Source organism: Kitasatospora sp. NPDC015120 (genome assembly GCF_043080305.1).
GTDB lineage: Bacteria > Actinomycetota > Actinomycetes > Streptomycetales > Streptomycetaceae > Kitasatospora.
Genome location: NZ_JBIBVJ010000004.1, coordinates 1 through 55218, shown reverse-complemented (window position 1 = coordinate 55218; position 55218 = coordinate 1). Strand labels below are relative to the sequence as shown.

General features: G+C 73.3%; 52 protein-coding genes (1 of these 52 only partly in view). 22 read left to right on the top strand and 30 right to left on the bottom strand.

Annotated features, from left to right (window positions below; genetic code table 11):
* On the bottom strand, positions 1-1463 hold the beginning of the coding sequence (locus tag ACF1AK_RS12025) for an amino acid adenylation domain-containing protein (RefSeq protein WP_391498676.1). It extends 1894 nt beyond the left edge of the window; 1463 of the gene's 3357 nt are visible here — the first part of the coding sequence; the start codon lies at positions 1461-1463; its stop codon lies beyond the left edge, outside the window.
* A 228-nt stretch (positions 1464-1691) separates the two neighbouring features.
* On the opposite strand from ACF1AK_RS12025, the gene ACF1AK_RS12020 reads away from it, so the two are divergent.
* Positions 1692-4871, top strand: coding sequence for a putative bifunctional diguanylate cyclase/phosphodiesterase (locus tag ACF1AK_RS12020; RefSeq protein ID WP_391498675.1), 3180 nt, complete (start codon positions 1692-1694; stop codon positions 4869-4871).
* Here ACF1AK_RS12020 and ACF1AK_RS12015 read toward each other — a convergent pair.
* Positions 4868-5512: a TetR/AcrR family transcriptional regulator gene (locus ACF1AK_RS12015; RefSeq protein WP_391498674.1), complete on the bottom strand. Its 645-nt coding sequence runs from the start codon at positions 5510-5512 to the stop codon at positions 4868-4870. The two genes, ACF1AK_RS12020 and ACF1AK_RS12015, sit on opposite strands and share 4 nt — an antisense overlap.
* Before the next feature lie 92 nt (positions 5513-5604).
* Between ACF1AK_RS12015 and ACF1AK_RS12010 the strand changes: the two genes are divergently transcribed.
* Complete coding sequence (locus tag ACF1AK_RS12010) at positions 5605-6642, top strand: aldo/keto reductase (protein ID WP_391498673.1); 1038 nt, start codon at positions 5605-5607, stop codon at positions 6640-6642.
* Between the two features lie 82 nt (positions 6643-6724).
* Entirely contained in the window at positions 6725-7213 is a 489-nt protein-coding gene (locus tag ACF1AK_RS12005; protein WP_391498672.1) for a GNAT family N-acetyltransferase, read from the top strand.
* On the opposite strand, the gene ACF1AK_RS12000 is transcribed toward ACF1AK_RS12005, so the two are convergent.
* The 3 genes from ACF1AK_RS12000 to ACF1AK_RS11990 form a co-directional block, all read right to left on the bottom strand.
* Positions 7214-7435: a hypothetical protein gene (locus tag ACF1AK_RS12000; RefSeq protein ID WP_391498671.1), complete on the bottom strand. Its 222-nt coding sequence runs from the start codon at positions 7433-7435 to the stop codon at positions 7214-7216.
* 206 nt (positions 7436-7641) lie between these two features.
* The gene (locus ACF1AK_RS11995; protein ID WP_391498670.1) at positions 7642-9309 is read right to left on the bottom strand and encodes a trypsin-like serine protease; all 1668 of its coding nucleotides are present in this window, start codon (positions 9307-9309) and stop codon (positions 7642-7644) included.
* Between the two features lie 106 nt (positions 9310-9415).
* Positions 9416-9970, bottom strand: a complete 555-nt coding sequence (locus ACF1AK_RS11990; protein ID WP_391498669.1) for a hypothetical protein — start codon at positions 9968-9970, stop codon at positions 9416-9418.
* A 274-nt stretch (positions 9971-10244) separates the two neighbouring features.
* On the opposite strand from ACF1AK_RS11990, the gene ACF1AK_RS11985 reads away from it, so the two are divergent.
* The 4 genes from ACF1AK_RS11985 to ACF1AK_RS11970 all read left to right on the top strand — a co-directional run bounded on the left by ACF1AK_RS11985 (position 10245) and on the right by ACF1AK_RS11970 (position 16696).
* Entirely contained in the window at positions 10245-14345 is a 4101-nt protein-coding gene (locus tag ACF1AK_RS11985) for a polymorphic toxin-type HINT domain-containing protein (protein ID WP_391498668.1), read from the top strand.
* A complete protein-coding gene (locus ACF1AK_RS11980; protein WP_391498667.1) occupies positions 14342-14773 on the top strand; it encodes a DUF4279 domain-containing protein in 432 nt (143 codons plus the stop codon). The genes ACF1AK_RS11985 and ACF1AK_RS11980 overlap by 4 nt, the downstream gene beginning before the upstream one ends.
* A 149-nt stretch (positions 14774-14922) precedes the next feature.
* A complete protein-coding gene (locus ACF1AK_RS11975; protein ID WP_391498666.1) occupies positions 14923-15567 on the top strand; it encodes a hypothetical protein in 645 nt (214 codons plus the stop codon).
* Positions 15568-15748: 181 nt separating this feature from the next.
* Complete coding sequence (locus ACF1AK_RS11970) at positions 15749-16696, top strand: metallophosphoesterase (protein ID WP_391498665.1); 948 nt, start codon at positions 15749-15751, stop codon at positions 16694-16696.
* Positions 16697-17020: 324 nt separating this feature from the next.
* Here the strand turns inward: ACF1AK_RS11970 and ACF1AK_RS11965 are convergent, their stop codons facing one another.
* On the bottom strand, positions 17021-18001 hold the full coding sequence (locus ACF1AK_RS11965; RefSeq protein WP_391498664.1) for a DUF4331 family protein: 981 nt from the start codon (positions 17999-18001) through the stop codon (positions 17021-17023).
* A 289-nt stretch (positions 18002-18290) separates the two neighbouring features.
* Here ACF1AK_RS11965 and ACF1AK_RS11960 point away from each other — a divergent pair, with 289 nt between their 5' ends.
* The 3 genes from ACF1AK_RS11960 to ACF1AK_RS11950 all read left to right on the top strand — a co-directional run bounded on the left by ACF1AK_RS11960 (position 18291) and on the right by ACF1AK_RS11950 (position 21839).
* Positions 18291-19268, top strand: coding sequence for a winged helix-turn-helix domain-containing protein (locus tag ACF1AK_RS11960; RefSeq protein WP_391498663.1), 978 nt, complete (start codon positions 18291-18293; stop codon positions 19266-19268).
* A gap of 867 nt (positions 19269-20135) precedes the next feature.
* Positions 20136-20684, top strand: coding sequence for a GNAT family N-acetyltransferase (locus ACF1AK_RS11955; protein WP_391498662.1), 549 nt, complete (start codon positions 20136-20138; stop codon positions 20682-20684).
* Between the two features lie 111 nt (positions 20685-20795).
* On the top strand, positions 20796-21839 hold the full coding sequence (locus tag ACF1AK_RS11950) for an SGNH/GDSL hydrolase family protein (RefSeq protein ID WP_391498661.1): 1044 nt from the start codon (positions 20796-20798) through the stop codon (positions 21837-21839).
* Between the two features lie 80 nt (positions 21840-21919).
* Here the strand turns inward: ACF1AK_RS11950 and ACF1AK_RS11945 are convergent, their stop codons facing one another.
* The 3 genes from ACF1AK_RS11945 to ACF1AK_RS11935 form a co-directional block, all read right to left on the bottom strand.
* On the bottom strand, positions 21920-22837 hold the full coding sequence (locus tag ACF1AK_RS11945) for a hypothetical protein (protein WP_391498660.1): 918 nt from the start codon (positions 22835-22837) through the stop codon (positions 21920-21922).
* Positions 22838-22908: 71 nt separating this feature from the next.
* Complete coding sequence (locus ACF1AK_RS11940) at positions 22909-24099, bottom strand: hypothetical protein (RefSeq protein WP_391498659.1); 1191 nt, start codon at positions 24097-24099, stop codon at positions 22909-22911.
* 86 nt (positions 24100-24185) lie between these two features.
* On the bottom strand, positions 24186-25352 hold the full coding sequence (locus ACF1AK_RS11935; RefSeq protein ID WP_391498658.1) for a hypothetical protein: 1167 nt from the start codon (positions 25350-25352) through the stop codon (positions 24186-24188).
* A gap of 560 nt (positions 25353-25912) precedes the next feature.
* On the opposite strand from ACF1AK_RS11935, the gene ACF1AK_RS11930 reads away from it, so the two are divergent.
* On the top strand, positions 25913-26116 hold the full coding sequence (locus ACF1AK_RS11930) for a hypothetical protein (RefSeq protein ID WP_391498657.1): 204 nt from the start codon (positions 25913-25915) through the stop codon (positions 26114-26116).
* Positions 26117-26234: 118 nt separating this feature from the next.
* Here ACF1AK_RS11930 and ACF1AK_RS11925 read toward each other — a convergent pair whose 3' ends face one another.
* Positions 26235-27989, bottom strand: coding sequence for a beta strand repeat-containing protein (locus tag ACF1AK_RS11925; protein ID WP_391498656.1), 1755 nt, complete (start codon positions 27987-27989; stop codon positions 26235-26237).
* Positions 27990-28269: 280 nt separating this feature from the next.
* Between ACF1AK_RS11925 and ACF1AK_RS11920 the strand changes: the two genes are divergently transcribed.
* Positions 28270-28848, top strand: coding sequence for a hypothetical protein (locus ACF1AK_RS11920; RefSeq protein WP_391498655.1), 579 nt, complete (start codon positions 28270-28272; stop codon positions 28846-28848).
* Here the strand turns inward: ACF1AK_RS11920 and ACF1AK_RS11915 are convergent.
* The 5 genes from ACF1AK_RS11915 to ACF1AK_RS11895 all read right to left on the bottom strand — a co-directional run bounded on the left by ACF1AK_RS11915 (position 28784) and on the right by ACF1AK_RS11895 (position 31813).
* The gene (locus ACF1AK_RS11915) at positions 28784-29962 is read right to left on the bottom strand and encodes a methyltransferase domain-containing protein (RefSeq protein ID WP_391498654.1); all 1179 of its coding nucleotides are present in this window, start codon (positions 29960-29962) and stop codon (positions 28784-28786) included. The two genes, ACF1AK_RS11920 and ACF1AK_RS11915, sit on opposite strands and share 65 nt — an antisense overlap.
* Entirely contained in the window at positions 29959-30102 is a 144-nt protein-coding gene (locus ACF1AK_RS11910; protein WP_380291361.1) for a hypothetical protein, read from the bottom strand. Before ACF1AK_RS11910 ends, ACF1AK_RS11915 begins: the two co-directional genes overlap by 4 nt.
* Positions 30103-30366: 264 nt before the next feature.
* Positions 30367-30603 carry a DUF397 domain-containing protein gene (locus tag ACF1AK_RS11905; protein WP_391498653.1) on the bottom strand — a complete coding sequence of 79 codons (237 nt, stop codon included), beginning with the start codon at positions 30601-30603 and terminating at the stop codon, positions 30367-30369.
* 143 nt (positions 30604-30746) lie between these two features.
* Positions 30747-30929, bottom strand: coding sequence for a DUF397 domain-containing protein (locus tag ACF1AK_RS11900; protein WP_391498652.1), 183 nt, complete (start codon positions 30927-30929; stop codon positions 30747-30749).
* Complete coding sequence (locus ACF1AK_RS11895; protein ID WP_391498651.1) at positions 30926-31813, bottom strand: Scr1 family TA system antitoxin-like transcriptional regulator; 888 nt, start codon at positions 31811-31813, stop codon at positions 30926-30928. Before ACF1AK_RS11895 ends, ACF1AK_RS11900 begins: the two co-directional genes overlap by 4 nt.
* A 126-nt stretch (positions 31814-31939) precedes the next feature.
* Here ACF1AK_RS11895 and ACF1AK_RS11890 point away from each other — a divergent pair, with 126 nt between their 5' ends.
* On the top strand, positions 31940-32449 hold the full coding sequence (locus ACF1AK_RS11890) for an ATP-binding protein (RefSeq protein ID WP_391498650.1): 510 nt from the start codon (positions 31940-31942) through the stop codon (positions 32447-32449).
* Complete coding sequence (locus ACF1AK_RS11885; RefSeq protein ID WP_391498649.1) at positions 32436-32624, top strand: hypothetical protein; 189 nt, start codon at positions 32436-32438, stop codon at positions 32622-32624. The genes ACF1AK_RS11890 and ACF1AK_RS11885 overlap by 14 nt, the downstream gene beginning before the upstream one ends.
* A 32-nt stretch (positions 32625-32656) precedes the next feature.
* Here the strand turns inward: ACF1AK_RS11885 and ACF1AK_RS11880 are convergent, their stop codons facing one another.
* Entirely contained in the window at positions 32657-33055 is a 399-nt protein-coding gene (locus tag ACF1AK_RS11880) for a RidA family protein (RefSeq protein WP_391498648.1), read from the bottom strand.
* A 72-nt stretch (positions 33056-33127) separates the two neighbouring features.
* Between ACF1AK_RS11880 and ACF1AK_RS11875 the strand changes: the two genes are divergently transcribed.
* Complete coding sequence (locus ACF1AK_RS11875) at positions 33128-34036, top strand: LysR family transcriptional regulator (RefSeq protein ID WP_391498647.1); 909 nt, start codon at positions 33128-33130, stop codon at positions 34034-34036.
* 132 nt (positions 34037-34168) lie between these two features.
* Entirely contained in the window at positions 34169-34654 is a 486-nt protein-coding gene (locus tag ACF1AK_RS11870; protein WP_391498646.1) for a hypothetical protein, read from the top strand.
* Between the two features lie 35 nt (positions 34655-34689).
* Here the strand turns inward: ACF1AK_RS11870 and ACF1AK_RS11865 are convergent, their stop codons facing one another.
* The 4 genes from ACF1AK_RS11865 to ACF1AK_RS11850 all read right to left on the bottom strand — a co-directional run bounded on the left by ACF1AK_RS11865 (position 34690) and on the right by ACF1AK_RS11850 (position 38497).
* Positions 34690-35160 carry a hypothetical protein gene (locus ACF1AK_RS11865; protein WP_391498645.1) on the bottom strand — a complete coding sequence of 157 codons (471 nt, stop codon included), beginning with the start codon at positions 35158-35160 and terminating at the stop codon, positions 34690-34692.
* A gap of 175 nt (positions 35161-35335) precedes the next feature.
* Positions 35336-36295: an arsenic resistance protein gene (locus ACF1AK_RS11860; protein ID WP_391499047.1), complete on the bottom strand. Its 960-nt coding sequence runs from the start codon at positions 36293-36295 to the stop codon at positions 35336-35338.
* Positions 36296-36426: 131 nt separating this feature from the next.
* Positions 36427-36918, bottom strand: coding sequence for a hypothetical protein (locus ACF1AK_RS11855; protein WP_391498644.1), 492 nt, complete (start codon positions 36916-36918; stop codon positions 36427-36429).
* A 211-nt stretch (positions 36919-37129) separates the two neighbouring features.
* Positions 37130-38497, bottom strand: coding sequence for a DUF1254 domain-containing protein (locus ACF1AK_RS11850; RefSeq protein WP_391498643.1), 1368 nt, complete (start codon positions 38495-38497; stop codon positions 37130-37132).
* Between the two features lie 484 nt (positions 38498-38981).
* Between ACF1AK_RS11850 and ACF1AK_RS11845 the strand changes: the two genes are divergently transcribed.
* Positions 38982-40697 carry an IPT/TIG domain-containing protein gene (locus ACF1AK_RS11845; protein WP_391498642.1) on the top strand — a complete coding sequence of 572 codons (1716 nt, stop codon included), beginning with the start codon at positions 38982-38984 and terminating at the stop codon, positions 40695-40697.
* Between the two features lie 54 nt (positions 40698-40751).
* On the opposite strand, the gene ACF1AK_RS11840 is transcribed toward ACF1AK_RS11845, so the two are convergent.
* Complete coding sequence (locus ACF1AK_RS11840; RefSeq protein WP_391498641.1) at positions 40752-41642, bottom strand: helix-turn-helix domain-containing protein; 891 nt, start codon at positions 41640-41642, stop codon at positions 40752-40754.
* 99 nt (positions 41643-41741) lie between these two features.
* Here ACF1AK_RS11840 and ACF1AK_RS11835 point away from each other — a divergent pair, with 99 nt between their 5' ends.
* Complete coding sequence (locus ACF1AK_RS11835) at positions 41742-42548, top strand: NAD(P)H-dependent oxidoreductase (protein ID WP_391498640.1); 807 nt, start codon at positions 41742-41744, stop codon at positions 42546-42548.
* A gap of 126 nt (positions 42549-42674) precedes the next feature.
* On the top strand, positions 42675-43325 hold the full coding sequence (locus ACF1AK_RS11830) for a GNAT family N-acetyltransferase (protein WP_391498639.1): 651 nt from the start codon (positions 42675-42677) through the stop codon (positions 43323-43325).
* Here the strand turns inward: ACF1AK_RS11830 and ACF1AK_RS11825 are convergent.
* Together ACF1AK_RS11825 and ACF1AK_RS11820 are read right to left on the bottom strand one after the other, a co-directional pair.
* Positions 43283-43729 (bottom strand): hypothetical protein, encoded by a 447-nt coding sequence (locus ACF1AK_RS11825; RefSeq protein ID WP_391498638.1) that lies wholly within the window; start codon positions 43727-43729, stop codon positions 43283-43285. The two genes, ACF1AK_RS11830 and ACF1AK_RS11825, sit on opposite strands and share 43 nt — an antisense overlap.
* 48 nt (positions 43730-43777) lie before the next feature.
* Positions 43778-44812, bottom strand: coding sequence for an ArsR/SmtB family transcription factor (locus ACF1AK_RS11820; protein WP_391498637.1), 1035 nt, complete (start codon positions 44810-44812; stop codon positions 43778-43780).
* Positions 44813-45097: 285 nt separating this feature from the next.
* Here ACF1AK_RS11820 and ACF1AK_RS11815 point away from each other — a divergent pair, with 285 nt between their 5' ends.
* Positions 45098-45604 (top strand): RICIN domain-containing protein, encoded by a 507-nt coding sequence (locus tag ACF1AK_RS11815; RefSeq protein WP_391498636.1) that lies wholly within the window; start codon positions 45098-45100, stop codon positions 45602-45604.
* Positions 45605-45650: 46 nt separating this feature from the next.
* Here the strand turns inward: ACF1AK_RS11815 and ACF1AK_RS11810 are convergent, their stop codons facing one another.
* The 3 genes from ACF1AK_RS11810 to ACF1AK_RS11800 form a co-directional block, all read right to left on the bottom strand.
* Complete coding sequence (locus ACF1AK_RS11810; protein WP_391498635.1) at positions 45651-46433, bottom strand: hypothetical protein; 783 nt, start codon at positions 46431-46433, stop codon at positions 45651-45653.
* Positions 46434-46525: 92 nt separating this feature from the next.
* The gene (locus ACF1AK_RS11805) at positions 46526-47074 is read right to left on the bottom strand and encodes a PadR family transcriptional regulator (protein WP_391498634.1); all 549 of its coding nucleotides are present in this window, start codon (positions 47072-47074) and stop codon (positions 46526-46528) included.
* 153 nt (positions 47075-47227) lie between these two features.
* Positions 47228-49282 carry an FAD-dependent oxidoreductase gene (locus tag ACF1AK_RS11800; protein ID WP_391498633.1) on the bottom strand — a complete coding sequence of 685 codons (2055 nt, stop codon included), beginning with the start codon at positions 49280-49282 and terminating at the stop codon, positions 47228-47230.
* Between the two features lie 264 nt (positions 49283-49546).
* Between ACF1AK_RS11800 and ACF1AK_RS11795 the strand changes: the two genes are divergently transcribed.
* Complete coding sequence (locus tag ACF1AK_RS11795) at positions 49547-50818, top strand: FAD-dependent monooxygenase (protein ID WP_391498632.1); 1272 nt, start codon at positions 49547-49549, stop codon at positions 50816-50818.
* 110 nt (positions 50819-50928) lie between these two features.
* Here the strand turns inward: ACF1AK_RS11795 and ACF1AK_RS11790 are convergent, their stop codons facing one another.
* Both ACF1AK_RS11790 and ACF1AK_RS11785 read right to left on the bottom strand, forming a co-directional pair.
* A complete protein-coding gene (locus tag ACF1AK_RS11790; RefSeq protein ID WP_391498631.1) occupies positions 50929-51504 on the bottom strand; it encodes a TerD family protein in 576 nt (191 codons plus the stop codon).
* Between the two features lie 53 nt (positions 51505-51557).
* Positions 51558-52472 (bottom strand): LysR substrate-binding domain-containing protein, encoded by a 915-nt coding sequence (locus ACF1AK_RS11785; RefSeq protein WP_391498630.1) that lies wholly within the window; start codon positions 52470-52472, stop codon positions 51558-51560.
* A gap of 72 nt (positions 52473-52544) precedes the next feature.
* Here ACF1AK_RS11785 and ACF1AK_RS11780 point away from each other — a divergent pair, with 72 nt between their 5' ends.
* Positions 52545-53291: an SDR family oxidoreductase gene (locus ACF1AK_RS11780; RefSeq protein WP_391498629.1), complete on the top strand. Its 747-nt coding sequence runs from the start codon at positions 52545-52547 to the stop codon at positions 53289-53291.
* A 102-nt stretch (positions 53292-53393) separates the two neighbouring features.
* Here the strand turns inward: ACF1AK_RS11780 and ACF1AK_RS11775 are convergent, their stop codons facing one another.
* Positions 53394-54071 carry a hypothetical protein gene (locus ACF1AK_RS11775; RefSeq protein ID WP_391498628.1) on the bottom strand — a complete coding sequence of 226 codons (678 nt, stop codon included), beginning with the start codon at positions 54069-54071 and terminating at the stop codon, positions 53394-53396.
* A gap of 19 nt (positions 54072-54090) precedes the next feature.
* Positions 54091-55218 (bottom strand): polymorphic toxin-type HINT domain-containing protein (locus ACF1AK_RS11770; protein ID WP_391498627.1); only part of this gene is annotated, 1128 nt, incomplete at its 5' end.

The following is a 55218-nucleotide window of genomic DNA, read 5'->3' as shown; positions in this document are numbered from 1 at the left end:
TGGCCGCGGACCTTCAGCTGGTCGTCGAAGCGGCCGAGGACCTCCAGGGTGCCGTCGGCCCGCCAGCGTCCGGCGTCGCCGGTGCGGTACATGCGCTCGCCGGGGGCGGGGGCGTAGGGGTCGGGCAGGAAGGCCTCGGCGGTCGGTGCGGGCGCCTTCCAGTAGCCGCGCGCCAGGCCGGGCCCGCCGAGGTGGATCTCCCCCTTCTCCCCGGGCGGCACCGGGCTGAGCCGGGCGTCCAGCACGTGCACCCGCACCCCCGGCAGCGGCCGCCCGATGGGCACCGGCGCGCCGGGCCCGTGCGGGCCGGGGGCGGCGAGCGCCGGCCCGGTGATCTCGGCCAGGGTGGAGGTGACGGCCGCCTCGGTGACCCCGTAGGCGTTGACCAGCCGCACGCCCGGCAGCCGCTCCAGGCAGGCGCGGCAGTCGTCCTCGTGCACGGTGTCCCCGCCGACCACGATCAGCCGCAGCCCCTCGGGGGCGGGCCCGCCGGGCGGGTGGAGCCCGAGCAGGTGGTGCCAGTAGGCGGGCGTGAGGTCGGCGACGGTCAGCCGCAGCTCGCGCATCCGGTCGGCGAGCTCGGTGGGCGCCCAGGTGCGGGCGCCGCCGAGGACGAGCGTGGCCCCGGCGGCCAGGGTCGCGAAGACCTGCTCCAGCGCGGTGTCGAAGCCGAGCGCGGCGAGCTGCAGCACCCGGTCGTGCGGGGTGAGCCGGTAGGCGTCGATCACCCGCTCCAGGGTGAAGGCCAGGGCGCGGTGGGCGACCGGGACGCCCTTGGGGGTGCCGGTGGTCCCCGAGGTGTAGATCAGGTACGCCAGGTCGTCCGGCCCGCTGACGTCCGGCACCTCGACCGCCGCCCCGGCGCCCTCCCCCGGGGCCACCGTGCGCACCCCCGGGAAGCGCGCCCCCTTCTCCGCGACGACCAGGTGCGCCCCGCAGTCGGCCACCAGCCGGGCGAGCCGCCGGCGCGGGTGCGCCGGGTCCAGCGGCAGGAAGGCCCCGCCCGCCTTGAGCACGGCGAGCCAGGCGGTCACCAGGTCGGCGCCGCGCTCCAGGCAGACCGGGACGATCCGCTCGGGCCCGGTGCCCAGGGCCCGCAGCACGGCGGCCAGCCGGTCGCTGCGGGCGTCCAGCTCGCCGTAGTCGAGCGTCTCGTCGTCGTCGAGCACGGCGAGGGCGCGCGGGTCGTGCGCGGCGCGGGCCCGGACCAGTCCGTGCACGCTGCCGGTGCCGGTGCCGGTGCCCGTGTGCTCCGCCCGGGTGACCCGTTCGCCCCCGTGCCGGGCCCCGGGCCCGAGTCCGAGCCCGGCGGGGCGCCACTCGCGGTCCACGTAGCCGCGGCACTCCTCGTGCGGGGCGGGCCCGAAGACCGTGCGCCAACCGCCCGGGACGGTGAAGTCACCCGGCCAGATCGCATACTGACCGTCCTCGTTGACCAGCACGGCGTGACGTCCGGACCGCACTCCGGGACGTGCTTCCCGTGCGCTCTCTGCTGCGTCATCCACCGGCTTGACCTCGTGCTGTGGCGGCAGAATGCTGGGAGGTGCGACATTTCCGACTATACGCACTCAAGGCCCATTTCGAACGTCAGACCGGACCTCCCCGGCCCGGCTCGGACGCTCGCGAGCCCCTGCCCGGAGCCCGCCGCCCGCCCCGGGCGGGTGCGGTGACGCCGAGGAGGAGGTAGCTCGTTGACACGTCGGCGCCAACGCCTGATGGTCTGTTACCTGGCGTGGATGGTGCTGTTCACCGGCATCTACTACGCCAACCCCTCCCAGCGGATCATCTGGTGGACGGGCATCGGCCTGGGCGGCGTCGCCGCCATCGTGGCCGGCGTCCGCCTCAACCGGCCCTCCCACGCCGTCTACTGGTACCTGCTGGCGCTCGCCAACCTCAGCTTCACCGCAGGAGAGGTGGTGCAGGTCGTCCAGATGCAGTTCCTGCACCTGGGCAGCCCCTTCCCGTCCGTCGCCGACGGCTTCTACCTCGCCGAGTACCTGCTCTACGCGGCGGGCGTGTTGGGCTTCATCCGCTGGCGGACGGCGCATCAGGACCGGGCCAGCCTGCTGGACGCGCTCATCCTCACCATGGGCCTGGCGCTGCTCGCCTGGATCTACCTGATCCTGCCGTACGCCCGCAACCCGGACCTGGACTGGTTCCAGAAGGCCGTCTCGATCGCCTATCCGCTGGGCGACGTGGTCGTGCTCGCCCTGCTGCTGCGCCTGGTCGTGCCGCGCGGCGGGGTCAGCCGTTCGCTGCAGCTGCTCGCCGCCGGAACGGTCGGCCTGCTGGTCTCCGACATCCTCTACGGGCTGATCGTGCTGCACGGCGACTGGCGCATCGGCACCCCCGTGGACCTCGGCTGGGCCGCCTTCTACACCGCCTGGGGCGCCGCCGCCCTGCACCCCTCGATGGTCGAGCTGACCAGGCCCATCCCCAGCCAGCAGCCGGACATCGGCCCCGGCCGGCTCACCCTGCTGGCCGGCGCCTCGCTGGTCGCACCGACCATCCTGATGATCGAGGCGAGCAACGGGAACACCAGCAACGCCGGGGTCATCGGCGCCTTCTCCGCCGTCCTCTACCTGCTGGTGCTCGCCCGGCTGGCGGTCGTGGTGCGGGCCCGCCGGCAGGCCGTCGCCCGGGAACGCGCGCTGCGCGAGGCCGGTTCGGCGCTCACCTCGGCCGTCACCGTCGAGGAGGTCGCCGACGCCGTCCAGGCCGCCGCCTCCACCCTGATGCCCACCGAGCCCGGCCACGTCGCGCTGCTCGCCGTCACCGAGGGCGGCGTGCTGCACGTGCGGCACGCCGAGCGCGGCGCGGGCCGCCACCACCTCGGCGCCGAGCGCGACTCCGACGAGGCGCTCGCCCTCGCCGCCTACCGGGAGACCAGGCTGCTGCCCGTCGAGGACATCGGCACCGAGCTCGCCGCCCGGATCGACGGCATGCCGTGCGCCCTGCTCTGCCCGCTCACCCTCGCCGAGCGCCCCTCCGGCGACCCGCTGATCGGCGCGCTCATCGTCACCGGCACCGAGCAGGAGCTGACCAGCCTCTGGGGCTCGCTGGAGATCCTCGCCGCCCAGGCCGCGCTGGCCGTCGAGCGGGTCATGCTCAGCCAGGAGATCACCCGGCGTGACAGCGAGGCCTACTTCCGCACCCTGGTGCAGAGCGCCAGCGACGTCATCCTCATCCTCAACGACGACGACTCCGTGCGCTACGCCTCGGCCTCCTCCGCCGGGCGCGTCCTCGGCCACCCCCACCTCGACGGCACCCTGCTCACCGAGCTCGTCCCGCCCGAGGACAGCCGGTCGGTCGGCAAGGCGCTGGCCAGGATGCGCAGCCCCGCCGTCAGCGGCGGTGCCCGCGCCGGCCTGGACACCCAGCGCGAGCACTGGCGGCTGCTACGGGCCGACGGCTCCCCGATCGAGGTCGAGGTGCGCTGCAACGACCTGCGCGACGACCCGACGGTCGGCGGGCTGGTGCTCACGCTGCGTGATGTCACCGAGCAGCGGCAGATGGAGCGCGAGCTCACCCACCGGGCCTTCCACGACTCGCTCACCGGCCTGGCCAACCGGGTGCTCTTCCTGGACCGGGTCGGCCACGCGCTCTCCCGCAGCGAGCGCAGCGGCGCCGTCACCGGAGTGCTGTTCCTCGACCTGGACGACTTCAAGGTGGTCAACGACACCCAGGGCCACGCGGTCGGCGACGAGCTGCTGGTCGCCGTCTCGCTGCGGATCTCCACCGCGCTGCGCGCCTCCGACACGGCGGCCCGGCTCGGCGGCGACGAGTTCGCGGTGCTGGTGGAGGACGCCATGGCGCCGGCCGACGTCGGGGCGATCGCCCAGGGCCTGCTGGCGGCGTTCGCGGAGCCGTTCCGGCTGCGGGCGGGCGCGGTGCGGGTGTCCGCCTCGATCGGGGTGGCGACGACGGAGGACAGCGTGGACGCCACCGAGCTGCTGAGCCACGCCGACCTCGCGCTGTACTCGGCGAAGGCGGCCGGCAAGCGGCAGTGGCGCCTCTACCAGCCGGCCCTGCAGGCCGGGCTGATGGCCCGGCACGAGCTGAACGAGAACCTGGACACCGCGATCGCCGAATCCGCGTTCCGCCTGTACTACCAGCCGATCGTCGATCTGCAGACGGGTGACCTGGTGGCCTTCGAGGCCCTGGTGCGGTGGCCGCACGACCGGCGCGGCATGGTGCTGCCCGACGAGTTCATCGCCCTCGCCGAGGAGAGCGGCCAGATCGTGCCGCTCGGCGCCTGGGTCCTGGAGCGCGCCGCCCAGGAGGCGGCCGCCTGGCACGCCCTCAGCACCCCCGCCCGCGCCGCCGCCGGCCTGCCGCCGCTGCGGGTCAACGTCAACGTCTCCGCCCGCCAGTTCCGCGACGCCGGCTTCGTCGACGTGGTGCGCGGGGCCCTCTCCTCCTCCGCCATCCCGCCCGGGTCGCTGGTCCTGGAGCTGACCGAGTCCGTCCTGATGCGCCGCGACGACCGCGTCCGCACCGACATGCGCACCCTCGGCGAACTCGGTGTCGGCATCGCCATCGACGACTTCGGCACCGGCTACTCGTCCCTCTCCTACCTGCGCGAGTTCCCGATCTCCGTCCTGAAGATCGACAAGTCCTTCATCGACGGCCTGGGCCTGTCCCAGCAGCAGTACGCCCTCGTCGAGGGCATCACCCGGATCGCCGACACCCTGGGCGTCCAGGTCATCGCCGAGGGCATCGAACACCCCGAGCAACGCGACCTGCTCGCCGCCATGGGCTGCCCCCTCGGCCAGGGCTACCTCTTCGCCCACCCCCTCACGCCCGACCAGGCCCGGTCCTTCATCACCCGCCACACCACCCCCCTCGGCCACCCCACGGGCACCGGCTAGCGCCAGCCGACGGGCCGCCCCGCCTTCTCCTCCGCCGGCCCCTGCGCGCGGAAGGCGCCCGCGCGGGCTGCCGCCTCGGCGGCGTCGGCGGCGCGGTGGGCGGCGGGTTCGTCGAGGGGGTCGGGGGTGGTGAGCATGCGGTAGTAGAGGGGGGCGGAGACGGCGCGGACGACCTCGGCGGGGTCGGTGCCGGGCGGCAGCTCGCCGCGGTCGACGGCCTCGGTCACGCAGGGGGCCCACTCCTCGACGCGGGCGCGGTAGAAGCGCTGGAGGGCCTCGGCGGCGGCCGGGTCGCAGGTGGCGGCGACCAGGACGGCGCGGAACAGCGCGCCCTGGCGCGGGTCGGCCAGGGTGCGCTGAACGAGGCGGGCGTTGGCGCGCAGGTCCTCCCGCAGGGAGCCGGTGCGGGTGCGCGGGAGGGACTGCTCGGCCATGTCGGTGAGGAGGTCGGCGAGCAGCGCCCCCACCGAGCCCCAGCGCCGGTAGACGGTGGTGCGGCCGACCTCGGCCCGCCGCGCGAGGTCGCCGAGGTCGAGCCCGGCGAAGCCGACCTCGACGAGGGCGTCCTCGGCGGCCTTCAGCACGGCGGTCCGCACGCGCGCCGTCCGGCCGCCCGGCCTCTGCATGCCCGGTGAAGTCATTAACGGGATTCCTGTTCCATTAGTGTCGCCGACAGTGCTAGGGTCGGAGTCATCTTAACGGCACAGAAGTCCCGTTAGTGAAGGGAACCCCCATGGAGTACCGCCGCCTCGGCGCGTCCGGCCTCACCGTCCCCGCCCTCTCCCTCGGCACCGGCACCTTCGGCGGCCGCGGCCCGCTCTTCGGCGCCTGGGGCAACACCGGCGCCGACGACGCCCGCCGCCTGCTCGACATCGCCATCGACGCCGGCGTCACCCTGTTCGACACCGCCGACGTCTACTCCGACGGCGCCTCCGAGGAGGTCCTCGGCCGGGCCGTCAAGGGCCGCCGCGACCAGGTGCTGATCTCCACCAAGGCCGGCCTGCCCACCGGCGACGGCCCGCACGACGCCGGCACCTCCCGCACCCGCCTGATCACCGCCGTCGACGCCGCCCTGCGCCGCCTGGACACCGATCACCTCGACCTCTTCCAGCTGCACGCCTTCGACGCCGCCACCCCCGTCGAGGAGGTGCTCGCCACCCTCGACGACCTGGTGCGCGCCGGAAAGGTCCGCTACACCGGCGTCTCCAACTTCTCCGGCTGGCAGCTGATGAAGTCCCTGGCCGCCGCCGACCGCGACGCCCGCCCCCGCTACGCCGCCCACCAGGTCTACTACTCCCTCGTCGGCCGCGACTACGAGTGGGAGCTGATGCCGCTCGCCCAGGACCAGGGCGTCGGCGCCCTGGTCTGGAGCCCGCTCGGCTGGGGCCGCCTCACCGGGAAGATCCGCCGCGGCGCCCCGCTCCCGGCCGGCAGCCGGCTGCACGACACCGCCGACTACGGCCCGCCCGTCGACGACGAACTGCTCCACGACGTGGTGGACGCGCTGGACGCGGTCGCCGAGGAGACCGGCCGCACCGTCCCCCAGGTGGCGATCAACTGGCTGCTGCGCCGCCCGACCGTCTCCTCGGTGATCATCGGCGCCCGCAACGAGGAGCAGCTGCGCCAGAACCTCGGCGCCGTGGGCTGGGAGCTGACGGCCGAGCAGGTCGCCCGCCTGGACGCCGCCAGCCTGCGCACCGCGCCGTACCCCTACTTCCCGTACCGCCGCCAGGAGGCCTTCGCCCGCCTCAACCCGCCGCTCGCGGGCTGAGGCGGACCGAAGGTCCCGCGATCCGCCGGACAGCCCGTAAACCGGTTGTCTCCGCGAGCCCCGGCGGGGCATCGTCTGCGCCATGATCGAACTGCGTGAACTGACGTCCGACGACTGGCCGCTCTGGCGCGAGCTGCGGCTGGCCGCGCTGGCCGAGGCGCCGTACGCCTTCGGCTCCGCGCTCGCCGACTGGCAGGGCGAGAGCGACCGCGAGGAGCGCTGGCGCTCGCGGCTGGAGATCCCCGGCGCCCTGGACCTGGTCGCCCTCGTGGACGGCGAGCCCGCCGCGATGGCGACCGGAGTCCCGGCGGACGGGTACGCCGAGCTGATCTCGATGTGGGTCGGGCCGGCGGCGCGCGGCCGGGGCGTCGGGGACCGGCTGATCGCGGAGATCGAGGCGTGGGCCGCCGGACGGGGCTTCCCGGCGCTCCGCCTCGCCGTGATGCCGCACAACGCGCACGCCCTCGCCCTCTACGAGCGCGCCGGCTTCACCGACACCGGCGAGCCGGGCGACCTGCTGCCCGACGGCGTGAGCCGCGAGGTCGTCATGGCCAAGCCCCTGCCGGCCTGATCAGCGGCCCCCCGCCGCCCCCGGCGCCCACCGGCGCACGAGGAACGACCTGACCTCCTCCGCACGGCCCCACGCCCCGCACTCCGTGAACCCCGGGTACCCGCATCCGGCGGCGGGCGCGGCGGGCACGGTGGTGGCCGCCGCGGCGGTGAGGACGGACAGGGCCGTCCTGGTCATCGCGGAGCCCCGCGGCGGCCGGAAGGACTGCGTCGTTTCGCTCATGCCGCCAGCTTCCCGGCGCCGGCCGCGCGGCCGCCGCCGCTTCCGGCGCCGTTCACCCGATCAACGGACCGTCAGGACAGCGGACTTGACCCCTCCGCGAGAGCCCCGCCGCCGCCGGTGACGGTGCCCGTCATGCTGCTCGACACCATCCACCGGTGGGAGGGGGCCCGGCCCCCTCCCACCGGTGCTTCCTGATCGTGTGGTGATCAGAGGCTGCTGGTGATCATCGTGCCGGTGTGGTTGCCGGGGATGGCGGTGAGGTCGAGGGTCTCGGCGGTAGCCCAGCTGCCGTCGGCGTGGCGGGCGGTGAGGACGACCTTGTTGTCGGTGGTGGTGATGGCGAACCGGGCTTCGGTGTCAACGGCGGCGGCGCTGATGCTGGTGCCGGTGATGTTCCCGACGACGCCGGCGAGGGATGCGTTGGGCTGCCAGGTGCCATTGGCCCACCGCATGGTGTGGTACTGGCCGTCGGTGGCGATGAAGGCGAGGTTGAGGTCGCTGTTCTGACGGGAAACCGCGACGGCGGTCACGGGTGCGGTGGCGCCGGCGGCCTCGGCGACCGATCCCCAGGAGCCCCAGTTCCCGCTGGCGGTCCGCAGCGTGTGGTAGACCTTCCCGCCCGAAACGGCCGCGATGTGCAGTTCGCCTCCGGCGGTTCCGGCGGTGGAGATGGAGGTGATTCCCTGGAGCGGGCCGGCCACGTCGGTGACCACGCCGAAGGCGCTCCACTGTCCGTCGCCGTTGCGGACGGTGTGGAACACGAAGCCGTCGGCGACTATGACCACGTGCAGGTCGTTGCCGATGGCGGCGAGGGAGACCTGGGTGATGTTGCCGAGGTCGTTGAGGGCGATGTTGAGGTCGACGAAACGCTGGTTCCAGCCGCCGTTGAGGTTGCGGATGGCGTAGTGAAGGTGCCCGTCGCCGCCCAGAGCGATGATGTGGGTGTCGGCGTTGATGCCGACCGTGGAGACGGCGCGCACGCCGCCGATGTTGCCCGCGGTGGCCTGGATGTCCTCGTACGGGGTCCACGTGCCGTCGTAGAGACGGGTCGAGTGGTACAGGTTGGCGTCGCTGCGGATCAGGGCCTGGGTCTTCCAGCCCACTACCGTCGCGCGGGTCTGCTGCACCCAGCCGGCGAGGTCGTCGGTGCGGGTGTTGACTGCGCCGGTGCGGGTCTCGGTCTCGCCGAGGCAGCCGCCCTGCCAGGAGCGGGAGGCAACGGCGACCAGTTCGGTCCGGCCGGGACTGGTTTCACGGACGACGGGGGCGCCGGTGTCGCCCTTGCAGATCGCCGAGCCGTTGGTGCCGGCGGTGTCCACGGCGGTGGGGCGCACCCCGTTGACGGTGAAGGCGCCGGTGTGCAGCCTGTTGGGCACCCATTCGGTCTTGGTGCGGCCGTAGCCGGGGACCTGGAAGCTCTCGGCGGTGGCGGGTGCCGTGGTGGCGATCCGCAGGGGGACGATGCCGTCGACGGGGGTGGCGAGCTTGGCCATCACCAGGTCGCGGTCGGAGCGGGCCACCAGGCGTTCGACGGTGCTGGTCGCGCCGGTGTTGGTCGCGGTCAGGTCGGTGCGGCCGACGGTCACGGTGGTGGGCCACTTCGGCGCGCCGTCGACCGCGGTGGGCTGGGCGGGGTTGTCGGCGAAGCACGAGGCGGCCGTGATCACCCAGTACCGGTCGACGAGGGCGCCGGTGCAGGCACGGACGTTGTCGCCGATCGTCAGGCGGGCGGTGTAGGCGTACCAGCCGTTGGCGGCGGGGTCACCGGCGGTGGCCGAAGCCGGCGGGGTGGCGGAGGTGGCCAGGGTGCCGGCGGCAAGGGCCGCCGCAAGGACGCCGGCCCTGAGGGCGGGGCGTATGGGCTTACGGGACAAAGTCACAACTCCGGGGAGTGAGGAGGGGTTCGGTCGGTGCGGGCCGGACACCCGGGCCCGAGGCAGCAGCAGGGGCCGACGGGGCGAACCGGTCGGATGCGACGGTTCAGCCGGTGACGCGCAGTTCGACGAGGACGGAGCGCTGTCCGCCGGGCAGGCTCTCCCCGACCGGCACCGCCTGGTTGGGGCCGACGTTCACCAGCGTCTCGCGTCCGGCGGCGACCAGCTTGGCGCTGACCGACCGGTCCTCGGTCCAGAAGCCGTAGACGTTCGGAAGCTCCATCGCGAGGTACCCGGTCGTACCGGAAACGGTGAAGCAGTATCCGTTCTTGTCGTCCATACGGGACTCGACGAAGATGTCGTTCGCTCCCTGGCACGCGGCTTGCGTATTGTTCTCGATGCCCTCCTTCAGCCTGATGTGCCCGTCGCCCTGCTTCAGGGTGATCTTTCGTTCGGCCAAAAGACGCGAGGCGCCCGGGTGTTGAAAGTCCTCAACGGCGAGGGGAACCGTCTCCTCTGTCGTCGAACTGACAGCGGTCGGCGTTGCCGTCGTGCCGGTGGTGGTGGCCTGCGCGGCCGGCAGTGAGGTGTATCCCACACATGCCATCAGGGCAGCGGCGCCGCCGACCAGGAGGGTCTTCCGGAAGCGCGATTTACGCAAGGCAAGTCCTTCGGATCTGAGCCAACGCCAGAACTAGTACCTGGCGTTGGGGCGTATTCGACACGAGTAAAGCATGCGTAAGATATCAGCGCTCACCACCCCTGGCGCTATCCGGACTGCCCATGAGTGGTGACGTGACAGGAGGGTGACTGTTCGTTGACAGTCCGATGAAGCTCCGAGAAGTCTTCTGTTCCTCCGCGCCGGAAGTGAACATTCCAGGAGCTTGAGACTTCGCGCACGCACTCACATGTGACCGGTTTGAGAGGAATTGATTGTGAATCACCCCTTGCGCTCCTTGGGAGCGCCGAGCGCCGCCGGAAGGAAACGGCGCCGCGGCAAGAGGGCCGCCGGATTGCGCCATGCCTTCGCCGGCCTGCTGCCCGTGGTGCTGACCGCCGGCCTGCTCGGCGCGGCACCCGCCTTCGCCACGGAGCCCACCCCCGACCCGAGCACACCCTCGCTCACGGACCGTGGTCGTGTCATGAGTCTGTGGCTGAACGGCGGCCCCGGCGTCAGCGCTGCCGCCGAGGCCGCGCTGACCGGTTCGGACGAGGACATCAAGCGCTTCCTCGACACCAAACTCGACATCGAGGAGTACCACGACCAGCGGGTCAGCGCGTTCCAGATATTCAGCCTCGGCGGCGCCGGAGTGCGCGAGGCCGCCACCAAGGCGCTGAAGGGCTCCCAGGACGACCTGCGAGCGTTCCTCAAGGACGGCTGGAAGGCCCCGCTGGAGCAGGACCGCCGGGTCGAGGCGTTCCAGCTCGTCGCCACCGGAGGGGTGAGCGTCAAGGAGCAGGCCACCGCCGCGCTCCAAGGCACCCCTGACGACGTCAAGCAGTTCCTCGAAGAGGGCCAGTTCGACGCCGCGAGGACCGACAACCGCGTCCGCGCGTTCCAGCTCCTCGCCTCCGGCGGCCCGGCCACGCGAGAAGCCGCGAAGGTCGCGCTGCGGGGCACGCCCGCCGATGTCACCGAGTTCCTGGCGGTCGGCCAGTTCGTCGCCCTGGCCCGGGACCAGGAGCGGGCGACGATCTCACAGCTGGCCGAGCAGGCCCAGCAGGCCGGCCGGCAGGCGCAGGTGGCCAAGGACGCCGCCAAGACGGCCTCCGCCCGGGCGGTCGACACCTCCCGCCTCGCCAAGGAGGCAGCCGAGACCGCGGCCAGGGAGACCGAGGCCGCCGGGCAGGACCTGGCCCGCGTGAAGGAAGCGGCCGCGCGCGCGGCCGACGCCGCCGAGGGCGCGGCCGCGGCCGCCGGCCAGGCGTCCGCCGCCGCCGCAGCCGCCAACCAGGCCTCCCGCACCGCGGCCAGTGCGGCCAGCGCGGCCGCCAGCGCCGCGGGAGGCGCGGCCCTCGCGGCGGCCAACGCCCGCAAGGCCGCCAACGCGGCGGCCTCCGACCGGAACAAGGCCGCCGAGGCGCGCCAGCGGGCCGAAGAGGCCCGCAACGCCGCCAGTGACGCCCAGCGGGCCGCGGACGCCGCGGACAGCGCCGGCGTCGCCTCCCAGGCCGCACGCGAGGCCTCGAACGCGGCCAAGAGCGCGGGCGCGGATGCGAACGCGGCCGCCGGCTCGGCGGAGAAGGCCGGCCAACTGGCGAACGCCGCGGGTGCGAACGACAAGCGCGCGCAGGCGGCCGCCGACCAGGCCCGCCGCCAGGCCAAGGAGGCCGACCGCGCCGCGACGGCGGCCGCGACTCTGGCCGACCAGTCCGCCAAGGCCGCCTTCCAGGCCCGTGACGCCGCCCGCTCGGCCGCCACCCACGCCCAGAACGCCGCCACCGCCGCCGACCAGGCGGCCGAACACGCCGGCGAGTCCGCCACCTCGGCCGCCGAGGCCACCCGCCAGGCGGAAGCCGCCCGCACCGCCGCCGCCACCGCGAGCGCAGCGGTCACCACCGCGAGCGGTGTCTACGACCTCGCCCGCAAGACCGAGGCCGAGGACCTGACCGCCCGCACTGCCGCCGCCCTTGAGGATGCCCGTGCGATGAAGGCGGACGACGACGAGGTCATCGGCGGCATCGGCACCCTCCTCGCGGACTGGAGGGCCCGCGACCAGGACGCCGCCGACCTCGCCGCCGAGGCCGCCCGTCCCGACGCCGACCCCAAGGCAGTGGCCGCCAAGGGCCGCAAGGTCGCGATCCAGATCATGCGCAGCGGTGGCGCCTGGAGCCAGGAGGCCGCACAGACCGCCCTGTCCGGCACCGACGAGACCGTCGTGGACTGGGTACGCAGCGGGCGCCACAAGGCCGAGTTGGACGACATGCGCCAGCGCGTGCAGGAGATCGCCCAGGACAGTCCCGACGAGGCCGTGCGCACCGCCGCCACCGCCGCGCTGAAGGGCACCCCGCAGCAGATCGAGGCGTTCTTCACCACCGGCCAGCACGAGGCCGCCGTCACCGACAACCGCATCCGCGCCTACCAGCTGATCGCCACCGGCGGACCCAGTGTCAAGGAAGCCGCCGAGAAGGCCCTGCGCGACGGCTCGCCGAAGGCCGTCGCCGCGTTCCTGATGATGGGCCAGTACACCGCCCGCCAGACCGACGAACGCGTCCAGGCCTTCCAGGCGCTCGCCGCGGGGGGCCCGGAGGTCCAGTCCGCGGCCAAGCTCGCCCTGGCGGGGCCACCCGAGCTCGTCACCTCCTTCCTGCAGACCGGCCGGTACATGGCCGACCGCAAGGACCAGCTCGCCGCCACCCACGCCGCACAGATGCGCCGCCTCATCGCCGAGGCCTCCCAGACCGCGGCCAGGGCCCAGCAGGACGCCTGGGAAGCCACCGCCGCCGCGGCCACCGCCAACAACGCCCAAACCGAGGCCGAGGCCGCCAGCGGCCAGGCCCGCGGCTACGCCGACCAGGCGGGCACGTACGCCGCCGACGCCAAGACGTCCGCCCAGGACGCCGAAGCCTCCGCCACCCGCGCCGGCCAGTCCGCCAGCACCGCCCGCACCGCCTCCCAGGCAGCGGCCGGTGACGCGGGCAAGGCCGCGGCCTCTGCGGTCCGCGCGCGCGCCTCCGCTGCCCAGGCACGCGGGTCGGCCACGGCAGCCCGTGCCGCGGCGAACAGCGCCTATGCCTCCGCCCGCGCGGCCGGCAAGGACGCCACCCAGGCCCAACAGGCCGCCGACGAAGCCTGGGTCATCACCACCGAGAAGAAGAACCAGGAACGCCTGGCGCAACTGGCCGCCGAGGACACCCGCATCCAGACCGAAGGAAAGGAGGTCGCCGACGAGATCCAGAAGGAAATCAATGAGGAGATCCAACGCCTCGCCTCGCAGGATAGGCGGAATGCCGCTGCTGCTCTGGAGGAGCGGTACGGCGGCTACGACTGCCACTTCTACATGCCCTGGTGGCCGTACGATGTCCTTGAATACTGCAAGCAAAAGAATGCCCAGGAGAAGACCGAAGCGACTCGTACGTTCGGCCCCATCCTCGGGACGTTCTACATCTACAAGGACGAGATTCAACTCGTCGCCAGCGTCGCAAAAACCCTGACGGGCTTCGACTCTGCCGAAGAGTGCGTCAAGCAGAAGAGCGCCGTCGCCTGCCTCGAACTCTCGGCCAGCTTCTTCCCCGCCGGGAAAGCGGCAAAACTTGCCCAGCTCCTGAAAAAGGCCAAGGACGTAGAGGAAGCGGCGAAAGCATCGCGCCTCAGCCGTGCGGCCGCGGAGTGCCTCCTCCCGGGACACAGTTTCCCGGCAGGTACCCCCGTCCTCATGGCAGACGGTTCCACTCTGCCAATCGAGCGGGTGCGCGTGGGCGACTACGTGCTGGCCACCGACCCCGACTCCGGTGACACTGGCGCCCGTCGAGTAGAAGCGACCATCTACACACCCAACGACCGCGAATTCGTTGACATCGTTGTCGAATCGGCGGACGGCGCCACCGGCACGATCACCTCGACGAACACGCACCCGTTCTGGCTGGAGAACCAGCACGCCTGGCAGAAGGCCGCAGACCTGACGACGCGCGACACCCTGCGCACGGCCGACGGCCAAGCCGCGGCAATCACCGGGACCAAGCAATGGACAGCTGTCCGCCCCGCGTACGACCTCACGGTCGCCGCCGTCCACACGTACTATGCACTTGCCGGGACCACGCCGGTTCTGGTGCACAATGCAACCTGCGGCTTCATTCCCGGGCCGATTCCAGACCCCATCAACATCGACCGCGGCTCATTGAAGAAGCTCACGGAGAAGCAGCTCGAAAAGGCACTTGCGAGCATTGGAGAAGATCCTCATGCCTTCAAGCTCGACTGGGTGCGGAAGTCCGACATAGCCAAGTTCGACGCCATGCGTGATGCAGACAGCAGGATCGTTCTCGTGAGCAAGGACGGCAAGATTCTGGTTCCGACGAACTACAAGTATATTCCATGAGCGCATTCCGCATCTACCTCAGGGTGATCAGCTCGACTCTGCAGCCGGAGGAGATCTCCGCCTGGCTCGGCACCGAACCGGACGAGTCGACGTCGATCGGAAGTCGCCGGCGACCCGAATCGCCCCCGCGACTTGACGCGACATGGATCCGGCACGCAAAGGCAACACGTGCCGACGCGCGGCCGGAGGATCTTGAGCCGATCGTCTTGGCTTGGGGTCCAGAATTTGCCAGATCCCTGGGACGCCTTGTCGGGTCCGGCAACGCATCGGCATCCCTGGAGATCGTTCAGCAGATCCGGGACATCAACAACAGGCAAGAGAAGGGGATATTCCTCGGGCCCGACCTGATGGCCTGGATGGGAATCGCAAAAGCATCGCTCGATATTGATCAATACATTTACCACGAGTGCGGCGAGGAACCAGAATAGCCCACGCGTGATGAACTTCCACGCCTTGGACATTGTCAAACCGTGCAATAAGTTCATTGCAGTCGGCAATTGACAGCACGTGGAAGAAGTTCAGGGCCCCGCCGCCGCCGGTGACGGACGGTGTCGGCGGGGCCCGCTAGCCTCCGAGGATGGCGAACTCCTCCTATCTGTGTGCCACGGACGTGGCCTCCCTCTACCCCTCCAGCCAAGTGGCCGGCTTCGACGCCCAGGGCGGGGTCGTCGCCCACGACGTCTCCGGCGTCCCGCTGCTCTGGCTCGCACTGTTCCGCCCCGCCGACCTGGTGACCGCCGTGTTCACGGTCGACGAGGACGACCTGGACGAGGACGAGGACCCGGAGGTGGAGGCCACCGCACCGCTGGTGGCCAAGGACCGCGCGCTCGCCCGGCTCGACGCCGCGCTGCCGGTGCTGAACGCGCTCTTCGCCGACGAGGGCCCGCTCGACGCGCACGTCGCGCTGCTGCGGCAGGCCGTCGAGAAGGCGCCGGGCGCGTTCCTCACCGTCGAGCTGGAGGAGATCGAGGCGGTGTGGGACGACGAGGACGGCTTCCAGCCCGCCCTGCGCACCGCGCTGGCCTGCTTCGACGGCGGGGTGGACCCGGCGGAGGGCCGCGCCCGGCTGGTCGAGCTGTCACGGGTGCGCACCGGCCGTCCGTTCCCCTCCGCCCGGCTGCTCCTCGACGGCCTGGAGGCGGGCGACGACGACCACTGGAACCTGGTGCGGCTGCTCGGCACGCGCTTCATCAGCGAGGTGCCCTGGGAGCCCGCGGACTGACCCGCCGTACTGGCCCGCCGTACTGGCCCGCCGTACTGGTCCGGCGGGCCGGTTCGGCGAGCCGCAGGAAAGTGGTCGGCAGAAGTTAACACGACTGCCATGTGGCAGCCCTGCCACTTCCCTAACGTCAGGGGGGCCCGACCGCGGACCCGGGGCCGGGCCCCCCAGAGTGAGGCCTCGCATGAACCACGACGACACCATCGGCATCGTCCAGATCTCCGACACCCACTTCCGGGCCGGCCCCGGCGCCCGCTCGTTCGTCCCGCACGAGCCCGACGAGGGCCTCGCGGCGGTGCTCGCCGACGCCGCCGGCGCGATCGCGGACGCCGCGCTGGTGGTCGCCACCGGCGACCTCGCCGACCTCGGCGAGCCCGGCGCCTACGAGCGGCTGGGCGCGGCGCTGGATGCCCTGCCCACCCCCGTCTACTGCCTGGGCGGCAACCACGACCGGCACGACCCGATGCAGGCCTGCCTGCCCCGCCCGAACGTGCACGTCGAGCCCGCCGTCCGGGTCGGCACCTGGCTGATGCTGCTGCTGGACACCAACGCCCACGGCCGCGAGGCCACCGACGCCGGTGACGGCACCTACCGCGACCTCGACGACCGGGTGCACCGGGCCGCCCAGCCCGGCCTCACCCCGGTCGAGGAGCAGCGCGCCCGCGCCGTCCTGTCCGCCACCGGGGCCGAGCACGTCTTCCTCTGGCTCCACCAGCCGCCGCTGCCGCAGACCGCCCCGGACACCGACACCTACCGCGAACTCGTCCAGCTGGTCCGCGACTTCCCGAAGATCCGGGCGATCGGCGGGGGCCACCTGCACGGCGACCTCTCCGGCGAGTTCGAGGGCCGCCCGGTGTACGTCTGCCCGTCCAGCTTCATGAGCATCGACCTGCCGAACCGCCGCTTCGAGGGCCCCGGCTACCGCACCTACCGGCTCCACCCCGACGGCCGCGTCGAGACCGAGGTCCACACCGTCCCCGGCGCCCTGACCGACACCATGCGCGGCACCGCCCTGCCGCCCTTCCTCAGCGACATGATGACCGGCCGGATCACCGGCCAGGAGCTCAACGCCCTCGGCGACGAGGAGTTCGAGGCCCGCTACGGCGAGCGCCGCCCGCTCGCGCGGGGGTAGGGCCGGGACTGTCGGTGCGGGGCGGGAGCCTGCGCCCATGCGTTCCGGCCTTGCCGTGCGGGAGGGCGAGCGGGCCGTCCGTGCCGATGCAGCGCTCTCCCGCCGGCCGAACGCATCGCCGCCCACGTCGCCGCCCACGTCGCCGCGCTCCTCGCACGCCGGCCCGGCCTGGCCGGGGACGAGGGCGGCCCTCTCCCCGTGGTCGGCTGCTACGACCCGCAGTCCCGGTGCCTGCTGTCCCGAGCGGCCCCACCGGGCGGAGTGGGACGTCGGGCCCGCCGACTTCCCACTCCGCGCACCGGCGGGGTAGCCGCCGCGCGGCGGCTACCCCGCCGGCGGATACGGGTGCGGGTGGCCGAGGTGGGGGAAGGCGGGGAGGAGATCGGTGTGCGGCGGGATGTGGTCGCTGGTGACCTTGCCGCCGGAGATCATCGTGAGGCGGATCGAGGTCACGTCGTCCGTGAGGGTGCGTCCGTTGGGGTAGCCGGCGGGCCGGGAGCGGTCGTAGCGGAGGATGTCGGGCAGGACGAGCTTCAGCGTCTCGGTGGCCGCCTCGGTGGTGTAGTCGCCGGTGTGCTGGAGGACGGCCGTCCACGCCTCGTGGTACTTGTCCCAGTCGTCGGCCGGCTCCCCGGTGTTGTACGCGTCCTTGACCTCCTCCGCGTTGAAGTACGCGGTGAGGGAGGGGTGGGCGCCGCGGTCCACCGAGACCAGCTGCCCGTCCTGGTGCAGGCTGACCCTCGCCCACACGCCGATCTCCGGCCCGGGGCCGAGGTCGGCGTCCGGCACTTCGAGCGCGATGCCGAAGACGTTGGCCTGCGCCATCGCGTCCTTGCCGGTCCAGGTGAAGTCGTTGACGATCCCTTCGAGGTCGGCGAAGAAGGGGTCGCTGCGCAGCCCCGCCGAGAGCTGGTAGCCGCCGTACGGCGAGGAGACCACGTGCGGCGCGTCGCCGAAGGCCACCGGCACGTCGGCGAAGACCACCTCGCCCACGGCCTCGTGCCGCTGCGCCGCCTCGCCGGTCGCGCGGCGGACGGTGACGCTCTGGGCTCCGGCCAGCGGGACGGAGAAGGTGAACGAGTACGCGACGTCGGCGCGGTCGTCGCCGTTGTTGTCGATGTTGATGCGGTAGACGGCGTCCGGGTGGAACTCCGCGCCGCCGGTGGGGGCGTACGGGTTCACGTTCATGATGAGGACGGTGCGGCCCGGGGCGCCGGAGGCGGGGAAGGCGAACAGGTCGGTGAGGTCGAGCCTGGCATCGCCACGCGGTGAGCGGAGGTTCGGTCCGCTGAGGTGATGGGACATGGGGTAGAGCTACCAGGGCGCCCCGCGCGGCCCGGGCAGGACACCCGCGCACCCGCCGCCCGTCCACCGATCGGCGGAGGGCCCCGTACCGACGGGCCCGCACGGGCCGCGGCCCGTTCGCGACACGCTCCCGCGCCCCGTGTCGCGCAGTGCGAAGCGATCCGGCCACGAACCCGTGCGCTCCCGTCGCGATCAACCCTCCTCTCCCGGCGCCCCGGCGACTACGCTTTTGCACGAGGACGCAAACGATCCGCGCCCGGACCACCAGGGCCCGCCCAGGGATGCGCCGTTGATAGAGCTCCGCCTGACGACCGACGACCTCGAACGGACACGGGTCGCCGACGAACCCGACTTCGGCTACGAACTCGCGCTGAGCGGGAGCCACTTGGCCATGCGGTCGGCCACCCGGCACCTGGCGGCCTGGCGCCTGGGCGTCGCCCGCGCCTGGAACCCGCGGCACAACCGGCTGTTCGACCTCTACACGGACCTCTACCTGCCGGCCTTCTTCGACGAGGCCGCCCGGCCCGACCCGGCCCCGGTCGACCCCGGCTCCCCGCCCGCCGTGGCGCACCTGGTGGACCTGGCCCGCTCCGGCGCGCTGACGCCCTTCACCCGCGGCCTCGCCGAGGGCGACCCCCGGGCGGGCGCCGCCCTGGACCGGATCCTCGCCGGCCTGCGGGCCACCGCGCTCGACCCCTACCGCCGGCGCATCGCCTCCCGGGTCTCCGCCGCGGCCGCCAGGACGCTCACCCACGCCGCCCTCGGCGGCCCGCCCGGCCTGCTGCGCGCGATCCACCCGTCGGTCGACTGGGACGGCCGCCACCTGCGCCTGAACACCCGCGTCGACTCCCTGGACTCCCTCGAAGGACGGCCCTTGATCCTCCAGCCCTCCGCCCTCGCCACCGGGATCTCCTTCAACCCGCTGGAGGACGAGGTGATCATCAGCTTTCCGGCGACCGCCGCCCCGCTCACCCCGGACCCCGAACTCCACGCGCCGCCCCGGGCCCTGGAGTCCCTGCTCGGCGCGACCAGGGCGGCGGCCCTGGTCGCCGCCGTCAGGACCCCGGCCCTCACCACCAACCGGCTCGCCGCCACCCTCGGCGTCTCCCCCGCCGCCGCGTCACGGCACGCCTCCGTCCTGCGCGACGCCGGCCTCCTCGCCACCGTCCGCAACGGCCGCACCGTCCACCACCACCCCACCCGGCTCGGCCTCGACCTCGCCCACCAATCCGCCACCACCGACCAGCCGCACCACACGGACCACTGAGCCCGGACAGCCTCCACGCCACCCCGGCCTCCACCTCACCCACCAGCCCGCCACCACCAACCGGCCGCACCGCGCAGACGGCTGAGCGCGGTCGGAGACGCACGACGGCCGTCCGCCGACAGCTCGGGCCGTGGAACGCCGACGCCGGAAGTCGGACGGGCCGACTTCCCACTCCAGCCCACCAGGCATCAGGCACCGGGCGCCGCCCGGGCACCGGCCCGGAAGCCGGACGGGCCGACCCCCCCACCGGCCCACACACCAAACACCAGGCACCGGGCACCGGCCCGGAAGCCGGACGGGCCGACTTCCCCTTCCAGCCCACGCGCCAAGCACCGGGCACCGGCCCGGAAGCCGGACGGGCCGACCCCCCCCCACCGGCCCACACACCAAGCACCAGGCACCGGGCACCGGGCACCGGCCCGAAAGCCGGACGAGCCGACTTCCCCTTCCAGCCCACGCGCCAAGCACCAGGCACCGGCCCGGAAGGGAAGCCGGCGGCGAAGCCCGCTGGAGCGAGGCACACCGGGCGCCGCCGCCCGATCCGGTCCAGCAAACGGGCAGCGGACTACAGCCGACCGTTCGAGCACCCGTCAGGGTCCGTCTTCCGCCACCCGTCATCCGCCCGGAGGGCGCGGATGACGGGTGGCGCCTGGGTGCGCGCATCGCAAGGCGGAGGTGGGGGGCGCCTCCCGGCCGAAGGCTGGGGGCGGAGCCACTGCGGCAGAAACACCACCCGCCTCGCCAAGCCAGGGACCGTCCACGACCCACGACAGCCCAGCACAGGGGCACCCCCCGCCCTGCCGGGCCAGGGGGCGTCCGCCCGGGAGGCGGGGGTTCGACGACGGGCCGTCAGGCTAGGGTGGCCCCATGGATGATCTTGGAGCCATCGCCTGGCCGCCCGCGCCGGTCACGACCGGGAGGCTGGTGCTCCGTGCGCCCGAGGCCCGGGACCGTGCGGCGTTCGTCGAGTTGTTCGCCTCGCCGGAGGTGAACGCCTATGTCGGCGGGCCCCGGCAGCGTGAGGTGCTGGAGCGCGAGCTGCCCGAGGTGCCCGAGCAGTGGCCCGGCAGCTTCGTCGTCGAACTCGACGGCGCGATGATCGGGCACGTCCTGCTCCGGCGGGCGACCGGCCACCGCCGCCCGGCCGCCGCGGGGAAGCTCGACCTCGGCTACCTGTTCCTGCCGCGGGCCTGGGGGCTCGGCTACGCCACCGAGGCGTGCACGGCGGCGCTCGACTGGCTCACCGGCGCCCTGCCCGGCGAGCCGGTCGTGCTCACGACCCAGAGCGCCAACGCCGGTTCGATGCGGCTCGCGGCGAAGCTGGGGTTCACCGAGGTGGAGCGCTTCGAGGCCTGGGACGCCGAGCAGTGGCTCGGCATGCGGCCACCAGCGAATCGAATCGCGGATCGCGAATGATCTGACCATTTAGCCCGACCGAGGGTGGGCGGCAGGAGTCTGCGGGGAGGGCGGGCCGGCGGCGTGGATGATCTTGGCCGAAGTCCCTTCCGCCCAGATCACGGAGGATCCATGCGCCATCCCGTCTCCCGTCCGCGAGCATGCGCCCTGGCCGTCGGGCTCGCGCTGACGGCGGCCGCACTGCTGCCCACGGGCTCCGCCGGCGCGGCCGACCGGTACGAGTGGGCCGCGCTGGGCGACTCGTTCACCGCCGGGCTGTTCGTCGGGGAGCCGCAGCCCGCGCTGGGCGACGCCTCGCGGGACGGCTGCGACCGCACCACCGACGCCTACCCCGCTCTCGTCGACCGGGAGCTCGCCGAGTTCCCCCCGGGCAAGCCCGTCCGTCTGACCGACGCCAGTTGCGGCGCGGCCACCGTGCCCGAGATCGCCACGGCCGGGCAGACGCCGATCAGCCCGGTCGATCCCCCCGCGGGCGGCTGGTCCGCCGTGGACCCGCAGACCCAGCGGGCCCGCCTGGGCGACGGGACCGACGTCGTGACGGTCGGCGTCGGCGGCAAGAGCCTGGGCCTCGGCGCCCTGCTCCTCACGTGCAGCGAACTGGGCCGCAGCGGCAAGTCCTGCCGGACCCACTTCACCGATCCGCCGGCGGGGACGGAGAGCGTCGCGGACCGGCTCACCCGGCTCCAGGACGAGTACATCGAGATGCTGGCCCACGTGCACCAGGCGGCGCCCCACGCCAAGGTGGTCACGGTCGGCTACCCGGCCCTCCTCCCGGAGAGGGGCAGCGCCTGCGCCAGCGCCGATCCCACCCAGCTCGGTTCGATCACCCCCGACGACGTCGACTGGCTCCGCGACGACGTCCTCCGGCGGCTGAACACCACGATCCAGCAGGTCACGGAGTTCTTCGGCGACCGCTTCGTCGACGTCTACGCCTCCAGCATCGGCCACGACGCGTGCCAACCGGCGGACACCAAGTGGGTCGAGGGCTTCTGCGGCGAGGCCGCCGACTACTGGCCGTCCAGGCTGCCCGGCGCACCGCTGGACTGCACCACCATCGGCCGGCGCGCCACCCTGGTCCACCCCAACGCCGCCGGCCACGCCAACACCGCCGCCCACGTCGAACGGGCCGTCCGGATCGCCCTCCTCGAACGCTGACCAGGAGCGCACCCCGGGGCCGCCGGGCCGACGGTCCGCCGATCCCGGCCCCGGGGTACGGGGCCGGGATCCACGGACCGTCACTGCCCGGGCTGCGGGGCCACCTCCTTGACCTTCTCCGCGAACTCCTCCCAGGTCGTGCGGGAGGCCGCGAAGTCGAACCGCTGGAGAACGCTCCCCATCTCCGCCTCGCTCGCCTTCGCGATCTCCTCGGCGGCCGTCCGGTAGTCGCCCGCGAAGGTGCCCAGCGAACCGATGAGCCGGGCGAGGGAGTTCCCGGCGTCCCTGCCGTGCTGCACGGCTTCGTCGACCGCCGGCGCCTGCTGGTCGAGCACTCGCTTGACCTCTCTGCGGACCTCGGCGGCGTAGCTCAGCAGTTCCGCCCGGCCGCAGGCGGCCTCGGGAGTGCGGGCGAGGTCCTCGTGGTCCTTCGCCTCCCGTTCCGCGTCCGCCTCGAACGTCTTCTGGACCTTGGCGATGCGCTCGGCCAGCTCCCGGTACTTCGCGGTGGTCGCGGCCATGTCCTCGCTCGCCCCGGTCCAATCCTCCGGGGGTTGCAGGAGGGTGTGGAGGGAGAGGAGTGCCTCGGTGAGGCGGTCACGGGTCGACTGGGTGAGCTTGCCCTGTTTGACCTCGGCGACCACATCGGCGAGCGCGTCCGCTGCGGTCCCGTACTGGGCGGTGATCGCCGGGACGGCGTCCGCCACGGACTTGAGGACCTCTTTCGTGAGACCGGCGTTTGCCGTGTCCAGGTCCGTCTCCTGGGTGACCAGATCCCTCAGGCCGTACAGCTGCGCCTGGAAGTCGAAGCCCGGGTTGTGGTCGAAGACCTCGCCGTCCTCGTTCTTGCAGTGGATGTAGCGCTTGATCGCGGGGTGGGCGAGGTCCCTCAGCAGGTTGTTCTTCAACAGATCGGCGAGGTGCCGGTACGCGTCGACGGTCGACACCGTCGCCTTCGCCTCGTCGAGGTCCCAGTGGTACGTCGTGTCAGGTGGCATGTCGTCTCCTCGGGCCACGGGCGGTGCCGTGTCCCGGCGGGAGGCCGGGACACGGGAGCGGGTCGGGTCCGCTACTCCACGAGCGCCGCGCCGAATTCCGTGCGGGAGGGCGAGACCAGCGAGTTCCCGGTGAACCAGTCCGTGGCGTCGACCACGTTCTTCCACTCCTCCTCCGCCTGCTTGAGCTTGAGGGTGGTGGCGACCTTGTTCTTGTTGCCGAGGGCCTCGTCGTCCAGTTTGGCGATCTGGGCGATCGAGTTGCTGGTGTTCTGCCACTTGCCGAGGATCGTGTCGAGGTGGGTCTGGAAGCTGTTGGTGTAGCCCGTCAGGGGGGTCACCTGGGTGCGCAGCCCGTCGAGGTCGGTGAGGAGCTTGACCTTCTTGAACTCCTCGTCCTCCATCGCCTTCACCTTCGCGAGGAGCTTGTTGTACTTCGCCCTGAGGACGGCGGCGTAGATGCCCAGGCCGATCGCGGTGAGCACGCCGATGAGTCCGCCCGCCGTGGAGCAGCAGGCCGCGATCATGTACTTCTTCCAGCTCTTGTAGGTGGCGTCGGCCTCCTCCTGGAAGTCCTTCGCCTCCTGCTTGCACTTGTCCCGGGCGGCCACCGCGTGCTTGTAGATCTTCCCCTCCTTGGCGACGTACAGCGTGAGCTTGTCGTTCTGGGTGCGGAAGTCCCCGGAGAACGTCGCGAGGTTCTGGATGATGCCCTTGAGGTCGCTCATCAGTTTGTCGATCAGGTTCTTGAGGCCGTTCTGCGGCCCGACCAGGAGGTCCCGTACGTTCTCGGCGTTCGTCTTGACCGCTCCCTGGCCGTCGTCGAGGGAGGACGGGAGGTCCTTGCAGAAGGTGTGGAACGTCTTCGCGGTGTTCCGGATCCGGTAGGCCAGCCAGATGTTCTGTGCGTAGACCTCGCTCGGCGGCGTTTCGCCCGTGAGGTAGTCCCCGCCCTTGCTGATCTTGTCGATGATGGCGACCGGGTCCCCGAAGCGGCTCGACAGCTTCTGGATCTCGGTCACGGCCCCGATGAAGTCCTTGATCTCGTCCTCGTCCTCCTTCGCGATCGTGCCGTACGTGCTGGTGTAGTTGCTCGTGTTCGCGATCCTCATCTTCAGGATGGAGGTGACGAACACCTGGATGTGCAGCCACTCCTCGCCGAACAGGGCGTAGGTGAAGTCCGGCTGCTTCTGGTCCTGCTTCTTGGTGGGATCAGCCTTGAGGAGCAGGGTTTCCGTGGGGGGTGACAGCGTCTCGGTGGCCATGCGAGGTCTCCGTTCTGGGCGTGGGGGGTGGGCGGCGTGGAGGGTTGGGCGGCGTGGAGGGTTGGGCGGTGAGGGGGACGGCCGGCTCACTTGGCGCTGAGGGGGTACCCCCACGGCACGAAGGCCGGGGCGACGAGGGCGTCCCGCGTGAAGTCCTCGGCGACGGCCGCGAGTTTGTCCCAGGCCTGGGCGCCGGCGGTGAGGTCGAGCTCCGCGTCGAGGCGTGCGGGATCGCCGAGGACGTCGTCGGGGAGTGCGACGGCGCTCTTGAGGGCGGCCGACACCTTGTCCCAGGCCGTGGACATGTCGGCCGAGCGCTGGCGCAGGGCGGCCAGGGCATCGGGCAGCGCCTTCGCCTGGTGGTCGAAGCCGCCGAGGTCCGCGGCGAGGCTCGCCTTGTCCCCCACCTCGTCCTCGGCCACGTTCACGGCGTCCTGCAGCGAGGTGTACGTCGTGCGCGCCACGACCGCCCGCTCCTTGGGGGCCGGTCCGTCGAGCTTGGCGACCCCCACCGGAACGCCGCAGTTGACGACGCACACGTCGAGGGTCTGGACGGACTGCGCGCCGCGGTAGCCCAGCCACTCCGTCCACGCGGCCTCCGCGGCGCGGTCGAAGGCGGCGGCCTGGTTCTCGACGTCCTTGCGCGCCTGCTTCGCGCTCGCGTACGTCTTGGAGCCCTTCCCCAGGTGGTCGGTGAGCGGCTGCTGAACGACCGTGAACGCCATCACCACCTTCTCGGCCTTGAGTGCCAGGCCGGTGAAGTCCTTCTTCTGCTCGGCGCCCAGCGAGGCGAGGCCGTCGGCTCCCGTGAACGCCTCCCGGACGAGCGCGGCGTTCTTCTGGTGCTCCTGGGGCTGGGCCTTGAGGGTGCTCAGCAGGCTCCGGGCCGTGGAGGCGAAGGTGCTCGCGGCGGAGTGCGCCCGGTAGGCCGCCCAGAGCGCGTGGGCGTAGAACTCGGGGGGCGGGTCCTTCTTCTGGAGGTAGTCGGCGTCCTTGGCGATCTTCTTCGTCAGCGTGACGGGGTCTCCGTGGGCGTCGAGGAACGTGCCCGCGTCCGTGACCGCCGCCACGAGCTTCTTGTGCTCGTCGGCGTCCGTGATCTTCCCGTACGCGCTCTTGAAGTCTTCGTCCTTCAGCGGGAACCTGAGGAGCCCGCCGACGTACACGGGGCCGCGCAGCCACGGCTCGCCCGCCGTGCCGTAGCCGTCCGAGCTGTTGAACAGGGCCTTGGGCGGGCCGTACTGGATCTTCATGAGACTCCCTTGGTCGCTTGGTCGTCGTCGCTGGGCCGTCTGATCGCTGGGCCACCTGATCGCCTGATCGGCTGGTCGCCCGGTCGCCCGGTCGCCCGAACGATCACGTGAACGCGCCGGGGGAACCGAGGCCCGGTTCCACCGCACGGGACGCCCGTCGGGGGCTTGTTCACCCGGGGCCGGATCAAGGTGGCGCGCGCGGCCGGACTCCTGCGCGATCGCCGTTCCGCCGGCTGCCGTTCGACCGGTGCACGGGACGGCAGCCGCGATCGAGGACCGCGAGGCGGCCGCCCCTCCCACCATAGGTACCGGCAGCATCGTTCGCATGCCGACCGACGGGGCGGGAGAGGCCCGGAGGCCGCCCGCCGTGGCGCCACGGTCCGTGACCCCGGCGGGTTGCCGGCACGCAAGGTGACCGTTCACGGGGCGTGGACGGCCACGGCGGGGCCGCGGGGCGGTTTCGCGTCCGGAGGGGGCGACACGAGGGAGCCGAGCTGCTTCGCTGGTCTCCCCACCTCCCGTCAACGGGACGGGACGGGACGGAACGGGGGAGACATCACATGCCCGACTTCGGTGGGGGGCTCGCCAGGACGGCCGTCACCGGTGCCTTCGTGGCGGGTGCCGCGTTCGGCCTCGCGGCGCCGTCGCACACGTCCGCGCCGGAGGCGCCGGCGCCCGCCGCCCCCGGGATCCACCACCTCGGCGGGGCCACCACGACTCCCGTGCACCACCCGCCGACGGACCGGCAGAACCAGGGCCACTAACGTGTAGCCGGCCGGATCGGGGCGGGTCCCACGGCCGGGGAATCGGCAGGGCTGCACAGGAAGTCGGACCGGCCGACTTCCTGTGCAGCCGTCACACCGCCGTCGGCCGGCCGGAAGGTCAGCCGATCTCGACGGCGCCGGTGCCGAGGGGCAGGACGGGGAGGGCGACTCCCCCGACGGTCAGCTGGATTCCGGCCGAACCGCCCGAGGCCGCCAGGTTCGCCGCGGCCGGCAGGGTCAGCGGGAGAGCGCCGCCGACGGTCACGGTCGAGGTGCCGCTGAGCGTCGCGGTGCCGGTTCCGGTGGTGCCGGCGGTCGCGGGCAGGTCGACGTCGATGGTGACGCCCGCCGCGCCGAGCAGCAGGCAGGACACCTCGCCGGTGGCGGCACCGCCGGTGGTGACCTCGGCACCGGCGGCGCACAGGCCGCCGGTCAGGCTGACGCCCAGCAGGGTGCTGGAGAAGGTGCCGGTGGTGGCCGCGGCGGCCGGGGTCGCGGAGGATCCGCCGGTGGGGGCGGAGACCGTGACGTGCCCGGCCAGGATGGTGCCGCCGACGGTGGTGGTGTTGTAGGTCAGGGTGAACGACCCGGAGCCCTTGCCGCCGTCGGTGGCGGCCAGGGTGAACGGGCAGGAGCCGGTGACGCCGCCGATGCGGCAGGTGGCGGTGCCCGTGGCGTAGGCGGTGCCGGAGGCGGTGGTGTAGACGTCGGTGAAGGTGGCGCCGCCGAGGTGGACGTCGTTGACGTTGTCCTCGAACACCAGGTGCCCGGAGACGGCCCCGCCGGCGGCGGTGCGCTGCACGGCCACGCCGAACTGGCCGGCGTGGGTGCCGACCGGGATCCGGCCGGCGCCCTGGATCCGGGCCAGCACGTTGACGTAGGCGTACTGGTCGGCCGTGCCGGTGGCGCTGGTGCCGCCGGGGGTGGTGACGGTGACGTCCACCGTCCCGGCCGCGTGAGCGGGTGCGGTCGCGGTGATGGACGTGTCGCTGTTCACCGTGAACGAAGCCGCCGCGGTCGCACCGAAAGCAACGGCCGTGGCCCCGGTGAAGCCACTGCCCGTCAGGGTGACCGTCGTACCGCCGGCGGTCGGGCCGTGGCCGGGGTCGAGCCCGGTCACCGTCGGGGCGGGGGCGACGTAGGTGTAGTGGTCGGCCGTGCCGGTGGCGCTGGTGCCGCCGGGGGTGGTGACGGTGACGTCCACCGTCCCGGCCGCGTGAGCGGGCGCGGTCGCGGTGATGGACGTGTCGCTGTTCACCGTGAACGAAGCCGCCGCAGTCGCACCGAAGGCGACGGCCGTGGCCCCGGTGAAGCCACTGCCCGTCAGGGTGACCGCCGTGCCGCCGGCGGTGGACCCGCTGGTGGGAGCGAGGCCGGTGACGGCGGGACCGGCGGAGACGATGGTCGTGGACGTGGAGTCGGTGCCCACGATGTTGAAGAAGTTGACCAGGGTGCCGGCGGTCACCGTGCCGGTGGCGGTGGGCAGCACGGTCGCGGTGACGGTGTAGCCGGGGCTGACCGGTACCAGGGCGTTGCACTGGACGTGGGTGCCGGAGGAGACGACGCACTCCAGGTCCACGCCGACGCTGTCGGTGACGGCGGTGAAGGTGGCCGCCGCTCCCGTGAGGTCGATCGTCAGGTCGGTGGTGTCGTCCCCGGCGGAGGCCGGGACGTTGACGGTGACGGTGTAGGGGGTGCCGACCGTGACGGGCGTCGCCGGGCCGGTGATCTGCGCGTTGGCGTCGGCGTGCGCGGGCACGGCGGCGCCCAGTGCGCCGCCGAGCGCGAGCGCGACGCCGACGGCCGCGAGGCGGCCGCGCCGGCGGGCGAAGCGGCCCCGGGGCACGGCAGGCCGGGTGGGTGCGAGGTGCATGTGGGCCTCCTGGTCGCACGACGCCCCCGAGGGCGCCGGTGCGGACGGTGGGGACAGGCACGTGCGAACGCGGCGCCGGGGCACCCGGAACCGCAGAGGCATCATGGCGACCCGCTACGGGGAGTGCCCCCGGAATCACGGCATATGGCCGAAGGACGCCCGCCCCGCACTGAACCCCTACCCGAACCACCCGGCCCCGGCCGCGCCCCGGCCGCACCGCGGGCGCCGCGCACCCGCGGGAGTAGGGTGAAGAGTGGCCACGGGCGAGAGGCAGGGCGAGTTGACGATCCTTCACGTCATCACGGGCGCGCCGGGGGCCGGGAAGTCCACGCTGCTGCGGCACGTGGCGGCGTACCCGTTCGGCACCGTCGACTTCGACGAACTGCCGGGCCCGGACGGCAGGCTGCTGGGTGTCGACATCACCTCCGCCTCGGCGAGCGCGGTGTGGCCCGCCTACAACACGCTCTGGGTGAAGATCGCGAGCATGATGCTCCGGGCCGGCGGGCCCGTGCTGGTCCTCTGCCCCTTGACGCCGGGCGAATGGGCGAGCGCGGCGGCCGGGGCCGTGGACGCCCCGCGCACCACCTGGGCGCACCTCGACTGCGCCGACGCGGACCGGCGCGCCCGGCTGGCCGCGCGCGGGTGGGGCCCGGACCGGATCGAAGAAGCGATCGAGGACGCCGGGGAGCTCCGGGGCGTGGTGAACCGGCAGTTCACCACCACCGGCCGGAGCCCCGCCGACGTCGCCGCGGCCGTCGCCGAGTGGATCGCCGACGGTCCGGGGCCCGGCCCCGTCAGAGGTGCTGCGGGACGGGGTGGTCCGGGGAGTCGAGCCAGGGCGTCTGGCCCTCGGGGGTGACGGTGAGGCCGAAGCGTTCGTGGGTGGGGCGGCCCCGGGCGGTCCACCAGCGGTGCGCGGCCTCGACCTGGGACCACAGGCGGCGGGGGCCGGACTGGTACACCTCGTACTCCGTGCGGCCGGGCTCGTAGTCGGCGGACGCCCAGGAGCGTTTGTCCCGGCTGTGGATCCACAGGGTGTAGGCGTCGTCGTCGTAGCGCTCCGCGCGCCAGAAGGCGCCGGGGACGGCGAGGCCGATCACGAACTGCTGGAACCACTCGCCGGTGTCCCGGGGCGAGAGCGTGGTCGTGCTCCGCACCCCGTCCGCCGGCCACGGGACCCCGCGCAGGCACTCGGCGAACGGGGGCCGCCGCGTGCGCTGTTGACGCAGCCGCATGAAGGCGGAGCCACCCGTGAAGTGACCCGAAGCCCAGGCGCCGTCCTCGCTCACGGTGAGCCGGACGATCTGCTCGCCGCCGTACTCCGTGGCGAACGGCGCGACGATCACCGCGCCCGGCGCCGACTGCTCCAGCCACGCCGGGGGAATCGACAGCAGGGAGCAGGTGGCGATGATGCGGTCGTACGGGCCGCCCCGCACCCAGCCCTCCCGGCCGTCGCCCTCGACCACGGTGGGAGACAGTCCGGCGCGCTCCAGGTTCCTCCGGGCACCGCGCGCGACGTCCGCGTCGTACTCGACGGACACCACGTTGAGGTCGCCCAGGCGGTGGGCCAGGAGCCCGGCGTTCCACCCCGTGCCCGTACCGATCTCCAGGACCCGGGCGCCCGGCCGGACGTCCAGGTCCCGGAGCATCGACGCCACCATGGTCGGCATGGAACTGGAGGAGGTCGGGGTCGTGCCGAGGCCGTCGCCGTGGTGCCGGCCGTCGTCCCACTGCGTGGTCAGCGGGATGTCGGAGTACACCGCGTTCCGCCACCCCTCGGGGTCCCGGGAGCGGTCCACCAGGGGGTTCTGCCGGGTGCCGTCGGCGACGCCCGGCCAGATCCGGTCCGGCACGAACAGCTCGCGGGGCACGGCCTCGAAGGACGGGAGCCAGTCCGGGGACAGGGCGCCGCCGGCCACCAGCGCGGAGGCGAGCCCGCGGGGGCCCGCCTCCTCCTGCGTTCCGCTGGTCACTTGCCGCCCGCCGGGTTCTGGCCGTCCGAGGTGTTGCCGCCCTCGTCCGAGCCGCCACCGCCGTGCCCGGAGCCCTTGTTGCTGTCGTCCTGCTGCTTGCCGCCGTCACCGGGGCCGGTGCCGCCTCCGTGCTTGCCCATCTCGGTACCTCCGTGCTCGTCGTGCCTGCGGGAAGATCACCCTGCCCGCGAGATGCACCAAGCGTACGGAGCGTCACCGATCAGTTCCACAGCGCAACCCTCACGAAGCAGGGGCGACTCCCCCACCACGGGCGGCCGTCGGATCGACGGCCCGAAACCGGGGTCAGCGACAAGGGGCTCACCTCACGGCCCCATTCCCAACCGGGTGGAGGCGGGCCCGCCGGGGCCCGCCTCCGTGAGTGCGTCTCCGCCGGTCGCTCGCGGTCAGACGGAGCGGGCGAAGGCCAGGAAGGACTGCCAGGCCGCAGGGGAAAAGGTCAGGCGGGGGCCGGACTTGTCCTTCGAGTCACGGACGAGGACGGCGGACGTGGTCTCGGCGACCTCGACGCACTCACCGCCGTCACCACTGCTGTGGCTGCTCTTGCGCCAGGCGATCTCGACACACTCCCCACCATCCGGCCCGCTGTGGCTGCTCTTGAACCACACCAGATCGCTGTTCATGGCTCTCCCTGAATAGAGGGTGCTGTAGCGCGAGTTCAGGATACGGGGCACACACCCCACACGGGAGGAGCGGAGCCCACACAGACAGCGGCCGTCCACCGGTGGGTGGACGGCCGCTGAGCATCGAGCGGGGAGACTGGTCGTCAGACCGACTGCGCGAACTCGACGAAGGCCTCCCAGGCCGCCGGCGAGAAGGTGAGGTGGGGACCGGACTTGTCCTTGGAGTCGCGGACCAGCACGGTCGACGTCGTCTCCGCGACCTCAACGCAGTTGCCGCCCTCGTTGCTGCTGTAGCTACTCTTGAACCACACCAGTTCGCTGCTCATCGCTCTCCCAGAATCTTCTCGATCAACGACAGGGACTCCTCAGGAGTGTGCGCCTGCGACCTGAGCGTGCTGTAGCGCGCGTTCAGGATCCGGACTTCACTCTGATCCGTGATCAGCCTACTGCTGGTCTGCACCTCGATGTAGCCCATCTGCGGACGACCCTTTGGAGTGATCAGGGTGAGTGGACCACCCATACCAGCGTGCTCAGTGCGGTCCAGCGGCATGACCTGGACCACCATCCCTCGCGCACTCCCCACCTCGATCAGACGTCGCAGTTGACCTGCATGAACGTCCCACCCGCCCATCGGCCGACGGAGCACACTCTCGTCGATCACCCAGCTGAACATCGCGCGGGGCCACTTCGCGAGGACTTCCTGCCGCGCCAAGCGAGCGGCAACCCGCGTCTCGATAACCTCGTCGGACAGAAGCGGCTGGCGCATCGCGAAGATGGCACGGGCGTGGGCCTCGGTCTGCAGAAGTCCCGGCATTCCGTACATGGTCCAGTCGTTGAGCTCCTCGCACACCGCCTCCAGCCCCGCGTAGCCCCGGAACCACTCCGGGTGCCGCACACGGGCTTTCGCCTTCGCCTGCTCGATGTCGTCCGCGACAACGAGCAGCAGCCCACCCGCGTCCAACACCCTCTCCGCCGCCTCCAGCAGCTCCCGCTGCGGGGTCCGCTTCCCCTGCTCGACCGCGCCGATCAGGCTCTCGGTGTAGCCGACCAGCTTGGCGAACTCCTTCTGCGTCAGCCCCGCCCGCTCGCGCAGCAGCTTGATCTGCTTGCCGACCGCCCGGAGGAAGTCCGACACCTCGGACAGGTCCTCGTCGAGCTGCGGGCGCACCACATCGCCGCTCTCTCCACCGGTTCCCTTAACTTCGGTCATGACGACCTCCCCATTTCCCGGTCACGGCCGACCGCCGTCACGCGACACTTTCCGCACACATACAGGCACTCACCGTGCCCACCGGATGTGCGGTCAGCCTAAGCCCGGGGGGGCAGGCTTTTCCCCATGAAGTCCGAAATTCCCCTCGACGACCCCGAGCCGCGCGCCCACACCGCGCTCCTCACCGCCACCCCCAAGGGGGCCGCGACCGGCCGCCGGATCGCCCGCCAGCAACTCACCTCCTGGGCCCTCAACTCCCTTTGGCCGGAGGCGTTTCACCACGCGCTGATCATCGTCGCCGAGCTGGCCGCCAACGCCTCCACCCACGGGCGCATGCCGGGGCGCGGGTTCGAGCTGCACCTCTCACTCACCACCGCGCGCCGGGCGCGCACCACCGTGCTCCGGATCGAGGTCTCGGACTGCCGGGGCGACCGCCGGCCCGTCCTCCCGTCGCCGGGCTGCCCGATGGACTCCCAGTCGGGCCGGGGGCTCACCCTCGTCGACGCTCTCGCCGACCGCTGGGGCACCCTGCCCCGGGACCCCAACGCCAAGACCGTCTGGGCCGAACTCGACCTCCCCATCCCCGAGTTCAAGCCCTCCCCCGACTCCTCCCCCACCGACGATGTCGCTGCCTGACCCGACCCCGCACACCCGGCACAGCCCGGCCGCCGCCGCGGCCTACACCGCCCTCCCCCTCACCCTGCTCCTCGCGCTGGTCGCCTGGATCTACCCCGTTCTCACGCACCACCACGACCTCCACCCCACCCCGGTCACCCCGGCCGCCACGGCGACCGCGACCCCCGACCCCTGACCGCCGCACAGGAAGTCGGCCCCGCCGACTTCCTACTCCTCCCCCGCCGCCGGCCGCCGGGCATCGACCTCGATCTCGATGCGCATCCGGGGATCGGCGAGGCCGCAGACCATCATGGTGGCGGCGGGCCGCACGTCCCCGAAGGCCCGGCGCAGCACGGGCCAGCAGGGCTCGAAGTCCTCGCGCTCCGGCAGGAGATACCGCACCCGCACCACGTCGGCGAAGGTGCAGCCGGCCTCGGCCAGGGCCTCGCCGATGTTGCGCAGGCACTGCTCGGCCTGGGCGGTCACGTCGTCGGCGATCGTCATCGTCCGGTAGTCGAATCCGGTGGTCCCGGAAACGTGCACCGCATCGCCGACGACCACCGCCCTCGCATAGCCGATCTGCTCCTCGAAGGTGGAACCACTGAGAATGGCGCGTCGCTCTGTCATGCGGCGAACGCTAGGCAAGCTGCGGCGATACGTCCAATACCCGGAAAACCATCGCCTGATATCCCTAGGAATATGGACCGCCCCGAACTCCCGCTCCCCCAGTTGCACGCTTTCACCGTGCTCGCCGATGAACTGCACTTCGGGCACGCCGCCGCCCGCCTGGGCATCGCGCAGCCCCCGCTGAGCCAGCAGATCGCCCGCCTGGAGGCGAAGGTCGGACACCCGCTCTTCGTCCGCGAGCCGGGGCGGGTCGCCCTCACCCCGGCCGGGCGGGAGCTGCTGCCCGCGGCGCGGCGGGCGCTCGCCGGCCTCGCCGACGGGCTGGCCGCCGCCCGGGCGGTGGGCGGCGGCCGGGCCGGGCGGCTGCGGATCGGGTTCTCGGCCTCGCTCGCGCTGACCGTCCTGCCGCCCCTGCTCGGCACCTTCCGTGCCCGCCACCCGGCTGTGGAGCTGGACCTGCGCGAGATGACCACCGCTCCGCAGCTCGCCGCCCTCCAGGAGCGGTCCCTCGACGTCGGGCTGTTGCGCGAGCCCCCGGAGGACACCGGGGCGGGGCCGCTCGGCTTCCGGACGGTGCTCACCGAGCCGTTCGTCGCCGTGCTCCCGTCGGGCCATCCGCTGGCCGCCCAACGGTCCGTCGGGGTGGCCCAGTTGGCGGACTCGCCGTTCGTCCTGCTGCCCCGCCGGGCCGGCCCCCGGCTCTACGACCGGATCACCGGGCTGTGCGGCGCGGCCGGCTTCGCACCGAGGATCGCGCAGCACGCGGTGGAGTGGCAGACGGTGTGCGCGCTCGTCGGCGCGGGGCTCGGGGTGTCGCTCGCCCCGGCGAGCATCCGGCGGCTGCGGCTGCGGGAGGTCGCCTTCCGCCCGGTCGAACCGCGCACCGCCCGCACCCGGGTCGCCGCCGCCTGGCGGCGGGAGGACCGCAGCCCGCTGGTGAGCAACCTGCTGGCGGCCCTCGACGAGGGCGGCGCCGCGTGACCGGGATCGAGCCCTACCGGATTTCGGTCGTCCACGCTCTAGATAAAGGTCTCATACGAACAGTATGGTTGCTGCCAACTGGCCGCGGCAGCAGCCCGGTTGGAACCGTCACACCTTCCCTCGGGGGGAAACATGAACAAGCCCGGCATCCTCGCCACCATGGCCCTGGCCCTCGCGGCCACCCTGGGCCCCGTCGCCACCGCCCAGGCGACCCCCGCCCAGAGCGGGGCCGCCGCCACCACGACCGCCACCACGACCGCCACCAGCAGCACGGTCGCCACCGCCAACGGCGGCTGCCTGGCCCTGTTCGACGACGGAGCCCCGGCCGCGCCCATCCTGTGCGACACCGAGGCCCGCGACATCGACTGGCCGGACGGCCGGCGCGAGTGGGTGATGGTCGGCAGCGACCGGCAGGTCTGGCACACCTACCAGTTCAGCGCGAACGGATCCTGGTCCACCTGGTCCGTCCTCGGCAGCGCCAGCGGCGTCCGGGGCGGCGTCTGGCGCTGGTACAGCACCCTCAGCACGCCCGTGGTGAAGGTGTACGGCAGTGACTCCAACTACTGGTGCAACACCATCGGCGGCAACGGCACGTGGACCGACTGGTACACCTGCTGACCCGCAGCCGGACGACCGGGCGGGAGCCGGGGCGGCTAGCGGTGCCAGTTGCTCCAGTTCCCGCCCGTGTCACGCTCCTTGTACCAGCTCTTGCCGTCGGTGCCACGGACCTTCAGCTGCAGGTAGTTGCCGCTGTGGTCGCTGATGGTGGCATCGGAGGTGACCACGCCGCCCAGCGAGACCACCGGGCTGGCGCCACTCTTCGGGCTCATCCAGGTGGTCCAGATCGCGTGGTCGGGCCCGACGAAGAACGACTGGCGCGTGCCGTCGTCGAAGTTGTACAGGGGGACGTTGAAGCCGTACCCGCCGCCGCAGAGGAACGTGGCACCGGACCAGCCGATCCAGGGCTCGGCCGTGGTGGCCGGCTTGTTGCAGCGGTAGTTCACCAGCGTGTCCACCTGAGCCGCCTGGGCCGTGCCGGCCGCCCCGGCGACGGCTCCCACCAGCGTGGCGGCGACCACGGCCGACGACGCGACGGCCTTCCCGAACCTCTTCTTCGTCCCCACGACGAACCTCCCGATACGGGGCCGGCGTGGTGCAGGCCCTCACCGACAGCCTCACCCGGCCCGCGACGCCCCGTCACCCCCCGGGAGTGGATCATGGTCGCGCGGCCGGGCCGGCGTGCCCCGTCGGCCGTCCGAGGACTGCCCGTCCGCGCGACCATGATCCGAGGGAGAGGACCTAGCGCGAGCCGGTCTCCTCACGTGCGGGGACCAGCCGGGGCACCAGGCGGACGTAGGCGAGCATGCCGAGCACCTCCACCAGGGTCTGGGCGACGACGACGGAGGCGGCGACGGCGAACGCGTCCGGCAGGGCGAGGGCGAGCGGCAGGACGACCAGGGAGTTGCGGGTCGCGCCGGTGAAGACGATCGCCCGGGAGGCGCCGGTGCCGAGCCGGAAGAGCCGGGCGACGGCCGTGCCCGCGAACGCCATCACCACCAGGAACAGCACGTAGAACGGGACCACCCCGGCGACGTCGCCCAGGCTGTCGCCGAGCTCGGGGACCTGCGAGGCGACCACCGTCAGCAGGGTCGCGGCCATCAGCGGCACCATCGCGGTGGTCGCGGCGTCGGCGACCCGCTGCCCGGCGGGGCGGCGCGCGGCCCAGGCCTGGAGCAGCCAGGCGAGGGCGAGCGGGACCACGATCAGGGTGAGGAAGGCCCGCACGAACGGCCCGGCCTCGACGATGTCCGCCAGTTCCGCGCCCATGAACAGGCGGAGGAACACCGGAAGCAGCAGCATCTGCGCCACCAGGAGCAACGGGGTGGCGGCGAGCAGACGGCGGCTGGAGCCGCCGGCCAGGCCGGAGAAGACGATGACGTAGTCCACGCAGGGGCAGAGCAGCACCAGCAGCGCCCCGATGCGCACCGCCCGGTCGTCCGGCAGGAAGGCGAACCCGGCGGCCACCACCAGCGGCACGACGGCGAAGTTCACCGTCAGCGCCGCGCCCAGGAAGCGGGTGTCGCGCAGCGAGCGCAGCAGGTCGGCGGCGGGCACCTGGAGGAAGGTGACGAACAGCAGGGCGCCCAGCACGGGGTTGACGGCGTGCTCCAGGCCGGGCCCCGCGCCCGGGGCCAGCCACCCCAGCAGCCCGCCGAGCGCCATCGCGGCGAGGTAGACCGCCACCTGGTGCTCGTCCATCCACGCGACCGGGCCGCCGCCGCCCTGCGGTCCTTGCTCCGCCACCCGCACTGCTCCCCACATCTCGACGCCGGTCCGCCACGGTGGCGGACCGGCGTCCATCCTCGCAGGTCAGCAAGGTGACCGACGGCTCAGGAGCCGCCCTGGCAGGAGGCCTTGCGGCGCTTGTCGAACTCCTTGGCGGTGAGCAGCTTGTAGTCCCAGTCCCAGCCGCCGGCCGCCCAGGTGCCGGCCGGGAGGGCGAGCAGCACGTCGCCGGGGACGGTCACGGTGAGGGTGCGGTTGCGGACCACCTCGACGGTGTAGCGCCGGTCGGCGCTCAGCTCGGCCGGGAGCCGGCCGTAGGTCATCCAGCCGGGCGGCAGCTCTCCGAGGTCGACGGTGTCCGTGACGGAGCGGCCCTCGTGCGGGCGGACCTCCAGCTTCTCCGCGCCGGGGAAGACCGTGACCCGGACGGCGCGCAGGCGCTCGTCGTGGCACACGCCGGTGCGGACGACCAGCTTGCCGGCCTCCAGGCGGACGGCGATCAGCTCCTCCTGCTTGGGCTGCGGGCCGCCGCAGCCGACCACCGCCGCCACGGCCGCGGCCACCGCCGCCACCACTCCCGACCTCCGCCGCCGCACCCCGTGCCTCCTCCGCACCCGTCCGATCCGGTCCGATCGGACCGATCCTGCCCCACGGGGCCCGCGTGCCCCACAGGAGGGACCCGTGGAGGGCGCCGGAGGGGGCGGGAGGGGGTGGGAGGGGGCGGAAGGGGGCGGCGGGCGCGCCGCCCGGGGCACCCGCGGGAACACGGGCGCCCCGGGCGGTCGGCCGCGGCTTCCCCGGTGCGGGTCAGGCCGCGCCGCCGGCCGGGGTGAGGGCGGGCGGCCAGTCGGCGGGGATCTCGCCGGTCTGCGGGGCGTAGAGGCGCAGGGTGACGGTGAACGTGCCGCTGGTGGGGATGGGGAGCCAGTTGGCGGCCCGGAGCTCGGTGTCGGCGGGCTCCGCGGCCTGGACGTAGAGGGTGGTGGAGCCGTCCTCGCCGGTCACCGGGACGGCGAAGTGGCCGACGGCGTAGATGTCGGCGTCGTTGGCGACGAGGAAGCTGTCGGAGTCGTACGCGGTCAGCGACCAGAAGGCTTCCACGGGCGGCAGCTGGCCGGCGGGGAAGGTGAGGGTGTAGGCGATCGGCGCCCCGTTGTCGTCGGCGGCCTGCGCGCTGGCCGTGGGGTAGAGGGCGTCCTTAGGGAGGTTGGCGCCGAGCCCGATCGTGGCGACGTAGGCGCGCTGCACGTAGTCGGTGCCGTAGTAGCCGATGCCGGAGGTGAAGAACGTCCAGCCGTTGACGGGCGTGGGGCCCTGGTGCTGCTTGATGACCTCCAGGCCCGCGGCCTTGGCGAGGTCCAGGACCTCGCGGCCGGGCAGCCGGTCCTGGTCGTAAGGGTGGACGCCCAGCTCGGCGAGCAGGGCTGACGTCCGGTCGTCCGCGGGGTTCAGCGGCGTGCGGTCCAGCAGGGCGGCGAGCTCGTCGAAGAACTCCGGTCCGCCGAGCCGGTTGATCACCTCGGAGGGCGGGTCGGTGGGCAGGTCCGGGTCGTAGCTGCCGTTCGGGGGCACGTAGCCGCCCTTGTCGGGCCACGCGCTCAGCGGCAGCAGGCGCATCTGGTCCTGGTAGCCGACGACGGTCTGGACCTCCTGCTCGCTGTCGTCCTGGAGCTCGGTGCGGCCGATCAGCCAGACGGTGTTCGTCGGCATCGGCAGCGGCTGGAGGCCCTCGGGGAGTTCGCCCTGCCAGTCGGGGCCGGTCAGCGCGTAGGCGTAGACGTCGATGTCCTGCGCCTGGTCGAGGACCGGGGTGGCGAGCGGGTCGATGCTGCTCGGGTCGGCGACGGTGTTCGACCAGGCGTCCATCAGCTGCATGAGCCAGTAACGGCCCTCGTCCATCACCGGGACCTCCAGCACGACCGGCTCGGCCGTGAGGTCCAGCCACGCCTGGGTGTAGAGCGTGTCGACGTTCGGCCGGACCACGTCCTTCGACTCCGGTGTGGGCAGCGAGGTGTGCTGACAGAACTGGTTGACCGGCGCCTGCGTCGCGTTCACCTGCTCGGTGTTGGTCTGGAGCCGGCGCGTCAGCTCCATCATGATCAGCGCGTAGCCGAAGACGTAGAGGTCCGTCGCCGCGGCCTGCGGGTCCTGTGCGGGGGAGCTCGGAGAGGTCATGCCGTCGTCCGTTCGGGTTGAGGGTCGGAGCAGCGACGCTACTGTCCGGATCCGGACGACCACAGCGGCAGAACAAGCCATGTGAAGGGCTTTCACAAATGGAACCTTTGCTTCCCTTCGGCCCACCAGCCCCAGGGGTCACACCTCAGGACCGGGCGGCAGGCCGGGCCCGGCCGCTCGTCGCGGGAGTTCGCGGCCGCGGACCGGGGCCCGGACCGGGGCCGGGAACCGGCCCTGAGCGGCCCGGGAGCCGGGTGGCGTGAACCGGTCGGGGCGACCGACCCGCACCGACAAGGCGTTAGATCTACATTCGGTGGCTGAATTTGAGGAAACGTGAGTCCGTTTGTGAACGGTGTGCGAGGATCGCCGTCGGCCGTACAGGCCGCTCGGCCGGTCCGTGTTCCCACCGGCAACCGAGTGCTCTGCCGCGCCGGACCGCGGTCACCCGTCCCGGCACGGCCCCGTCCCCCGACGAAGGGCTTCCATGTCTCGTTCCACCCTCGCCGCGACGTCGGCCCGCCCCGGCAGGCGCGCCCCCGCGGCCGTCCTCGCCACGGCGGTCACCACGTTCGGCCTGCTGGCCGGCGCGAGCCCCGCTCACGCCGACTCCGTCGTGCAGATAGCCGGCCCGGCCGGCCCCCTGCCGGCGAACGCCCCGTACACCGTCACCATCGACGTGCCCAACGCCAATCCCACGCCCGCCACCTCGGCCACCATGGTCAACGTCACCCTGTCCGGCGCCGCTGCCACCGTGACGTCCGCGACGCCCTCGGCCCAGGACTGGGACTGCGACTTCCAGGCCGGGTCGTCCGGCATGTGCTGGAACGTCTTCAACAGGCCCACCCCCACGTCGCTCACCCTGACCGTCCTGCCGACCGCGAGTGGCACCGTCAGCGCCGTCGCCGACGCCCGCAACAGCGCCAACCAGCCGACGGGGTCCGCCGCCCTCACCACGGTGGTCGCGGCCCCGGCCCCGACCGTGACGGGCGTGGCGCCCGATCACGGTCCGCTGGCGGGCGGCGGCACCGTCGTCCTCACCGGCACCCATCTCACCGGCGCGAGCGCCGTGACGTTCGGCACCACGGCGGCCACCTCGTTCACGGTGGACAGTGACACGAAGATCACCGCGACCGTTCCCGCCGGGAGCGCCGTCGGCCCCGTCGACGTCACCGTCACCACCCCGGGCGGCACCAGCAAGCCCGGGACGTACGCGTACGACATCCCGGCCCCGGTGGTGAGCGGCCTCGCGCCCGATCACGGCCCGCTGGCCGGCGGCGGCACGGTGACCGTCACCGGCACCCACCTGACCGGCGCGAGCGCGGTGACGTTCGGCTCCACGGCGGCCACCTCGTTCACCGTCGACAGTGACACGAAGATCACCGCGACCGTTCCCGCCGGGAGCGCCGCCGGTGCCGTGGCCGTCACCGTCACCACCCCGGGCGGCACCGCCGCCGCCGGGACGTACACCTACGAGGACGGCTCCTACGTCTTCTCCCAGACTTCCGACCCCGCCTCGGGCTCGGAGGTGAGGACGGGTGACAAGGTCACCTACACCGTCACCGTCGCCCAGCAGGGTGCGAACGAGGTCAAGGGCGCGACGATCACCGGCGACCTGTCGAAGGTGCTCGACGACGCCGCCTACAACGGCGACGTCAAGGCCACCTCCGGCACCGCCGCGGTCAAGGACGGCACGCTGGCCTGGACCGGCGACCTGCCGGTGGGCGGCCGCGCGACGATCACGTACTCCGTGACCGTCAACGGCAACGGTGACAAGCAGCTGTCCAGCGCCGTCACCACGGCCGACGCGAAGCGCGGCGCCTGCGACCCCGCCAAGGACTGCGCCGCCGACCACACGGCGAAGGCCGCGAGCACCCCGTCGCCGACCCCGACGGCCACCTCGACGGCCACCTCGACGCCCACCGCCACGCCGTCGGCCACGCCTACCGACGCGGGTCAGACCCCCGGCACCCCCGGCCCCGGCGCGTCGACCACGGCCGCGGCGGTTCCGGCGGGCTCGTCGGCCTCGCCCGCGCCGGTCGCCCCGGCGGCTCCGGCGGCTCCGGTCGCCGCGCAGTCGTCGGGCGGTGCACTCGCGAGCACCGGGTCCACCGCGCTCACCACGACGGCGGTCAGCGGCGCCCTGCTGATCCTCGGCGGGCTCGCCGTCGCCCTCGGCCGTCGCCGGCGCCGCCTCGGCTGACCGGACCGGTCCGACAGGGGGGCGTGGCATCCGGCCACGCCCCCCTGTTCGTCGTCAGGCCCCGGCGAGACGGGCGAGCGCGGCGGCCGCCGCGGCGTCCTCGCCCGGGGAGAAGACGTGCAGGACGAGGCCCGTCTCACCGGGGCCGGCCGGGACGTGCAGGGCCTCGAACTCCAGGGTGAGCGTGCCGGTCAGCGGATGGTGCAGGCGCTTGCGGCCCGCCGTGCACATCACCACCTCCCCGGACTCCCAGATCCTGCGGAACTCCCGGCTCTCGGAGGACAGTTCGGCGATCAGCGCGGTCAGCTCCGCGTCGTCCGGCCAGGTGCCGGAGGCCACCCTGAGCTGGCCGACCGCCTCGGCGGCACGGGCCGGCCAGTCCGGGTGGACGGTGCGGGCGGCGGCGTCCCGGAAGAGGAAGCGGGCCTGGTTGCGGTCACGGCGCGCCGGATCCCCCGCGCCGCCGAGGAGTTCGGCCCCCAAGGCGTTCCAGGCCACCACGTCGAGGCGGTGGTCGGTGACGAAGGCGGGAAGGCCCGCGCCCAGCGCGTCCAGCATCCGGCGCAGCACCGGGCCCACCCGGGGCGTCGGCGGCGGCATCCGGCGGCCGCAGGCCAGGGTGTCCAGGTGGCGGCGCTCCGCCTCGTCCAGGCCGAGCGTGCGGGCCAGCGCCGTCAGCACCTCCTGCGAGGGCTGGGTGGAGCGGCCCTGCTCCAGGCGGACGTAGTAGTCGACGCTGATCCCCGCCAGCTGCGCCAGCTCCTCGCGGCGCAGCCCGCGCACCCGCCGCCGGCCGCCCCCGGCCAGCCCGACCCGCTCGGGGGCCACCCGGCCGCGGCGGGCCCGCAGGAACTCGCCCAGGGCGCGCCGGGGGTCGACGGAGCGGGCGGCCCCGTCGGCCCGGTCCGCCCGGTCGTCGGCCTGGCGGGTGGTGGCAGTGTCCATGCCCTCCAGTATGGGTGGCCCTCGCAGTACCAGGACCGGGAGTCCGCCGGAAGCCCGGGGATCTGGCTGCGGGGTGCGGGGCGGGCGAGGGTGGGCGACATGAACAGCCACGCACCCCAGCAGCCGTCCGGCGGGCGCCCCCGACGCGTCCTGATCGTCACCGCCCACCCCGAACCGCGCTCCCTCACCGCCGCGTTGGCGGACTTCGCCGTCCAGCGGCTGCGCTCCGCCGGGCACCGGGTGGAGGTGTCCGACCTGTACGCGATGAAGTGGCGGGCCGGCCTCGGCGCCGACGACTTCCCCGCGCACCCGGCCGACGCCCGGCTGGAGGTGCTCGCCGCCCAGGGCGAGGCCACCGGCGCCGGGCGGCTCGCGGCGGAGCTCGCGGCCGAGCAGGAGAAGCTGCGCCGGGCGGACGCGGTGGTGTTCCAGTTCCCGCTGTGGTGGTTCTCGGTGCCGGCGGTCCTGAAGGGCTGGATCGACCGGGTGCTCACCTTCGGGTTCGCGCACGGTCCCGATGTCCCGCCGCCGTACAGCGAGGGCGCGCTCGGCGGCAAGCGCGGGCTCCTCGCGGTGAGCGTCGGTGCGCGGGAGCCGGCGTTCTCCGACCGGGGCGCGCACGGGCCGCTGGCGGACGTGCTGTTCCCGCTGCAGCACGGCGTGCTCTGGTTCACCGGCATGGCGGCGCTCGAACCGTTCGCCGTGTACGGGACGGTGGGCCTGCCGGAGGAGGAGTTCGAGGCCGTCACGGAGGCGTACGGGCGGCGGCTGGACGGGCTGTTCACCGAGGAGCCGGTGCCGTTCCGGCGGCTGGACGGCGGCGACTACGGGCGGGACATGCGGCTGCGGGAGGGCCTGGAGCGGCCGGGCGCGAGCGGGCCGGGGCTGCACCTGCGGCGGTCCTGACCCGGCGGCGGTCCTGACCCGGCGGCGGAAAACCGCCTTGACCGACGGCCCCGCGGATCATCAGGGTGGGGCGGGCGACCGGCGCGGACGAGCGCACGGTGCCCGCCTCACCGCCGGAGTGTGCTGATGCCCTTCCCGTTCGACGCCCCGCCGCTGGAGGGCCGCCTGGTCCGTCTGGAGCCCCTCGACCGCCGGCACCTCGCCGACCTCGCGGCCGCCGCCGAGGAGGAGCGCGGCTCGTACGGCTTCACCATGGTGCCGCGCGCCGCGGACCTCCCCCGCTACCTCGACGAGCACGCCGCGCGCGTCGAGGCCGGAGGGCTCGCCCCGTACGCCCAGGTGGTCCGCGCCACCGGGCGGGCCGTCGGCGCCACCGCGTACTGGGACCCGCGTCGGTGGCCGTCCGGCGAGGGCCTGTGCGCGATCGAGATCGGCTGGACCTGGCTCGCCGCCTCCGCCCAGGGCACCGGGGTGAACACCGAGGCGAAGTACCTGCTGTTCCGGCACGCCTTCGAACAGTGGCGGGTCGCCCGGGTCGACCTCAAGACCGATGCCCGCAACGCCCGTTCGCGCGCCGCCCTGGCCGCGGTGGGCGCCACCTTCGAGGGTGTGCTGCGCAACTGGTCGCCGTCCTGGGCCCCCGGCGAGGCCGGGCGGCTGCGCGACTCGGCGATGTTCTCGGTCACCGCCGAGGAGTGGCCGCGGACCCGGGCCCACCTGGAGCGGCGGATCGCTCAGAAGGAGGCCGCGGCGAGGACCTCGCCCCACGACGCGTAGGCCACGCAGAGCAGCAGCCAGACGCCGAGACCGGCGGTCACGGCGGCGAGGATCCGGCCGGGGCGGCCGCGCCGTTCCCTGGGGCGGCGCAGCTGCCGCACGCCGAGGACGATCAGCAGGACGGCGCCGGCGCCCAGGGCGTAAGCGAGCACGGGGCTCCGGCGGAGGGCGAGGGAGGCGAGCGCGAGGAGGGCGACCAGGGAGGCGGTGGTCAGCAGCACGAGCAGCAGGCCGAGGACCGCCTCGCCCACCAGCTCCAGCACGAACTCACCGATCGCCCGCAGGCAGCCGCGCACCGGACCGTGCGGGGGGTCGGACACGGGGGTCGGGTCGCCCGGCCGGTGGACGGGCCGGTCCGGGGCGGGGGCGTCCGGGCCGGGGGCGTCCGGGCTCCCGTCGCTCATGGCTCCCCTGCCCCTCTGTGTCCGCGTCCGCGTCCGCGTCCCGGCACGCTAGCACGGCCGGTCCGGGGTGGTGGGCCGGTCCGGGGTCGGCGGGCGGTCGTCGAGGAGGGCCTGGCCGAGCGGGGTCAGGGCGTGGCGGACGCCGGGTCCGACGCGTTCCGTGGTGAGCAGGCCCGCGGCGCGCAGCACGGTGGTGTGGTGACTGGCGGTGGCGGCGGAGGTCCCGGTGCGGCGGGCGAGTTCGGCGGTGCCCGCCGGATCGGCCGCCGCCCGCAGGGTCCGGGCGCGGGTGGTGCCGAGCAGCGCGACGAGCGCACCGTCCGGCTCCTCGGCGGCGGCCGCCCAGACGGCCCGGTAGGTGGTGAGGTCACGGGCCAGCGGGTAGTGCAGCACCAGCGGGTGTTCCGGCCCCCGGTTGTCGGTCATGGCCATCGGCTCGGGCCAGAAGAAGGTGGGCACGAGCAGGATGCCGGTCCCCCGCAGGTGGACGTCCGCCTCCAGCGGGCAGGGCACCGACAGCACCGGCGCGGCCCAGCGGATGTCCGGATGCAGCGTGCCCAGCAGGCCGTCCAGCCCGGTGTCGGCCGTCGCCAGCGCCCGGACCGTCCGCTCGGTGTGCGCGGCGGCCAGCAGCTGCGACCAGTAGGGCGCGACCGCGAAGGCGTGGTACTGGCGGATCCTGCGGTCCACCACACCGCGCCACTCGCGGGAACCGGCGTGCAGGTCGCGCACCCAGCGGGGCGTCCCCGGCCGCAGGTACTCCAGGATGGTCAGATCCGCCGCCCAGCGCCGGCGCGGCAGCGACCAGGTGTGGTCCAGGCTGTCCGGCAGGCTGTCGGTGGCGGCGTGCAGGAACGCCTCCGGGGCCTCCGTCGCCCCGGCGGGCGTCGCCAGCTCGAACAGCGCGCCCAGTTCGGGGCGCAGCCGTTTGCGGGTCCTGCTGCGCCAGCCTTCCAGGGCCACTCCCCCCACATGGCGGGCCTGTACCAGGGACAGGCTCAGGACCGTCTCGGTGAGCGGGTCCGGTGCCCGCGCGATCCGGACCCTGGTCAGGTCGTCGTGGGTGAAGTGGATACGCAGCAATCCGGCCCCTCCGTCGGCCTCCCCGGCAGGGTGCGGCGACGTCCCGGACTCGCCCCCACCGATCCCTGCGGCCCCGGGCGGCCGTGAGCCCACCGTAAGCGGACCGTTCGAGCGCGTCGGGCGCGTTGCCCGGCTCTGACCGGTTCGTGGCACGGCGAGGACATTGCACGGCCCGAATTCGATGCAGCTCGAAAGGTCTTGGGACGAACCGCGTCGCTTCGTGAGACTGACGGCCGAGGGCGCCCCAGTGCGGCGCCCCGGTCCCAGGTGAGGAGTGCGTCCGTCATGCGATTCACCCGTCAGTCCGTCGTCCGCTCCGGTGTCGTCGCGGGCAGCGTGCTCGCCGCCGCGGCCGTGCTGGCCTCCCCCGCGCAGGCCGCGCCGGTGCTGCACGGCTACGCGAACGCCGTCCAGGGCAAGTGCCTCGACATCCGCGGCGGCTCCACCGCCGAGGGCGCGCTGCTCCAGGAGTTCAGCTGCAAGAACGCCTCGAACCAGCGGTTCTGGACGGACGACTCCGCCGTCGGCGGGACCGAGATCCGGGTGCAGAGCTCGTCCCTCTGTCTCGAACCGACCACGCCGAACACCTACAGCACCGTCATCCAGCGCCAGTGCTCCGGCGCCGACAAGCAGCGCTGGGAGCTCGTCCCGGCGGGCGTCAACGCCGTGGCGCTGAAGAACAAGGCGAGCGGGCTGTGCCTACAGGACTGGCTCTCGGGGGACGGCAGCCGGCGCGACGTCATCATGTGGACGTGCGACGGCAGCTCCTACCAGTCGTGGGTGATGCGCTAGTCCGGCGGGCCGGGCGGACCCGGGGGGCCGGGGGTGCGGCCGCCGGTCAGACGGCCGCACCCGGGGCGGCGGTGGAGCCGGCCTGCCGGCCGAGGGTGCGCTCGGCCTTGGCGACGGCGGCCCGGTAGTAGAGCGAGGCCAGTTGCGAGTCGTCCGAGTCGCGTTGGAAGAAGCCGTACGCGAGCGCGACCTCACCGAGGCGTTCGAGGCCGAGGTAGCCGTTCAGCCGGACGCCCGCGAGGGTGCCGTCGAGGCGGACGGCCGGGGCGCCCTCGCGGTCGCCGAGGGCGAGCGGGGTGACGGTGAAGGTCACGGCCTCGCCGGTGTCGTCGGTGAAGGTGAGGCTGTGGCAGTCGGCGAACGCGGCCGTGGCGGTGGCGAAGTCGGCCGTCAGGCGCTCGGGCTCCTCGGCGGTGAGCGCCTCGTTGATCATCGGGTTGCCGTCGGGGCCGTCGAACTCGGCCTCCTGGTGCGGGTTCTGGGACGGCGCGTGGGCGCCGGTGCGGTTCAGCAGGGCGCGCAGCGCGTCGCAGCCGGCCACCGGGGAGGGGCCGGAGCCGGCTCCGGCCCCGGGTGAGGGGCTCTCCGTGTCGAGCGGGACCTCGGTGAAGTCGGGACCGAGCTCGGCGGCGGTGAGCAGGGCGGCCCTGAGCTGGGCGTCGGTGGGCAGCGCGGGTGCGGCCGCGGGTGCGTTCACGGGCGCGTCCACGGCTGCGTTCAGGGCTGCGTCCGCGGGCGCCGTACCGGCGGCGAGCCCGGCGGTGCCGAGGGTGAGGACGGTGGCGGCGGCCATCGCGGTGAGGGCGAGGAGCGGCCTCGGGAGAGACATGCGGGCCCCCCGGTCGACGGAACGGGCAGGGACAGGCGTCCAGTGTCCCACCGGCCGTCGCGCACCGCCCGTCCGGCGGGGATCGCCGCAGGTCAGGACGGGTTCGGCCGGGCCGGGGGCAGGGTGTCCAGGGTCTCCTGGAGCCAGTGCACCCAGAAGGTCTCCAGGCCGATCCCGGCCCGCAGCACGGCGTGCTGCAACGGGTCGCCGTCGCGCTCCGCCCCGGCCGGGAAGTCGCGCCGCTCGATCGTCTCGTAGTGCGCCAACTGCTCCCGGTGCAGGGCGAGGTGCCGGCGCAGCTCGGTGTCCAGGCCGGCCGTGCCGACCACGGCGGCGGCGCGCAGCCGCAGCAGCAACGGGTCACGGATCGGCCGGGGCTCGTCCGCGGCGCCCGTCCACCGCTCCAGCTCGGCGCGGCCGGCGGGCAGCACCTCGTACTCCTTCTTCTGCCCGCGCACCGGCCCGGCCTGCGGCAGCGCCCGGATCAGCCCGGCGGCCTCCAGCCGGCCGAGTTCGCGGTAGATCTGCTGGTGGGTCGCGGACCAGAAGAAGCCGATCGACCTGTCGAACCGCCGGGTCAGCTCCAGCCCGGAGGACGGCTTCTCCAGCAGGGCGGTGAGGATGGCGTGCGGCAGCGACATGACACGATCCTAGGGGCGCTCCTCAACCCCCCGCCCCCCGCCCGGAAGGCGCGCCCCGCCGCCCGGAGGCGGAGGCGGAGCCACCGGCCGCCGACGACCACGCGCCACGGGCCCGCCCCGGGCGAGGGGCCGGGCGGGCCGCCGGGTGGGGGGTCAGAGGGTGGCGGCCAGTTCGGTGCCCTGCTTGATGGCGCGTTTGGCGTCGAGTTCGGCCGCCTCGTGGGCGCCGCCGATGAGGTGGGGGGTGAGGCCGAGGGCGCGCAGGGCGGCGTCCAGGTCGCGGCGCGGCTCCTGGCCGGTGCAGAGCACCACGGTGTCGACGGGCAGCAGCTGCGGCTCGCCGTCGAGGGTGAGGTGCAGGCCGGCGTCGTCGATCCGCTCGTAACCGGCGCCGGCGACCATGGTGACGCCGCGGTGCTTGAGCTCGGTGCGGTGGATCCAGCCGGTGGTCTTGCCGAGCCCCGCGCCGACCTTGCCCGCCTTGCGCTGCAGCAGGTGGACCCGGCGCGGCGGCTCGGGGCGCTCGGGGCGGGCGAGGCCGCCGCGCTCGCGGTACTCCTCGTCGATGCCCCAGTGGCGGCGGTGCACGGCCGCGTCCAGGCTCGCGGCGTCGCCCGCGTCGGTGAGGTACTCGGCGACGTCGAAGCCGATGCCGCCCGCGCCGAGGATCGCCACCCGCTCGCCGACCGGCGCGCCGTCGCGCAGCACGTCGAGGTAGCCGAGCACGCTGGGGTGGTCGACGCCCGGCAGCTCGGCGGCGTCGGGGACGCGCGGGGTGACGCCGGTGGCGAGTACGATCTCGTCAAAGCCCTCGGCGGCAAGGGCGGGCGCCTGCGCCCATGTGCCGAGCCGCAGCTCCACGCCGAGGGCGTCCAGCCGGTGGCGGTAGTAGCGCAGGGTCTCGGCGAACTCCTCCTTGCCGGGGATGCGGCGGGCGATGTCGAGCTGGCCGCCGATGGTGTCGGCCGCGTCGAACAGGGTGACCCGGTGGCCGCGCTCGGCGGCGGTGACGGCGAAGGCGAGGCCGGCCGGTCCGGCGCCGACGACGCCGATCCGCTTGGCCAGCCGGGTGGGGGCGAGGACGAGTTCGGTCTCGTGGCAGGCGCGCGGGTTGACCAGGCAGGAGGTGATCCGCCCGCTGAAGGTGTGGTCGAGGCAGGCCTGGTTGCAGCCGATGCAGGTGTTGACGGCCTCGGGGCGGCCCTCGGCGGCCTTGGCGACGAACGCGGGGTCGGCGAGCAGCGGGCGGGCGAGCGAGACGAGGTCGGCGAAGCCGTCGGCGAGCAGGTGCTCGGCCAGCTCGGGGGTGTTGATCCGGTTGGTGGTGACCAGCGGGACGGAGACCGAGCCCATCACCCGCTTGGTCACCCAGGCGAAGGCGCCGCGCGGCACCGAGGTCGCGATGGTGGGGATGCGGGCCTCGTGCCAGCCGATGCCGGTGTTGATGAGGGTGGCGCCGGCCTCCTCGACGGCCTTGGCGAGGCGGATCACCTCGTCGAGGGTGGAGCCGCCGGGGACGAGGTCGAGCATGGAGAGCCGGTAGATCAGGATGAAGTCGGGGCCGACCCGCTCGCGGACCCGGCGGACGATCTCGACCGGGAAGCGCATCCGGTTCTCGTACGGGCCGCCCCACTCGTCCTCGCGGTGGTTGGTGGCGGCGGCGGTGAACTCGTTGACCAGGTAGCCCTCGGAGCCCATGATCTCGACGCCGTCGTAGCCGGCGCGCCGGGCGAGCTCGGCGCAGCGGGCGAAGTCGTCGATGGTCCGCTCGACCTCCCCGGCGGTGAGGGCGCGCGGGGGGAAGGGGCTGATCGGGGCCTGCACGGCGCTGGGGGCGACCAGGCCGGGGTGGTAGGCGTAGCGGCCGAAGTGCAGGATCTGCAGGGCGATCCGGCCGCCGGCGGCGTGCACGGCGTCGGTGACGACCCGGTGCTCGTCGGCCTCCTGCTCGGTGGTGAGCTTGGCGCCGCCGTCCCAGGGGCGGCCGGCCTCGTTGGGGGCGATGCCGCCGGTGACGATGAGGCCCACGCCGCCGCGGGCGCGTTCGGCGTAGAAGGCGGCCATCCGTTCGAAGCCGCCGGGCGCCTCCTCCAGGCCGACGTGCATGGAGCCCATGATCACGCGGTTGGGGAGGGTGGTGAAGCCGAGGTCGAGCGGGCGCAGCAGGTGCGGGTAGGCGGCTGCGGGGGTGCCGGCGGTCGTCGTCATCGCGGCGTCTCCTGGGAGGGGCTGGTGGTTACTCCACGGTAGGGGACGCGGAACACCCTATGCAACCAGTTGCATAAGTGATCCGGGGTACACCGGCCCGGTTCCGCTGACGGCTCATCAGTTCGCGTCGTATCGTCGACGGGTCGACGGAGCGTCGAGAACGCCGGGAACTGCGGGAACCACGAGGACGGCGTGAACGGCGGAAGCGGCGTGAACGGCGGACGGGGCCCTGTCGGCGGGCCCCGGCGAGGAGGGGAGAAGGCCGTGCGGGGTGGATCGGTCGCCGTGGTCGGCGGCAGCATCGCGGGGTGCGCGTTCGCGCGGGCGGCGGCCCGGGGCGGCGCCGAGCGGGTCACCGTGCTGGAGCGCAGCCCGGGACACCTGGAGGACCGCGGGGTGGGCCTGTGCATCCTGCTGGACCGCTACGACGAACTGGTCCGGGCCGGGCACCTCGACGACGGCATCCGGCACCACCCCGTCACCGCCCGGCACTGGCTGGCCAAGGGCGGGCACGGCTCCGGCCCGCGCGGGCGGACGCTGTGGGTGCAGCCGATGGCGATGCACTCCTACCACTGGGGCGTGCTCTGGCAGGGCCTGCGCGAACGCACCCCGGAGGGCGTCGAGTTCCGCCCCGGCACGGCCGTCACGGCGGCCGGCGGCACCGAGGCCGCCGGGCCCGCCTGGGTGGAGACGGCGGCCGGCGGGCGCGAGGAGCACGACCTCGTGGTCGGCGCCGACGGCCACCGCTCGGTGGTGCGCACCGCCGTCTGCCCCGAGGCCCGCTCCGAGTACGCCGGGTACGTCGCCTGGCGCGGCAGCTTCGACGCCCGGTTGCTGGACACCCTCCCGGGCGGCGCGGCCCGCTGGCCCGAGCAGGAGGTGATCACCGTCTGCTACCCCGGCGGTCAGGTGGTGCTCTACCGCATCCCCGGCCTCGACCCCGGCACCACCCTGGTCAACTGGGTCTTCTACGCCCCCGCCCCCGCCTGGCTGCAGCGCGCCGACGAGGACTCCGACCCGCTCGGCTTCCCGGTCGGCTCGCTGGACGCCGCCCGCCACGGCGAACTGGCCGAGCTCGCCGAGCGCGTCCTGCCGTCGTACTGGGCGGGCGTGATCGCCCTGACCCCGGTCGGGCGGATCCTGCTCCAGCCGATCCACGACCTCCAGACCCCGCGCCGCACCGCCGGGCGGCTGCTGCTCGCCGGTGACGCCGCGACGCTGGTCCGCCCGCACACCACCAGCGGCGCGGCCAAGGCGCTCCAGGACGCCTGCGCCTTCGAGGACGCCTGGCGGGCGGCGGCGGACTGGGCCGGCCTGCTGCCCGGCTACGACCGCGAGCGCGGCGCGGCCGGGCACGCCCTGGTGGACCTCAGCCGCCGGCTCGGCCGGGCCCAGGTCACCGGCGCGCCGGACTGGTCGGCCATCGACGAGCCGGGCATGGTCGCGTGGTGGCGCCAACAGCTGGGCGCCACCGGCGGATTCGGCGGGCTGGCGCTCGACCGGGCACCGAAACCGCCGTCGGCCACCGGGCGTTGACCCGTTCGGTCACTCGCCCGGTGGCCCGCTGCCGCCCGCCGGGAGCCCCTCCGGGCCCCGTGCGCCGGTCAGACGTTCACAGCGGTCAGACGGTCACGCCGGTCAGACGGTCAGACGTTCACGCCGTAGTCGGTGGCGATGCCGCGCAGGCCGGAGGCGTAACCCTGGCCGATCGCACGGAACTTCCACTCGGCCCCGTTGCGGTACAGCTCGCCGAAGACCATCGCGGTCTCGGTCGAGGCGTCCTCGGTGAGGTCGTAGCGGGCCAGCTCCTGGCCGTTGGCCTGGTTGACGATCCGGATGAACGCGTTGCGCACCTGGCCGAAGCTCTGGAACCGGGCGTCCGCGTCGTAGATCGACACGGGGAAGACCACCTTGGCCACCTCCGCCGGGACGGCGGCGAGGTCGACCTTGATCTGCTCGTCGTCGCCGTCGCCGCCACCGGTCAGGTTGTCGCCGCTGTGCTCGACCGAACCCTCCGGGCTGCTCAGGTTGTTGAAGAAGACGAAGTGCTGGTCCGAGACCACCTTGCCGTGCGCGTTGCAGAGCAGCGCGCTCGCGTCCAGGTCGTAGTCGGCGCCGGTGGTGGTACGGACGTCCCAGCCGAGTCCGACGATGACGGCCGTCAGCCCCGGCGCCTCCTTGGTCAGCGAGACGTTGCCGCCCTTGGCCAGCGAAACTCCCACGATTGCCCTCCTCGGTCGCTCTCCCTGCCAACGAATCTACAGCACTGTAGAGATCACGAGTATCCGTCACCGGACAACAACCCGGCCACGTGGTCCGGCAGCAGGCAGGCCCGCCCGGACAGCAGTTCGACGAACGCCGCCGTCAGCGCGTCCGGCCTGGTCCGGGTGTACGCGGCCAGCGGCCGGCGCACCGGCGGCTCGGGCCGGCGCACCAGGCCCTCGAACCCGGCCGGCACGATGTTCGCCGGCACCAGCGCCGGCCCCAGCCCGGCCGCCGCCAGCAGCGGCGCCGCCGCCGTCTGCTCGGTGCGCACCGCCGCCCGGGGCCGGAACCCCGCCTCCGCGCAGGCCGCGTCCAGCAGGTCCGCCAGGCCGTTGCCCGGCGCGTAGTGCACCCAGTCGCACCCGGCCAGCTCCGCCAGCGGCACCCGGCCGCTCACCGCCGCCGTCTCCTCGGGGAGCACCAGCACGAACTCCTCCACGCCCAGCTCCCGGATCGGCCCCTCCCAGTCCGCCGGCGGCGTCCCCACCGCCACGTCCGCCTGCCCGGCCGCCATCGCCGCCCGCAACTCCTCGTTGTGCGCGAACTCCCGCAGCCGGATCCGCACCCCCGGATGCGCCGCCCGCCAGGCCCGCAGCACCGGCGGCAGGATGCCCAGGCTCACCGAGTACACCGTCGCCAACTCCAGCTCCCCGCCCGCCAGTCCGGCCGCCTGCCGGGCCGCCGCCCGCGCCCGCCCGGCGTCCGCCAGCGCCGCCCGGGCGTGCGGCAGCACCGCCCGCCCCACCGGCGTCAGCCGCACCCCCCGCGGCAACCGCTCCAGCAGCGGCCCGCCCACCGACTTCTCCAGCGCCCGCACCTGGTGCGACAGCGCCGGCTGGGTGACGTGCAGCAGCTCGGCGGCCCGGGTGAAGGAGCCGGTGTCGACGACGGTGACCAGGTACTCGAACTGCCGGAGCGTAGCCATGCACGCAGTTTATGGCTACGGCAGAAAACAAGCCTTGGACTCATCCGGCCAGCTCGGCGCAGTCTGGTCGACATGACCGACTCTCCTCTCCCCCTCCCCCTCGCCTCCCGCCGCGTCGTCGTGGTCGGCGCCGGCTCCCACACCGGCCGCGCCCTCGCCCACGCCGCCTCCGCCGCCGGAGCCGAACTGATCCTCGCCGGCCCCGACCCGCGCAAGCTGGAGTGGACGGCCGGCGAACTCACCGGCCCCGCGAAGGTCGTCCCCGTCGACCTCACCGACGAGGCGTCCATCGCCGCCCTCGCCACCGCCACCGGCCGCTTCGACCACCTGGTCTCCACCGCCGCCCTGCCCGCCAACGGCCCGCTCGCCGACCTCGAACTCGCCGACATCCACCGCGCGTTCGCCGCCAAGGTCTACGGCCCGCTGCTGCTCGCCAAGCACCTCGCCCCGAACGCCGCCACCGACACCCCCGACGGCGCCTCCTTCACCTTCTTCTCCGGCGTCGCCGCCTGGCGCCCCGCCCCCGCCCGCACCGTGATGGCCACCACCAACGGCGCCCTCGCCTTCCTCGTCCAGGCCCTCGCCGTCGAGATCGCCCCCGTCCGCGTCAACGCCGTCTCCCCCGGCATCGTCGACACCGGCGCCTGGGACCGCCTGGGCGCCGACAAGGCCGCCTTCCTCCACACCACCGCCACCCGCAACCCCGCCCGCCGCACCGGCACCACCGACGACCTCACCCGCGCCGTCCACTACGCCATGACCAGCCCCTACGTCACCGGCACCGTCCTCCACGTCGACGGCGGCGGCCGCCTCGCCTGAGGCACCCGGCACGCAGCGGTCACAGCAAGAGGAGGGGCGCCGCCATGGCGCCCCTCCCCTTGCTTCCTTCTTCCGGCGGCTACCGCCGGCCGCTGTCCCCGGTCATCCGGCGGACAGGGCCGTGCGGAGTCCGGAGACGTCGAGTCCCGCGCGACCGAAGTCGTCCAGGAGCTCGCTCCTCTCCGCCGCCAGTCGCTGCCTCTCCCCGGTGTCCCGGTACTCCTGGACGATCCGCTCGGCGCGGTCGTGCAGGCCCAGCTGCCGTGCCGCGAGGTAGGCCTTCACGAGGCGGCTCTCCCGGTTCTTCACGTACACACCGAGATTCATCCGGCCGAACCGGACCGCGTCGCCCGGGGCCGCCATGAGGTCGATCAGCTCCCCGGGACCCACGACGAGCAGGTTCCTCGCCTCCCGTGCGTCCTCGGTGATCTCCTCGGGCAGTCCCCCGGCGGCGTCCCCGATCCGGTACTGGTCCCGCTCCGGGCGCCCCTTGGCGTCGGTCCGCAGGGCGCTGCGCAGCGGGAACCAGAAGCCGAACTGGCCGAACTTCTCGACCGTGCTGTCCGGTTGGTCGACCGAGACGTCGACGACGATCTCCACGGCGGGGAAGTCGACGTACCCGCGCCCGGGTTCGAGGACCGAACCCTTGGCGGACTTCACGAGCAGGCGGGAGGTCAGTTCGCCCCGGAGCGAGGACACCCCTCCCCTGGCCGTGAAGCCGTCACCGAGGACGCCGGCCGTCAGGGCCTTGGCGACACCCGGAGCCGTCCATTGCGCCATGGCTCGTCCTTCCTTTCCGTCAGCGCTTGCACCGCTTCTCCTTGCTCTTCACGATCTCATGCTGGCGGAAGTGGAAATTGTTGGTCGTCTTGTTGTGGGTGTAGGTCCACAGTTCACTCGAACAGGTCTTGGTCTCCTTCATGTACCGGCGCAGCTGGCGCCGGCCCTTGGTGAGGGCGCTGCGCTTGGTGGACTTGAGTTCCACCATGCGCTTGCCGTTGTTGCGGACGGCGTCGACGCGGGATTTCGCGGAGATGGTCACTTCGGACTTCCAGCCGCGGGCCTTGGCGTAGGTCTCGAACTGCTTGTGCGCGCGCTTGCCCAGAACGGCGGCGGAGTTGTTGCCGCCGATGAGGCACGAGGCGTTGTGCACGATCGCCGAGGAGTCGCCGACCTGGACGAAGTAGGTGTGCAGGTCACCGACGTTCAGGTTGTAGACCAGCTGGTCGGGGAGGTCGCCCTCGTCGACGATCCGGGTGAGCGGCAGGGCGGTGCCGTCGGCTGCGACGACCGGGTCGCCGATCCGCAGGTCACCGGCCTGCACCCAGCCGCGGTCCTCGACCCAGACGGGGTGGTAGGACGTGGCCCGCACGCCGGGGGTGGTGGGGTCGAGGTCGGTGTCGAACTCGACCATGTGCTTGGTCGTGTAGGTGACCAGCACCGCGAGGACGGGCTCCGCTCGCAGTTCCCCGGTCTCGGGGTCCGCCGACGCCACCTGGTCGCCGGCCTGGACCCGGCTGATCGGCAGGTAGCTGCCGTCGGCCATGAGGACGGGCGTGGAGGGGTCGAAGGAGTTGCAGCCGCGGCGGAAGACGGCCCTGGCCGCGGAGGCGGCCTTCTGGACGCGTCCGGAGGCCCGGGTGGTCTTGACGGCCGCTGCCGCGACCTTGACCACCGGTCCGGCGCCGACCGTCGCGGCGACCGCCGTCACCGCCATCTCGGCGGCCTTGGCCCAGTTCCCGGTGGCCGCGTAGGACACCGAGGAGACCGCGGCCGCGACCGCGCCGATCGGGCCGGGGATGTTCGAGGCGACCTCGGCGACGACGGCGATGACCTGGACCGTCTTCTTCAGCCACTTGGGCATGCCCCAGTTGCCGTCGAGGTCGGTGCAGTTGACCGGATCGCCCGTGCAGTAGTCGTACGGGCT

Excerpts from the sequence above, each read along its gene's own strand:
- ACF1AK_RS12015 (WP_391498674.1), bottom strand. The coding sequence starts at position 5,512 with ATGACTTCACCGGGCATGCAGAGGCCGGGCGGCCGGACGGCGCGCGTG.
- ACF1AK_RS12010 (WP_391498673.1), top strand. The coding sequence starts at position 5,605 with ATGGAGTACCGCCGCCTCGGCGCGTCCGGCCTCACCGTCCCCGCCCTC.
- ACF1AK_RS12005 (WP_391498672.1), top strand. The coding sequence starts at position 6,725 with ATGATCGAACTGCGTGAACTGACGTCCGACGACTGGCCGCTCTGGCGC.
- ACF1AK_RS12000 (WP_391498671.1), bottom strand. The coding sequence starts at position 7,435 with ATGAGCGAAACGACGCAGTCCTTCCGGCCGCCGCGGGGCTCCGCGATG.
- ACF1AK_RS11980 (WP_391498667.1), top strand. The coding sequence starts at position 14,342 with ATGAGCGCATTCCGCATCTACCTCAGGGTGATCAGCTCGACTCTGCAG.
- ACF1AK_RS11975 (WP_391498666.1), top strand. The coding sequence starts at position 14,923 with ATGGCGAACTCCTCCTATCTGTGTGCCACGGACGTGGCCTCCCTCTAC.
- ACF1AK_RS11970 (WP_391498665.1), top strand. The coding sequence starts at position 15,749 with ATGAACCACGACGACACCATCGGCATCGTCCAGATCTCCGACACCCAC.
- ACF1AK_RS11965 (WP_391498664.1), bottom strand. The coding sequence starts at position 18,001 with ATGTCCCATCACCTCAGCGGACCGAACCTCCGCTCACCGCGTGGCGAT.
- ACF1AK_RS11955 (WP_391498662.1), top strand. The coding sequence starts at position 20,136 with ATGGATGATCTTGGAGCCATCGCCTGGCCGCCCGCGCCGGTCACGACC.
- ACF1AK_RS11950 (WP_391498661.1), top strand. The coding sequence starts at position 20,796 with ATGCGCCATCCCGTCTCCCGTCCGCGAGCATGCGCCCTGGCCGTCGGG.
- ACF1AK_RS11945 (WP_391498660.1), bottom strand. The coding sequence starts at position 22,837 with ATGCCACCTGACACGACGTACCACTGGGACCTCGACGAGGCGAAGGCG.
- ACF1AK_RS11940 (WP_391498659.1), bottom strand. The coding sequence starts at position 24,099 with ATGGCCACCGAGACGCTGTCACCCCCCACGGAAACCCTGCTCCTCAAG.
- ACF1AK_RS11935 (WP_391498658.1), bottom strand. The coding sequence starts at position 25,352 with ATGAAGATCCAGTACGGCCCGCCCAAGGCCCTGTTCAACAGCTCGGAC.
- ACF1AK_RS11930 (WP_391498657.1), top strand. The coding sequence starts at position 25,913 with ATGCCCGACTTCGGTGGGGGGCTCGCCAGGACGGCCGTCACCGGTGCC.
- ACF1AK_RS11925 (WP_391498656.1), bottom strand. The coding sequence starts at position 27,989 with ATGCACCTCGCACCCACCCGGCCTGCCGTGCCCCGGGGCCGCTTCGCC.
- ACF1AK_RS11910 (WP_380291361.1), bottom strand. The coding sequence starts at position 30,102 with ATGGGCAAGCACGGAGGCGGCACCGGCCCCGGTGACGGCGGCAAGCAG.
- ACF1AK_RS11905 (WP_391498653.1), bottom strand. The coding sequence starts at position 30,603 with ATGAACAGCGATCTGGTGTGGTTCAAGAGCAGCCACAGCGGGCCGGAT.
- ACF1AK_RS11900 (WP_391498652.1), bottom strand. The coding sequence starts at position 30,929 with ATGAGCAGCGAACTGGTGTGGTTCAAGAGTAGCTACAGCAGCAACGAG.
- ACF1AK_RS11895 (WP_391498651.1), bottom strand. The coding sequence starts at position 31,813 with ATGACCGAAGTTAAGGGAACCGGTGGAGAGAGCGGCGATGTGGTGCGC.
- ACF1AK_RS11890 (WP_391498650.1), top strand. The coding sequence starts at position 31,940 with ATGAAGTCCGAAATTCCCCTCGACGACCCCGAGCCGCGCGCCCACACC.
- ACF1AK_RS11885 (WP_391498649.1), top strand. The coding sequence starts at position 32,436 with ATGTCGCTGCCTGACCCGACCCCGCACACCCGGCACAGCCCGGCCGCC.
- ACF1AK_RS11880 (WP_391498648.1), bottom strand. The coding sequence starts at position 33,055 with ATGACAGAGCGACGCGCCATTCTCAGTGGTTCCACCTTCGAGGAGCAG.
- ACF1AK_RS11875 (WP_391498647.1), top strand. The coding sequence starts at position 33,128 with ATGGACCGCCCCGAACTCCCGCTCCCCCAGTTGCACGCTTTCACCGTG.
- ACF1AK_RS11870 (WP_391498646.1), top strand. The coding sequence starts at position 34,169 with ATGAACAAGCCCGGCATCCTCGCCACCATGGCCCTGGCCCTCGCGGCC.
- ACF1AK_RS11860 (WP_391499047.1), bottom strand. The coding sequence starts at position 36,295 with ATGGACGAGCACCAGGTGGCGGTCTACCTCGCCGCGATGGCGCTCGGC.
- ACF1AK_RS11850 (WP_391498643.1), bottom strand. The coding sequence starts at position 38,497 with ATGACCTCTCCGAGCTCCCCCGCACAGGACCCGCAGGCCGCGGCGACG.
- ACF1AK_RS11845 (WP_391498642.1), top strand. The coding sequence starts at position 38,982 with ATGTCTCGTTCCACCCTCGCCGCGACGTCGGCCCGCCCCGGCAGGCGC.
- ACF1AK_RS11840 (WP_391498641.1), bottom strand. The coding sequence starts at position 41,642 with ATGGACACTGCCACCACCCGCCAGGCCGACGACCGGGCGGACCGGGCC.
- ACF1AK_RS11835 (WP_391498640.1), top strand. The coding sequence starts at position 41,742 with ATGAACAGCCACGCACCCCAGCAGCCGTCCGGCGGGCGCCCCCGACGC.
- ACF1AK_RS11830 (WP_391498639.1), top strand. The coding sequence starts at position 42,675 with ATGCCCTTCCCGTTCGACGCCCCGCCGCTGGAGGGCCGCCTGGTCCGT.
- ACF1AK_RS11825 (WP_391498638.1), bottom strand. The coding sequence starts at position 43,729 with ATGAGCGACGGGAGCCCGGACGCCCCCGGCCCGGACGCCCCCGCCCCG.
- ACF1AK_RS11815 (WP_391498636.1), top strand. The coding sequence starts at position 45,098 with ATGCGATTCACCCGTCAGTCCGTCGTCCGCTCCGGTGTCGTCGCGGGC.
- ACF1AK_RS11810 (WP_391498635.1), bottom strand. The coding sequence starts at position 46,433 with ATGTCTCTCCCGAGGCCGCTCCTCGCCCTCACCGCGATGGCCGCCGCC.
- ACF1AK_RS11805 (WP_391498634.1), bottom strand. The coding sequence starts at position 47,074 with ATGTCGCTGCCGCACGCCATCCTCACCGCCCTGCTGGAGAAGCCGTCC.
- ACF1AK_RS11800 (WP_391498633.1), bottom strand. The coding sequence starts at position 49,282 with ATGACGACGACCGCCGGCACCCCCGCAGCCGCCTACCCGCACCTGCTG.
- ACF1AK_RS11785 (WP_391498630.1), bottom strand. The coding sequence starts at position 52,472 with ATGGCTACGCTCCGGCAGTTCGAGTACCTGGTCACCGTCGTCGACACC.
- ACF1AK_RS11780 (WP_391498629.1), top strand. The coding sequence starts at position 52,545 with ATGACCGACTCTCCTCTCCCCCTCCCCCTCGCCTCCCGCCGCGTCGTC.
- ACF1AK_RS11775 (WP_391498628.1), bottom strand. The coding sequence starts at position 54,071 with ATGGCGCAATGGACGGCTCCGGGTGTCGCCAAGGCCCTGACGGCCGGC.